Annotated in this window: 65 protein-coding genes and 3 pseudogenes; 64 read left to right on the top strand and 4 right to left on the bottom strand. The window is 59.3% G+C overall.

Translation table 11 applies throughout. From position 1 onward, the window contains the following. Window positions 1–243 precede the first annotated feature (243 nt). The gene (locus tag CJU94_RS36090) at window positions 244–1,497 is read left to right on the top strand and encodes a site-specific DNA-methyltransferase (protein ID WP_095423445.1); all 1,254 of its coding nucleotides are present in this window, start codon (window positions 244–246) and stop codon (window positions 1,495–1,497) included. A 75-nt stretch (window positions 1,498–1,572) separates the two neighbouring features. On the opposite strand, the gene CJU94_RS36095 is transcribed toward CJU94_RS36090, so the two are convergent. After that, a complete protein-coding gene (locus tag CJU94_RS36095; protein ID WP_095417045.1) occupies window positions 1,573–1,992 on the bottom strand; it encodes a hypothetical protein in 420 nt (139 codons plus the stop codon). On the opposite strand from CJU94_RS36095, the pseudogene CJU94_RS36100 reads away from it, so the two are divergent. The 11 genes and pseudogenes from CJU94_RS36100 (at window position 1,991) to CJU94_RS36150 (ending at window position 9,017) form a co-directional block, all read left to right on the top strand. Further along, window positions 1,991–3,237: pseudogene (locus tag CJU94_RS36100) on the top strand (ISL3 family transposase). The gene CJU94_RS36095 and the pseudogene CJU94_RS36100 overlap by 2 nt on opposite strands. Window positions 3,238–3,310: 73 nt before the next feature. Then, entirely contained in the window at window positions 3,311–3,994 is a 684-nt protein-coding gene (locus CJU94_RS36105; protein WP_095423446.1) for a hypothetical protein, read from the top strand. Between the two features lie 252 nt (window positions 3,995–4,246). Beyond that, on the top strand, window positions 4,247–4,477 hold the full coding sequence (locus CJU94_RS36110) for an H-NS histone family protein (RefSeq protein ID WP_095423447.1): 231 nt from the start codon (window positions 4,247–4,249) through the stop codon (window positions 4,475–4,477). Window positions 4,478–4,648: 171 nt separating this feature from the next. Next, complete coding sequence (locus tag CJU94_RS36120) at window positions 4,649–4,987, top strand: hypothetical protein (protein WP_095423449.1); 339 nt, start codon at window positions 4,649–4,651, stop codon at window positions 4,985–4,987. 198 nt (window positions 4,988–5,185) lie between these two features. Then, window positions 5,186–5,344 (top strand): hypothetical protein, encoded by a 159-nt coding sequence (locus CJU94_RS41120; RefSeq protein WP_157763863.1) that lies wholly within the window; start codon window positions 5,186–5,188, stop codon window positions 5,342–5,344. Window positions 5,345–5,430: 86 nt separating this feature from the next. Continuing rightward, window positions 5,431–5,613, top strand: a complete 183-nt coding sequence (locus CJU94_RS36125; protein WP_095423450.1) for a hypothetical protein — start codon at window positions 5,431–5,433, stop codon at window positions 5,611–5,613. Window positions 5,614–5,784: 171 nt separating this feature from the next. Beyond that, complete coding sequence (locus tag CJU94_RS36130) at window positions 5,785–6,033, top strand: hypothetical protein (RefSeq protein ID WP_095423451.1); 249 nt, start codon at window positions 5,785–5,787, stop codon at window positions 6,031–6,033. 117 nt (window positions 6,034–6,150) lie between these two features. Further along, window positions 6,151–7,050, top strand: a complete 900-nt coding sequence (locus CJU94_RS36135; protein WP_095423452.1) for a hypothetical protein — start codon at window positions 6,151–6,153, stop codon at window positions 7,048–7,050. 186 nt (window positions 7,051–7,236) lie between these two features. Further along, window positions 7,237–7,821 (top strand): hypothetical protein, encoded by a 585-nt coding sequence (locus CJU94_RS36140; protein WP_095423453.1) that lies wholly within the window; start codon window positions 7,237–7,239, stop codon window positions 7,819–7,821. A 129-nt stretch (window positions 7,822–7,950) separates the two neighbouring features. Beyond that, window positions 7,951–8,310, top strand: a complete 360-nt coding sequence (locus CJU94_RS36145; protein WP_095423454.1) for a hypothetical protein — start codon at window positions 7,951–7,953, stop codon at window positions 8,308–8,310. 332 nt (window positions 8,311–8,642) lie between these two features. Continuing rightward, on the top strand, window positions 8,643–9,017 hold the full coding sequence (locus tag CJU94_RS36150; protein WP_095423455.1) for a hypothetical protein: 375 nt from the start codon (window positions 8,643–8,645) through the stop codon (window positions 9,015–9,017). Between the two features lie 20 nt (window positions 9,018–9,037). On the opposite strand, the gene CJU94_RS36155 is transcribed toward CJU94_RS36150, so the two are convergent. Continuing rightward, window positions 9,038–10,285, bottom strand: a complete 1,248-nt coding sequence (locus tag CJU94_RS36155) for an ISL3 family transposase (protein ID WP_095417046.1) — start codon at window positions 10,283–10,285, stop codon at window positions 9,038–9,040. Here CJU94_RS36155 and CJU94_RS36160 point away from each other — a divergent pair. The 27 genes and pseudogenes from CJU94_RS36160 (at window position 10,284) to CJU94_RS36295 (ending at window position 35,811) form a co-directional block, all read left to right on the top strand. Then, window positions 10,284–10,703 (top strand): hypothetical protein, encoded by a 420-nt coding sequence (locus CJU94_RS36160; RefSeq protein WP_095417045.1) that lies wholly within the window; start codon window positions 10,284–10,286, stop codon window positions 10,701–10,703. The two genes, CJU94_RS36155 and CJU94_RS36160, sit on opposite strands and share 2 nt — an antisense overlap. A 111-nt stretch (window positions 10,704–10,814) precedes the next feature. After that, window positions 10,815–11,105, top strand: a complete 291-nt coding sequence (locus CJU94_RS36165; RefSeq protein ID WP_157763864.1) for a hypothetical protein — start codon at window positions 10,815–10,817, stop codon at window positions 11,103–11,105. A 130-nt stretch (window positions 11,106–11,235) separates the two neighbouring features. Next, the gene (locus tag CJU94_RS36170) at window positions 11,236–11,586 is read left to right on the top strand and encodes a hypothetical protein (RefSeq protein ID WP_095423457.1); all 351 of its coding nucleotides are present in this window, start codon (window positions 11,236–11,238) and stop codon (window positions 11,584–11,586) included. Between the two features lie 112 nt (window positions 11,587–11,698). After that, window positions 11,699–12,778: a hypothetical protein gene (locus CJU94_RS36175; protein WP_095423458.1), complete on the top strand. Its 1,080-nt coding sequence runs from the start codon at window positions 11,699–11,701 to the stop codon at window positions 12,776–12,778. 265 nt (window positions 12,779–13,043) lie between these two features. Further along, the gene (locus tag CJU94_RS36180; protein ID WP_095423459.1) at window positions 13,044–13,613 is read left to right on the top strand and encodes a hypothetical protein; all 570 of its coding nucleotides are present in this window, start codon (window positions 13,044–13,046) and stop codon (window positions 13,611–13,613) included. Between the two features lie 394 nt (window positions 13,614–14,007). Continuing rightward, window positions 14,008–14,658, top strand: coding sequence for a hypothetical protein (locus CJU94_RS36185; protein WP_095423460.1), 651 nt, complete (start codon window positions 14,008–14,010; stop codon window positions 14,656–14,658). Then, the gene (locus tag CJU94_RS36190) at window positions 14,655–15,050 is read left to right on the top strand and encodes a DUF1294 domain-containing protein (RefSeq protein WP_244221182.1); all 396 of its coding nucleotides are present in this window, start codon (window positions 14,655–14,657) and stop codon (window positions 15,048–15,050) included. Before CJU94_RS36185 ends, CJU94_RS36190 begins: the two co-directional genes overlap by 4 nt. A gap of 156 nt (window positions 15,051–15,206) precedes the next feature. Next, window positions 15,207–16,847: a hypothetical protein gene (locus tag CJU94_RS36195; protein ID WP_095423461.1), complete on the top strand. Its 1,641-nt coding sequence runs from the start codon at window positions 15,207–15,209 to the stop codon at window positions 16,845–16,847. Between the two features lie 260 nt (window positions 16,848–17,107). Continuing rightward, a complete protein-coding gene (locus CJU94_RS36200) occupies window positions 17,108–17,824 on the top strand; it encodes a hypothetical protein (RefSeq protein WP_095423462.1) in 717 nt (238 codons plus the stop codon). 75 nt (window positions 17,825–17,899) lie between these two features. Then, complete coding sequence (locus CJU94_RS36205; protein ID WP_095423463.1) at window positions 17,900–18,148, top strand: hypothetical protein; 249 nt, start codon at window positions 17,900–17,902, stop codon at window positions 18,146–18,148. Between the two features lie 117 nt (window positions 18,149–18,265). Next, window positions 18,266–19,462 carry a phosphoadenosine phosphosulfate reductase domain-containing protein gene (locus CJU94_RS36210; protein WP_095423464.1) on the top strand — a complete coding sequence of 399 codons (1,197 nt, stop codon included), beginning with the start codon at window positions 18,266–18,268 and terminating at the stop codon, window positions 19,460–19,462. Between the two features lie 371 nt (window positions 19,463–19,833). Further along, complete coding sequence (locus tag CJU94_RS36220) at window positions 19,834–20,025, top strand: hypothetical protein (protein ID WP_095423466.1); 192 nt, start codon at window positions 19,834–19,836, stop codon at window positions 20,023–20,025. 232 nt (window positions 20,026–20,257) lie between these two features. Further along, a complete protein-coding gene (locus CJU94_RS36225; protein WP_157763865.1) occupies window positions 20,258–20,920 on the top strand; it encodes a hypothetical protein in 663 nt (220 codons plus the stop codon). Window positions 20,921–21,086: 166 nt separating this feature from the next. Then, window positions 21,087–22,352, top strand: coding sequence for a phage protein NinX family protein (locus CJU94_RS36230; RefSeq protein WP_095423468.1), 1,266 nt, complete (start codon window positions 21,087–21,089; stop codon window positions 22,350–22,352). A 69-nt stretch (window positions 22,353–22,421) separates the two neighbouring features. Further along, window positions 22,422–23,210, top strand: coding sequence for a hypothetical protein (locus tag CJU94_RS36235; protein WP_157763866.1), 789 nt, complete (start codon window positions 22,422–22,424; stop codon window positions 23,208–23,210). Between the two features lie 345 nt (window positions 23,211–23,555). Further along, the gene (locus CJU94_RS36240; protein WP_157763867.1) at window positions 23,556–24,398 is read left to right on the top strand and encodes a hypothetical protein; all 843 of its coding nucleotides are present in this window, start codon (window positions 23,556–23,558) and stop codon (window positions 24,396–24,398) included. 64 nt (window positions 24,399–24,462) lie between these two features. Continuing rightward, window positions 24,463–25,038 (top strand): hypothetical protein, encoded by a 576-nt coding sequence (locus CJU94_RS36245; protein WP_095423471.1) that lies wholly within the window; start codon window positions 24,463–24,465, stop codon window positions 25,036–25,038. Further along, the gene (locus tag CJU94_RS36250; RefSeq protein WP_157763868.1) at window positions 25,014–25,901 is read left to right on the top strand and encodes a hypothetical protein; all 888 of its coding nucleotides are present in this window, start codon (window positions 25,014–25,016) and stop codon (window positions 25,899–25,901) included. Before CJU94_RS36245 ends, CJU94_RS36250 begins: the two co-directional genes overlap by 25 nt. A 131-nt stretch (window positions 25,902–26,032) precedes the next feature. Continuing rightward, on the top strand, window positions 26,033–26,854 hold the full coding sequence (locus CJU94_RS41125) for a hypothetical protein (protein ID WP_157763869.1): 822 nt from the start codon (window positions 26,033–26,035) through the stop codon (window positions 26,852–26,854). Beyond that, window positions 26,851–27,099 (top strand): hypothetical protein, encoded by a 249-nt coding sequence (locus tag CJU94_RS36260; protein ID WP_095423474.1) that lies wholly within the window; start codon window positions 26,851–26,853, stop codon window positions 27,097–27,099. Before CJU94_RS41125 ends, CJU94_RS36260 begins: the two co-directional genes overlap by 4 nt. Before the next feature lie 156 nt (window positions 27,100–27,255). Continuing rightward, window positions 27,256–27,447, top strand: a complete 192-nt coding sequence (locus CJU94_RS36265) for a hypothetical protein (protein WP_095423475.1) — start codon at window positions 27,256–27,258, stop codon at window positions 27,445–27,447. A gap of 4 nt (window positions 27,448–27,451) precedes the next feature. Beyond that, the gene (locus CJU94_RS36270; RefSeq protein WP_157763870.1) at window positions 27,452–27,793 is read left to right on the top strand and encodes a hypothetical protein; all 342 of its coding nucleotides are present in this window, start codon (window positions 27,452–27,454) and stop codon (window positions 27,791–27,793) included. A gap of 1,101 nt (window positions 27,794–28,894) precedes the next feature. Further along, window positions 28,895–30,916: pseudogene (locus tag CJU94_RS36275) on the top strand (class I SAM-dependent DNA methyltransferase); the annotation flags it as partial. Window positions 30,917–31,001: 85 nt separating this feature from the next. Then, window positions 31,002–31,819, top strand: a protein-coding gene (locus tag CJU94_RS36280) for an IS5 family transposase (protein ID WP_095423477.1) whose coding sequence is annotated in 2 segments (ribosomal slippage) — window positions 31,002–31,350 and window positions 31,350–31,819 — 819 coding nt in all. Because the reading frame shifts where the segments join, the coding sequence is not laid out codon by codon here. A gap of 8 nt (window positions 31,820–31,827) precedes the next feature. After that, window positions 31,828–32,571: pseudogene (locus tag CJU94_RS36285) on the top strand (type IIL restriction-modification enzyme MmeI); the annotation flags it as partial. Continuing rightward, window positions 32,568–34,625, top strand: coding sequence for a DEAD/DEAH box helicase (locus CJU94_RS36290; protein ID WP_095423478.1), 2,058 nt, complete (start codon window positions 32,568–32,570; stop codon window positions 34,623–34,625). The pseudogene CJU94_RS36285 and the gene CJU94_RS36290, both read left to right, overlap by 4 nt. Further along, window positions 34,618–35,811, top strand: a complete 1,194-nt coding sequence (locus CJU94_RS36295; RefSeq protein ID WP_095423479.1) for a GIY-YIG nuclease family protein — start codon at window positions 34,618–34,620, stop codon at window positions 35,809–35,811. The genes CJU94_RS36290 and CJU94_RS36295 overlap by 8 nt, the downstream gene beginning before the upstream one ends. Before the next feature lie 135 nt (window positions 35,812–35,946). Here CJU94_RS36295 and CJU94_RS36300 read toward each other — a convergent pair whose 3' ends face one another. Then, entirely contained in the window at window positions 35,947–37,464 is a 1,518-nt protein-coding gene (locus CJU94_RS36300; protein ID WP_095423480.1) for a hypothetical protein, read from the bottom strand. A gap of 475 nt (window positions 37,465–37,939) precedes the next feature. Here CJU94_RS36300 and CJU94_RS36305 point away from each other — a divergent pair, with 475 nt between their 5' ends. The 25 genes from CJU94_RS36305 (at window position 37,940) to CJU94_RS36420 (ending at window position 54,542) form a co-directional block, all read left to right on the top strand. Beyond that, complete coding sequence (locus tag CJU94_RS36305; RefSeq protein WP_095423481.1) at window positions 37,940–38,209, top strand: hypothetical protein; 270 nt, start codon at window positions 37,940–37,942, stop codon at window positions 38,207–38,209. Window positions 38,210–38,242: 33 nt separating this feature from the next. Then, window positions 38,243–38,560, top strand: a complete 318-nt coding sequence (locus CJU94_RS36310) for a hypothetical protein (protein ID WP_095423482.1) — start codon at window positions 38,243–38,245, stop codon at window positions 38,558–38,560. A gap of 50 nt (window positions 38,561–38,610) precedes the next feature. Further along, a complete protein-coding gene (locus CJU94_RS36315; RefSeq protein ID WP_095423483.1) occupies window positions 38,611–39,360 on the top strand; it encodes a hypothetical protein in 750 nt (249 codons plus the stop codon). A 124-nt stretch (window positions 39,361–39,484) separates the two neighbouring features. Beyond that, on the top strand, window positions 39,485–40,054 hold the full coding sequence (locus CJU94_RS36320) for a hypothetical protein (protein WP_095423484.1): 570 nt from the start codon (window positions 39,485–39,487) through the stop codon (window positions 40,052–40,054). A gap of 122 nt (window positions 40,055–40,176) precedes the next feature. Continuing rightward, window positions 40,177–40,377 (top strand): hypothetical protein, encoded by a 201-nt coding sequence (locus CJU94_RS36325; RefSeq protein ID WP_095423485.1) that lies wholly within the window; start codon window positions 40,177–40,179, stop codon window positions 40,375–40,377. A gap of 188 nt (window positions 40,378–40,565) precedes the next feature. Then, on the top strand, window positions 40,566–40,832 hold the full coding sequence (locus CJU94_RS36330; RefSeq protein ID WP_208645445.1) for a hypothetical protein: 267 nt from the start codon (window positions 40,566–40,568) through the stop codon (window positions 40,830–40,832). A gap of 220 nt (window positions 40,833–41,052) precedes the next feature. Next, the gene (locus CJU94_RS36335; RefSeq protein WP_095423486.1) at window positions 41,053–41,409 is read left to right on the top strand and encodes a hypothetical protein; all 357 of its coding nucleotides are present in this window, start codon (window positions 41,053–41,055) and stop codon (window positions 41,407–41,409) included. A 146-nt stretch (window positions 41,410–41,555) separates the two neighbouring features. After that, window positions 41,556–41,906, top strand: coding sequence for a hypothetical protein (locus CJU94_RS36340; RefSeq protein WP_095423487.1), 351 nt, complete (start codon window positions 41,556–41,558; stop codon window positions 41,904–41,906). 224 nt (window positions 41,907–42,130) lie between these two features. Beyond that, window positions 42,131–42,625 (top strand): hypothetical protein, encoded by a 495-nt coding sequence (locus tag CJU94_RS36345; RefSeq protein ID WP_095423488.1) that lies wholly within the window; start codon window positions 42,131–42,133, stop codon window positions 42,623–42,625. A gap of 322 nt (window positions 42,626–42,947) precedes the next feature. Continuing rightward, the gene (locus CJU94_RS36350) at window positions 42,948–43,361 is read left to right on the top strand and encodes a hypothetical protein (protein ID WP_157763871.1); all 414 of its coding nucleotides are present in this window, start codon (window positions 42,948–42,950) and stop codon (window positions 43,359–43,361) included. A 21-nt stretch (window positions 43,362–43,382) separates the two neighbouring features. Beyond that, a complete protein-coding gene (locus CJU94_RS41130; protein WP_157763872.1) occupies window positions 43,383–43,559 on the top strand; it encodes a hypothetical protein in 177 nt (58 codons plus the stop codon). A gap of 9 nt (window positions 43,560–43,568) precedes the next feature. Continuing rightward, window positions 43,569–44,033 carry an ASCH domain-containing protein gene (locus CJU94_RS36355; protein ID WP_095423490.1) on the top strand — a complete coding sequence of 155 codons (465 nt, stop codon included), beginning with the start codon at window positions 43,569–43,571 and terminating at the stop codon, window positions 44,031–44,033. A gap of 69 nt (window positions 44,034–44,102) precedes the next feature. Continuing rightward, entirely contained in the window at window positions 44,103–44,486 is a 384-nt protein-coding gene (locus tag CJU94_RS36360; protein ID WP_157763873.1) for a hypothetical protein, read from the top strand. Beyond that, the gene (locus tag CJU94_RS36365) at window positions 44,486–46,231 is read left to right on the top strand and encodes an SNF2-related protein (protein ID WP_244221206.1); all 1,746 of its coding nucleotides are present in this window, start codon (window positions 44,486–44,488) and stop codon (window positions 46,229–46,231) included. The genes CJU94_RS36360 and CJU94_RS36365 overlap by 1 nt, the downstream gene beginning before the upstream one ends. Window positions 46,232–46,604: 373 nt before the next feature. Continuing rightward, window positions 46,605–47,606, top strand: coding sequence for a deazapurine DNA modification protein DpdA family protein (locus tag CJU94_RS36370; protein WP_095423492.1), 1,002 nt, complete (start codon window positions 46,605–46,607; stop codon window positions 47,604–47,606). Between the two features lie 68 nt (window positions 47,607–47,674). Next, window positions 47,675–48,328 (top strand): hypothetical protein, encoded by a 654-nt coding sequence (locus tag CJU94_RS36375; RefSeq protein WP_095423493.1) that lies wholly within the window; start codon window positions 47,675–47,677, stop codon window positions 48,326–48,328. A gap of 69 nt (window positions 48,329–48,397) precedes the next feature. Further along, a complete protein-coding gene (locus tag CJU94_RS42070) occupies window positions 48,398–49,138 on the top strand; it encodes a hypothetical protein (RefSeq protein ID WP_244221183.1) in 741 nt (246 codons plus the stop codon). Window positions 49,139–49,358: 220 nt separating this feature from the next. Further along, window positions 49,359–49,634: a DUF4031 domain-containing protein gene (locus CJU94_RS36385; protein WP_095423494.1), complete on the top strand. Its 276-nt coding sequence runs from the start codon at window positions 49,359–49,361 to the stop codon at window positions 49,632–49,634. Between the two features lie 8 nt (window positions 49,635–49,642). After that, on the top strand, window positions 49,643–50,344 hold the full coding sequence (locus CJU94_RS36390; protein ID WP_095423495.1) for a hypothetical protein: 702 nt from the start codon (window positions 49,643–49,645) through the stop codon (window positions 50,342–50,344). A 170-nt stretch (window positions 50,345–50,514) separates the two neighbouring features. After that, window positions 50,515–50,976, top strand: coding sequence for a DUF5983 family protein (locus CJU94_RS36395; RefSeq protein ID WP_095423496.1), 462 nt, complete (start codon window positions 50,515–50,517; stop codon window positions 50,974–50,976). Window positions 50,977–51,071: 95 nt separating this feature from the next. After that, a complete protein-coding gene (locus CJU94_RS36400) occupies window positions 51,072–51,314 on the top strand; it encodes a hypothetical protein (protein WP_425272252.1) in 243 nt (80 codons plus the stop codon). Window positions 51,315–51,435: 121 nt separating this feature from the next. After that, window positions 51,436–51,783, top strand: coding sequence for a hypothetical protein (locus tag CJU94_RS36405; RefSeq protein ID WP_095423497.1), 348 nt, complete (start codon window positions 51,436–51,438; stop codon window positions 51,781–51,783). Window positions 51,784–51,868: 85 nt separating this feature from the next. Then, a complete protein-coding gene (locus tag CJU94_RS36410; RefSeq protein ID WP_244221184.1) occupies window positions 51,869–52,060 on the top strand; it encodes a hypothetical protein in 192 nt (63 codons plus the stop codon). Window positions 52,061–52,360: 300 nt separating this feature from the next. After that, a complete protein-coding gene (locus tag CJU94_RS36415; protein ID WP_095423499.1) occupies window positions 52,361–52,579 on the top strand; it encodes a hypothetical protein in 219 nt (72 codons plus the stop codon). Between the two features lie 115 nt (window positions 52,580–52,694). Further along, the gene (locus tag CJU94_RS36420) at window positions 52,695–54,542 is read left to right on the top strand and encodes an adenine nucleotide alpha hydrolase family protein (RefSeq protein WP_095423500.1); all 1,848 of its coding nucleotides are present in this window, start codon (window positions 52,695–52,697) and stop codon (window positions 54,540–54,542) included. 68 nt (window positions 54,543–54,610) lie between these two features. Here CJU94_RS36420 and CJU94_RS36425 read toward each other — a convergent pair whose 3' ends face one another. Further along, complete coding sequence (locus tag CJU94_RS36425; RefSeq protein ID WP_095423501.1) at window positions 54,611–55,000, bottom strand: HU family DNA-binding protein; 390 nt, start codon at window positions 54,998–55,000, stop codon at window positions 54,611–54,613. Window positions 55,001–55,048 lie beyond the last annotated feature (48 nt).

Genomic DNA, 55,048 nt, shown 5'->3' on the forward strand with positions numbered 1-55,048 from the left:
AGAAATTTCGCCGGCCAAGTAGCTCGACCGCCCGACTAAGCGCTGTCGGTGCTCCGCTTGGCGGATTCCCATCAAGAAGTTATCGTGTACAATCAACCCGATTTCCCACGGTAGCTGGTCCGTATCCAGCCTCGGCCCTTCTGCGGCTGCAATCCTGGCATCCCTAGCTGGTGCCGAATTTTGAACCCTAGCGGGGCACACAGCCCTGCAGGGTTGTCTGCTTCGCGTTTCCCGGAGCAGACCATGAATCAACCTCGTTCGCGGCCACGCCGCAAGGTCTCGCAAGACCAGATTGTGCTGCCGTTACTCGATTGCATCGAAAACGACGGCGGCAAGGCGCATACCCACGACCTTTACGACGCGATCGCACTCAAGTGCGGCGTGCCGGAAGTCGAACAGCAAGAAACGACGCTACTCGCCGGACGAAATGTCAATGTGTACCAGCGATCTGTCAGGTGGGCGCAGCAGCGCGCCCGTTTGATGGGACTGATCAACTCGTCCGGTCGCGGCGAATGGGAGTTGACAGGCAAGGGGCGAGACGCACTGCGTCAGGCCGCACCTGGCATCGTCATCACCATCTTCACGACGAGCAAAGGCGTGGCGCTGTTCGGCGAAGCGAAGGAGGCCGTCGCGCACATCGACGACGGATCTCTCAGACTGATCCTGACGTCGCCCCCGTATCCGCTTCTGCGCGAAAAGCAGTACGGCAATAAGCCTGTCGAAGAGTATCTCGACTGGCTGATGCGGATTGCTGAACTGTGGCCGCAGAAGCTGGCGGGCGACGGCTCGGTGGTGCTCAACCTTGGAGACGTATTCCAGAGCGGCGCGCCGATGTTGTCGACGTATCAGGAACGGCTAATCATCCGACTCGAGGACGATCTGGGATGGAAGCTGTGTTCCCGGTACGCATGGCACAACCCGTCGAAGATGCCAGCGCCGGCGGAGTGGGTCACCGTGCGCCGCGTCCGCGTCAAGCCGTCGCTCGAGCAGATCTACTGGCTCGCACCGAACGGCGAGCCGTATGCCGACAATTCGCAGGTACTCGTGCCGTACAGCGAGTCCATGCGATCGCGCATTGCCGCTGGTGGCGAGAAGGGGGCAGTACGACCCAGTGGCCACGAGCTGTCGGCCGGGGCGTTCGACGTCGACAACGGCGGGGCGATACCGCCCAATCTGATCGTCGCGGCGAATACCGAGTCGAACAGTCATTACATGAAGGCTTGCCGCGAGCAGGATCTGCCGGTCCATCCGGCGCGGTTTCCGGGCGCTGTCCCGGAACACTTCATCAAGCTGTGCACGATGGAAGGCGACACGGTCTACGACCCGTTCTCGGGTTCGTTCAAGACTGGCGCAGAGGCTGAGCGCCTTGGCCGGAACTGGATCGGAAGCGAATTGATGCTTGACTACGTGTTGGGGGGAGCAAACCGCTTTCCGGATGCAGTACTCACACGGCAAGTCATCGGTGATTTCCGGCGAGCCGCGGATCTTTTCGCCTGAGCAGGCATGTCGGCACCACTTCCGGTGCCTGAATTTTTGGCTCGTCGGCGGAATCTGTGGGTGGTTTGATGCGATTCATGAGGGACAGAGGAAGCGATAGAGTTTCTTGCAGGTAGCGTCAAAGGCGTTCTGCTCGTGCTCGGAGAGGTGCCTCGAAAGCGGGCCACCGAACTCGTGGATCTCATTGAGAAGCAGTGTGCGGGCATCCATGGCGGCTAAGTCCGGATCGACGTGACGGACTTCGATGAGATGGCCACCAAGCATCCAAAGGTGATCGCGGTGGCGGTGCAACGTTTTGCGGGCATAGCCGTGGGTCAGCAGGTGTTGCAGGAAAGGTGTGAAGACCTTCACGAGCGCCTGTCCGAATGGGATGTCCTCGTCCTCGAAGCGCCATGAGGCAGGCCAGTTCTGCAAGTCCGGGACGTAGCGCTCCAGTGCGTGCGGATCTGAGGTAACAATAGCGTCTTTACTGATTCCCGCGCGCTTGCTAACCATGTTGCTGACCCGCCTGCTCAATGCCTGCCATCATTTTCCCGGCTTCGTCTATGAAAGTGCCCGACTGTGCGAGCAGTCCAAAACCATCGAGATCGACGTGCGGCCACGCAAGGGTTCGAAGCCGATCTGTTCGTGTTGCAACCGGCCTGGCAGCGGCTATGACACGCTCGCATCGCGTAGTTTCGAATTTATTCCGATCTGGGGCTTCGCGGTGATTTTGCTGTACGCCATGCGCCGCGTCGACTGCCGTGAGTGCGGCGTGAAGGTCGAGACGGTGCCGTGGGCCATCGGCAAGCACACGCTGACCAAGGCCTACATGCTGTTTCTCGCGCAGTGGGCACGCAAGCTCTCCTGGAAAGAGACAGCGCAAAGCTTTCGCACCAGTTGGGAGAAGGTTGCCCAGGCGGTGGAGTGGGTGGTCGACTGGGGGCTGGCCCATCGCGAACTCGGCACCATCCGCGCTTTGGGCGTCGATGAAATCCAGTATGGCCGAGGGCACAATTATCTCACGCTGGTCTATCAGATCGAGGCCAGCTGCGTGCGCCTGCTTTGGGTTGGCCAGGAGCGCACGAAGGAAAGCTTCGCAAAGTTCTTCGTCATGATCGGCAAACGGTTGTGCGAGCAGGTCGAGTTCGTCTGCTCGGACATGTGGCGGCCCTACATCGAGATGATCGCACTACATTGCCCAACGCGCTGAACATCCTCGACCGCTTCCACATCGTTGCCAAAATGAACAAGGCGATCGACGAGGTTCGCGCCGAGGAAGCTCGCCGCATGACCCGCGACGGCTATGAGCCAGTCCTCAAGAAGTCCCGCTGGTGTTTGCTCAAGCGGCCAGAGAACCTTACTGACAATCAGCGACTGCGCCTGCGCGATCTGCTGCACTACAACCTGCGCAGTGTCCGCGCCTATCTTCTCAAGGAGGAGTTCCAGCAGATCTGGGATTACATCTCGCCTGTCTGGGCAGGCAAGTTCCTCGATCAGTGGTGCACCCGGGTCATGCGCTCACGCATCGAACCAATGAAGAAGTTCGCACGCACCGTGCGCGCCCATCGAGAACTGATTCTCAACTACTTTCATGCGCGCAAGCAGTTCTCCAGCGGAATCGTCGAGGGTTTGAACAACAAGGCCAAAGTCACCATGAGAAAAGCGTACGGCTTCCGGACGTTTCGAACGACGGAAATCGCGCTATATCATGCACTTGGCAATTTGCCCGAGCCGCCGACAACCCACACTTTTTACTGACGAACCGAATTTTTTTACCCTTGCGGGAAGCTCCCGAAAGGGGGCGCTTCTCGCACTTTTCTTGGAGTAGCGCATGAACAACACTCAATCCCAAGTCATCGAAGCCTTCGAGGGTTACCTGGCCTTCGACGGTATTCGTATCGATGTCGGGTTTCAGGCGCCGGCCGGCGCGACGGCAGATCAAAAGGATGTCGCTTTCCTGGCGGAGCTTGCTCAGCAAGCGGAGATCAACTATCTGTCGGTTGGCACGACCACCGTCCCGGTGACCTCCGCAATGCCTACCGCCTCGTGCTTCTCGACGGCCGATGCTGACCGTCTCCTCGGTCTGGCCGACCAGTTCCTCGAGGACTGGAAGCAGACCGATCGAGACGATCGCCGAGATGGCGGCGTGGATCCGGAACTGGTCGAACGCCAGGCCGAATACGCAGCCATCCGCCCTTTGTTCGTGGCGGCGCCGGAGATGTTCGCGGCGATTCAGGAGCTTTTCCCCAGCCTCGAACTGCTGCCGGACGGTGCATTTCGTCTGACCGTGGCGAGCAACGGCGAGTTTCGCCAGTGGATCTGTATCGTTCGACAGTCCAGCAGTCAATGGATCGTCGAGCACAATTTTTCCACTGAACAGTTCGAGGTGGGGTCGTTTCTCGAAGGCCTGCGACTCGCAGACAAAATGCGGGACAGTCATATCGAGGACATGGCCCGCCGCGCAAACGTGCTTCCCCGGAAGCAGGTTACTCAAGGCGAGTCATCGCGCCCGTAACTGAAGTGGTAGTCCCGCCCGCCAAACGTCCCGATTCATGGGGCGTTTGGCGGGATTTGTTTTTGTGGCAGTCCAAGTTCCTCCATGGAATTGGAAAGCATTTATGAGGATCGCTTGTCTCCACGCCTTCTGGCTATAAAATGTGCGGCGCGGACCAGTGATAGAGTGCACTGCCGAGTTAATAGGAAACATACCTGGTATGGCTAATCGTTACAAAGAACTCTCGCCCAACACGCGGCGCTCGAAAAGCAAATCGAAGAAGCCCGCAATAAGGAGCGTGGCGACGCGATCAACACCATCAGGCAACTGATGCAAGACTACGAGATCACGACGGCTGATCTGATCGTCAAGAAGACGCGCAAGGCACGGAGCCCCGTCATGCCGAAATACAAGGACCCGAACTCGGACAAGACCTGGAGCGGCATGGGCAAGCCGCCGGCATGGATCGCTGGCAAGGATCGTGAAGCCTTCCTGATCGCATGAGCCCCACGGTCATGCACGCGAGGAGCATCGCTCAGGGCGTTGAGGCTCCGGCGCTGGCTGTTGCCGGCGCTTGGTGCTTCCGGGCGGGGAAATGGAAGCTGGCCTTTGTACCGCTGGTCTGCGCGGGCATGATCGGCCTGGTCACGGGCTACTGGCTATTAGGGGAAGGGAATGTCGGTTGAGCTGCTTGATGACCGGGTGTACTCGAAGAGAGAGATTGAAAAGTGGCTGGCCGAGACGGCGCAGGTCAAGCCGCGATCGCGCGCATGGAACAATGCGCTGACGTCGGCCGGCAGCACAATTGTTGGCGAGGAAACGTACCTTTTCTTGCCAGTCAGCGAGACGCACTACAGGGTGTCCCGGGCGAACGCAAAAGAGGTTGCCGAGGTCTTCAAGGTCTTGGACGAGGTTACCGGGATCAAGAAGTTGAAGCGGCAGTGGTACGTCTGCGCGGCGATCTTGGCTGCCGGCGTCGTTGTCCTGATCGGCGCCGCGATTTTCCAGCACTGACGGCCGCAGCGACAGAATCACAGCTTCCTGCCAGGAAATTATTTGGTATGATGGGGACGCTTCTCACGGTAGCTGGACCGAAACCAGCCAAATCGGCCGATCCTGGACCGTAACCTTCCTCGCACCGTTCGGTGCTCACCCTCGCGGGGCATTCATCCCGCGCGGGACGTCTGCTTCGCGTTTTTCAAGGAGTAGACGATGCCCTTCATCGAAGTGATTGACTGCGGTTGCTGCGGCTATTTTCATCCTCAGAAGTCCGATGGTGGCTGCCGGGACAACGCTGATCGCCTGACCGGCGACCAACTCGACGCCCAGTTCGGCACGGCCGGCTGGCAAATCGCGGAAGCGGCTGAGTAAGCCATTCCTTTCTTCAGCCCCTGGGGTCCGTGTTTCCCCGGAGGGAACGTGGACTCCGAAAAGTCACTTTCCTTTAGGAACCCATCATGAGCAAATCGAAGAAACGTGCGATCGCATATCTCGATGAGCAGCTGGCCAGACAGCGCGCTCAGCGGGAGGCGTCCGTTCGCGCGGGCCGTGCGGCTTCGAGACCGGTCGATCCCTACGAAATCACGTTCGCGCCGGCGGAGCAGTGCGACGACGCTGCCCAAGCGCTCGATGCCGCGTGATTTGTCCGTTCGCAGCCATCCAGCGATGCCGGTTGGCCGCATCTAACGTGGCCGCAAGGCCGACTTCCTGGAGTCGGCCATCCCGTAAGGGTGGCGGACTCCTGTCCCCGGGGCGGGGCACCCATCTCGGTCCGGGGTGAGTGCTTCGCAAAGCACCAGAAGGAGAACGTCATGGCAGAAAGCGCAGTGAAAGCAGCGGTATCCGGCGAATCGGCAATAGACCGTCTCGACCGGATTCTGGCCGACTATGGTTTCAGTACGGACAGCAATTCGCCCCGGCAGTACTTCCTCGTTTCGACGGTGAGGGAAAACGCCGAGGAAGCCAAGGACAAGGACCTGGTCGAGGCCTGCGTTCAGAAGCTGAAGTCCATGCGCGAGTCGGTGTCGCGCCAGTTGTTCGCCACGAGCCTGGCGCACTGATTTCCCTAAGCACGAAATAGACGCCCGCATTCCGGTCCAGACCGGATGCGGGCGTTTGCATTTCGGGTATGCTGACGGAAACTTCGTGGCAGGAACCGATTCGGCGAGAGGGGGATCATGGCAAGCGATCGTGGGTACGATATCGACGCAGCGTATGTGCTGGTGGATCTGTTGCAGAGAGTAGAGCCGGGCGCTGTTACGGGTGCCCTGCTGGCGGAAGCTCGGGCAATATCCAGCGGTAGCTCGGAGCTCGCCATGCTGGAGCAGTCCGATTGTCTAACACGCATCGCTCGAGGCCTGATGGACGGGAAGGTGCAGGAGCGAATCAAGGATCTTCGCGAGCAAAGTGGTCGGGTACATGATCACGAGCAGGCCGTAGAGAGCACCTGTGGCAAGATTGAGAGCGCCGCAGGAGTTGTATGGGCAATCCTGTTCAGACTCTCCGAGGTGACGCAGTTCGGGGAAAGGGACGCGATTCCACGCGCGATGCCCCGAAATTTCGAAACGTCCAGATTCGACATCGATCGTCTCCTCGCGGTATCCAAGCCTTACGCCGAGTGGAGTCCGGAGACGCAGGACTACCTCCTCAAGGGCATGGCCGCTGACTTGGCCGCTTATCGAGAACTGTTCGATGCCTTTACGGGCGGCGAGGAGTACGTGGAGAAGTTCGAACTCATTGTCCGACCAGGGCAGCTGTACCGGCTCATTGAGTTGAGCGATAGCCGGGAAGAACTGCATGCCAAGGCTGAGCAACTGATCAAGAATCTCGATGCGCTGAAGAAGGAGATGGCTGGTATCCGCGATCTCGGCCCGCACGTCGATCACTGGTGGCGAGACTTCCTCATCGGCTTGAGGGGAGAGCTGGTCGCCGGCGAGCTCAGCCAAGGGCTCGCACCATTCGTCCGGCCGATGAAAAAGCTCGAAGTCGGCACTATGATCCAGGTCTCGAACAGGTTGCTGAGAGACGATCAGCAGGTCATTCCAAGGCACGAGGCGACCGCGGTGCCGGCGGGCTGACACCGAGCCGCGCACGCTGATCGTCGCAATACCCTGTCGCCCGTGCCCCTGAGCGCGGGCGATTGCATTTGGAGACCACAAAATGGGCTAGAAACCGGTGAGATTTTCGGTATCGTCGGGGCGTCTCGTGGATATAACAAGGGTGTGGCAGACTCCTGGAAGCAGCGAGCGCCAATATTTGATCCAATGAACAAACGACCCAAAAACAGGCCGGGTACGGTTGATCGCGTACTCGCCTTCTTCAACGACATTGGCATCCCGGCGCGGTATGAGCCAGGTGCGACCGCCTTCACCGAGGGCGTGCGCATCGAGTGCGGTGAGCTGCTGGTGGATCCGGCGTGCCGGATTTCCGTTCTGTTGCACGAGGGCGCGCATCTAGCGATCACCCCCAAGCGCTTTCGACATCTGATGTGCGGCAACCTGTACGCCGGTCGCCGTGAAATGTTCCGCCAAGTGGGGGAGCTGGGCCTGCCCCCGGACACGCCGCTCTACCGGGCGGTCATTCAGAGTTCCGATCCGGAAGCGACCGCGTGGGCCTTCGCGGCGGGACTGCACCTCGGTTTCTCCAGAGAGGAGATCATCGAGGACGACCAGTACGACGGGGATGGCGAAACGATCCGACTGGCCTTGTTCTTACGCTCCTACTCTGGCATCAACGGACTCGCGCACGCCGGCTTCTGCGCACTGCGGCCCGGTCACCAGCTTCCGGTATGGCCAGAGCTCGCGTTTTGGACCCAGGAGGTCGACGCGGAAGGGTATCGAGACCGTTAATATGCTGCTCGCTGCATGATGCGTCTGCTTCCGGCGAAGAAGGGCACTTGAATCCGGGCTCGCCACCGATAAGATGACTTTACATCCGACGCACCCGCGTCGATACAAACCGCTTACGAGGACAAAAACATGATTCGCAAACTGCTTGTCGCTTCGATTGCCGCCGCCGCTCTGCTGAACGTCGCCGCCTGCTCTTTCACGCAAGGCGTCAAGCCGGACGCCAGCGTCAACACCAGCTTCGTCAAAGGCGTGAGCACGCTGAGCGACGTCGAAGCCAAGCTCGGCCAGCCGATGAAGACGGTCACGAACGCGGACGGAACCACCACGGCCACGTTCCACTATGGCGAAGCGCACTTGGGAGCCCTGGCGCTGGTCGGCGTCGGCGCCGCCACGGGGCAGGACATCATCACCGTCGTGAATTTCGACAAGCGCGGCAAATTCCTGACCCTCACGCAGGAAACCGACAACCGAAAGACGTCGGGCTTCTAAGCCGGCCCGATCGCGTCACGCTGTTCCAGACAGGCCCGGAAATCCCGTTGCGGCAGGTTTCCGGGCCGTTCTACATTCTTCCCATGCTGAAGACCTGCCTCCGGGCGAATGCCTTCCGACTGACTGCGGCGGTCGGGAATTGTCTTGGCTTCCTGTCGAGAAATTCCGGGTATAATTTCGCTTGATTTACCCGGTAGCTGGACCGAAACCAGCCATTCCCGGCCGTGTTCTCGGCCGCGATCTCTCTGCACCGACAAGGTGTGGCCCATCTTTACCCCTGCGGGATGTTGCTCCCGCGTGGGGCGCTTCTCGCTCGTTCCAAGGAGTAGCGTATGAATATCCAATCTGCTATCCATCAGGAAGCCGCGCCGTTGGGCGTCGCATCACGGCCCGCGCGTGTCGTGGTTCTTCCGGACGGTTACAACGGACACACGATGGCCTTTTGTGCCGAGCCCGTCGCAGTGGAAGGCAATGTTGTCAAGCTCCACTGCGCGGAGCCCGGCAAGGAGTACCTGATCGCTTGGCGTTGCAAAGCCGCCTTCGAGGCGGCGCTCATGACGCGGGAAGGCAGCGAGGAGGTCACGCTGGCTGAACGCGGGATTGCCGGGTGGCGCGGCACGAACAACGACGAGTACCAGATCTACGTCGAGTCAGCCAAGGCACTCGGGTGGAAAATCAAGACACGCGACGAATGGCTCAATAGCTAACCGTCGATTTTTTTGGTTCGTCAGTAAAAAGTGTGGGTTGTCGGCGGCTCGGGCAAATTGCCAAGTGCATGATATAGCGCGATTTCCGTCGTTCGAAACGTCCGGAAGCCGTACGCTTTTCTCATGGTGACTTTGGCCTTGTTGTTCAAACCCTCGACGATTCCGCTGGAGAACTGCTTGCGCGCATGAAAGTAGTTGAGAATCAGTTCTCGATGGGCGCGCACGGTGCGTGCGAACTTCTTCATTGGTTCGATGCGTGAGCGCATGACCCGGGTGCACCACTGATCGAGGAACTTGCCTGCCCAGACAGGCGAGATGTAATCCCAGATCTGCTGGAACTCCTCCTTGAGAAGATAGGCGCGGACACTGCGCAGGTTGTAGTGCAGCAGATCGCGCAGGCGCAGTCGCTGATTGTCAGTAAGGTTCTCTGGCCGCTTGAGCAAACACCAGCGGGACTTCTTGAGGACTGGCTCATAGCCGTCGCGGGTCATGCGGCGAGCTTCCTCGGCGCGAACCTCGTCGATCGCCTTGTTCATTTTGGCAACGATGTGGAAGCGGTCGAGGATGTTCAGCGCGTTGGGGCAATGTAGTGCGATCATCTCGATGTAGGGCCGCCACATGTCCGAGCAGACGAACTCGACCTGCTCGCACAACCGTTTGCCGATCATGACGAAGAACTTTGCGAAGCTTTCCTTCGTGCGCTCCTGGCCAACCCAAAGCAGGCGCACGCAGCTGGCCTCGATCTGATAGACCAGCGTGAGATAATTGTGCCCTCGGCCATACTGGATTTCATCGACGCCCAAAGCGCGGATGGTGCCGAGTTCGCGATGGGCCAGCCCCCAGTCGACCACCCACTCCACCGCCTGGGCAACCTTCTCCCAACTGGTGCGAAAGCTTTGCGCTGTCTCTTTCCAGGAGAGCTTGCGTGCCCACTGCGCGAGAAACAGCATGTAGGCCTTGGTCAGCGTGTGCTTGCCGATGGCCCACGGCACCGTCTCGACCTTCACGCCGCACTCACGGCAGTCGACGCGGCGCATGGCGTACAGCAAAATCACCGCGAAGCCCCAGATCGGAATAAATTCGAAACTACGCGATGCGAGCGTGTCATAGCCGCTGCCAGGCCGGTTGCAACACGAACAGATCGGCTTCGAACCCTTGCGTGGCCGCACGTCGATCTCGATGGTTTTGGACTGCTCGCACAGTCGGGCACTTTCATAGACGAAGCCGGGAAAATGATGGCAGGCATTGAGCAGGCGGGTCAGCAACATGGTTAGCAAGCGCGCGGGAATCAGTAAAGACGCTATTGTTACCTCAGATCCGCACGCACTGGAGCGCTACGTCCCGGACTTGCAGAACTGGCCTGCCTCATGGCGCTTCGAGGACGAGGACATCCCATTCGGACAGGCGCTCGTGAAGGTCTTCACACCTTTCCTGCAACACCTGCTGACCCACGGCTATGCCCGCAAAACGTTGCACCGCCACCGCGATCACCTTTGGATGCTTGGTGGCCATCTCATCGAAGTCCGTCACGTCGATCCGGACTTAGCCGCCATGGATGCCCGCACACTGCTTCTCAATGAGATCCACGAGTTCGGTGGCCCGCTTTCGAGGCACCTCTCCGAGCACGAGCAGAACGCCTTTGACGCTACCTGCAAGAAACTCTATCGCTTCCTCTGTCCCTCATGAATCGCATCAAACCACCCACAGATTCCGCCGACGAGCCATTTTTTTAACCCTGAGGGGACGCACATCCCCGCTGGGTGTGTGCTCCTCACGATTTCCATTGAGGAGTACAAGATGGCCGCTATTTTCTGCTCCAATGCTGCAACCGGTCTTCAGACCGCTGTCACCAGCGTGGACGTAAGACAGGCGTTCCGAGCGGCTGGAATGAGAGCTCGTGTTGCCGATCTGGGCATGAAGTTCCGGATTTGTGATCTCGACAGGTCGCAATACGGAATCGAAGTCGAGCGTGTCGCGAGGGCTCTGAAGTTCACCGATTCCCTCGGGCTTCCGGGCGGACAGTGGAACACATCGACCGAGTTTATTGCTTACAAGCCGGGAAAGATCGTCCGTTTGTCGGCGCAGTGATGAAACTCAGTTTCGATTTAGAAGTCAGCGCCGCTCGTTCGCAAGACGACGGGCGCTGAATCACAACTCAACCCTGGTGGGGAAGCATTCCCGCCGGGGACGCTTCCTTGCCGAAGTTATAGGAAGCGTCATGAAACACATTATCGAAGCCACGGGAAATCTCACGTTCCTGATCGAAAACGATCGTGACCGCGAGATACTCGAGGACATCAAGGACCGCGTGGGTGGTAATGACGTCCGGTTCCTGGACGACATGCTCGATCAGTTGGGCTTTCTGGGTAACGCGAAGCTCTTCGGGATCGCCCCTGTCGACGTCGGTGCCCTGACGGACGCGCCGATGCTCTCCGATGCTATCGATTTGCAGGACGATGGCAGCATCGTTGTTCTTGGGAACGTCTGGTGGTATCCGAACTACGAGGTCGAGGACTTCGCAGAACGGCTGATCGAGCGCGGCAGCGTTACGTTTCAAGCTGCAGCCTGATTCGCATTTTTAGTACGGCCGCGCGAGCGCGGCCATTCCTTTCAATCCCGGTTGGGCACGTTCCCATCCGGGGATGTGCCTTGCCATCGTTATGTTATTAACGAGGTGAGTCATGGGTTCAACAGTTATCACGAACAAGAAGGCTGGTGCTTTCCGGGCTGACGGCAGGGTCGTCTACGTCCTTTTCGAGCAACTGTACGAAAAGAACTGCTATCCACACACGCCCGAGTGGCAGGTGTCGGCTTTCGGCGAGCGAGAGGATGTGCTCAAGCGAATCTTTCGGGCCGCTGAGTCGTGCGAGAGCGGTATGCTCCAGTCGCGTGCGGGTTCGATCAAGCCTGAGGCTTACATCGAGCATTTCAAGCAACATCTCTCGAAGCCATTCGAGATACCGGAGTCGACGATCAGGCTGTCGGTCGGCGAAAGCTACAGTTCTCCGATACCTCGGTCGGGCGTCGATGCAATTCGCCCGCTGATGGAAGCGCAAGGCTTTGCCGCGCAATTCGACCAGATCGAGGCCGGCTCGCTGTCGGTGTCGCTGCATAAGCATGTTGACCTGTTGCTCGCGCTGTATGGCGAGAAAGGGCGTGTGCTGGCGCCATGGCGAGTGTTCAGCCATCTGCGCTGTTCGGACACGGTTCTTGCGGTGAGCCCTGTGCGCAACGTGAAGGCAGATGACTTACCGAACGTTCGCGCATTCAAGCTCGACGCGGAGAACGTCGCAGTGTCATTCGACGGTTCGCCGATACATCCGGAGGGCTGGACATATCGGGCGGTGGGCGATTTTATGAATGTCGCGTACGAGCGGGAGTTGCAGTCGCCGGGGTGGGGCAAGCACGCTATTCCGTGGTACCGCGATTTGCTGCACAACGCGCCGCAGATGCCAGACAATGCCGTTGTGACTGTCAGGCGCGATGGTGCGGACTCGGAAGAGAACGAGAGCCGGCGAAAGGCAATGGATCGCGTCGCACTCGCGGCGGGCGTCGCTGATGCCGATGGTAAGGCCCCCGCAGTGTTCTCCTTCCCATTTGGCAAGCTGTGCGACGATCGTCAGCGCATGTGGGATTTCACGCATCTCCCGAAAGAACAGGTGGTGTTCGAACTCAAGCAACAAGCCACCACTAATCCGGGGCAGGAAGAGGCGGATGCCGATGACTGTCCTAATCTCCAACTCGCGTTCGAGCTGATCTGACGGCGCGCATCTCTCAAATCCGCTGAGTGTCCACGAAATGGACACCAGCGGATTTTTCTTTTCCCCCGACCGACAAGAATTGTCCACCGCTTCCCATCAGGAACTTTCAAGATATAATGCAGACGCTTTCCACGGTAGCTGGACCAAGACCAGCCAGTACGGCTGTTGCATAGCCGTCATCTTTCTACACCATCCGGTGTTTTACCCTTGCGGGGCTTTCGTCCCGCACGGGGCGTCTGCTTCGCAGCCTTACAGGAGCAGAAACATGAATCAGCAATCCAGTCCGGAAACGGATTTCAAGAAGGCGACCGTCTCGCGCGAAGTCGCTGGCGCAATCCTAACGGCCGAGGTCTCCCCGTGTTCCTGGATGTATCCGATGTACGGGTTCCAGATCTCGGTGACCATGTCGGACGGCGGCGGAAAAGTGATCGTCCACGAGAAAGAACTCGCTTTCGCAGATGCAACGGTCGGTGATATGAGCCGGCTGCTCGAGACGATCGGCGTGATCACGTGTGTGAAGTGCGGCAAGCCCGCCTTCGATCCCGATACCGTGCGAACGAACCGGGAGAAGAAGTGCGAACGATGCTTCATGGGCGAGCTCAATGCTGAGTTCGAGAAAGAGCGGGAGAAGGCAGCCCGTCGAATGGCCAAGAACGACACGAGGTACAAGAAGCAAGGCTACACACATCGCGTCGACGCATGGATTCACCGTGACGATGGCGACGACGTCCCTGTCTCGTACTACATGAAGGACCCGACGGACGCTCAGATCCAGGCGGAACTTCGCAAGGCACGCAGCGCAGTGCTCGATGACTACAAGCTGATCCAGCTCTGAATGAACCCGCCGCACGTTCCGATCTTCGGGGCGTTCGGCGGGTTTTTCGTTTTCGCGGGGGAAAATTGCTGCGCCTGGTGGGGGGGGCCGAAGGCGGTAGGGTGGTTGTCACCGATCCGAAGGTGGACGCCGAGGTCGGGAAGGTTTTGACCGGCACATCCGGATCGATGACTGAGACGCGCCGGAACAGACCCGTGCCGCAACCGAAATCCGACACCCCCAGTAACCCCAAGTCGGACTAGGCCCGGAATGTCGCTGATCTGGTAAGATTCTCGGCAGTTTCGACGGTAGCTGGGCCTTTCCAGCCAGAAGCGGCTTTGCCGCCATTTTTCATCCCATGCGGGGCACGTTCCCGCTGGGAATCCTGCTTCGCGCTTTTTGTCAGGAGCAGGATATGCAGACCAACACGGCAGACACGCTTTCTGTCGATATCAAAGTCCCGGCAGAGATGCCGGAGTTCTCCGAGGATCTGACCTACAGCCCGCGCATGCGGGTTGTGCGCGTCGGGCAATCCCTCAAGACGTGGCGTGTTGCAGACCAGACATTCGAATCCGATCGGGCGACGCCGGAAGGTATCGAGCAGACGGTTATCGGCATGCTGTCGGACCTTCGCTTTCTGTGTGACGAACATGGGCTCGATTTCGCTCGAATCGACCGAATGGCCTATGGCGACTACACGGTGGCGAAGAATGAAGCTCGCCGCGAGGCTGCGAAGCAAGCTGAATCCACAGCGGCAGACAATGTGCCGTCGGCATCACTGAAGTTGCAGGTGCTGGGGATGTATAGCTATGCCGCGGTCTCTTCGTTGGATGGGTATCAGTATCTCGCAGGCTTCGTAAGGGCTACCGCCGTCTCCAAGGGGACCGGTATCTTCGTCGTCAACGGCGTACTGAATCGCGCCACCTACAAGAAGCTGCTCGAGGAAGCGCGTGCTGCGCAGTTGCAGGTCGATCGCGTCGTCGTGTACGGCGAAATCGCAACCTACACCGGCGCAGGCATCAGTTTCACTAAATTCGACGAGCTTCCCGGCCTGGATCGGGGATGAGCTTCGTCGTGTTCAATCCCGAAAGGAGGGGTATGCAGACACAAGCAAAGCCGAAACCGTTTCGGGAACTGACCGGACTTGCCTTCGCGTCAGGATTGATCTTGTTGTCGCCGTTGTTTCCGGGTGCGTTCCGCATCCTGTTCCTCTGCATCAACGTGATCGCCTTCGTAATGTTCGTCGAAGACAAACGCCGGGCAGTGGAGCGGGAGAAGCGCATCAAGGAAGCATGGCTGCATCTGATCACCCTTGGAGGTGGTTTCGTGGGCGCCCAACTGGGCAGGGCTACGGCCAGGCACAAGACACTGAAGCCGGCGTTCGACGGCGTCTTCTGTGTCGCGTGGCTGCTGTGGCTCGTGGCGTGCGTTCTCTACTGGCTCTACGTCAGGAGATAAAAAGATACCGGTACCGGGTCGATAGCAGACTTCCGCTGTCGCCCGGGATCGGGATTTGATCCTTAGGCTGGGTTGACCGGCCACTATTTCAAACCCATGCGGGGCATCTCAGTCCCGGTGGGCTGTGTGCTTCGCGATTCAATCAACGGAGCACATATGAACGAGCAAAGTGGCAAGTCGGTTGTTGCCCAGTTTCACGAAGCGGCAGTACGTGTAGCAATCGCTTTCTGCCGTCAATTGGCGTTGTCGTTGGCGGAAGAGGAACTCACACTCGTCCGTGAACGGAACCGCGTCGAAGAAATCGCAGGGGTATGCCATACCCATGACTTCTGTGACGCGAACATGCTGATGCTCGATGCCTTTGTAGAATGCGGCCTTGCCGAGAATCAGGAAACCTGTATCGGCGACGAACTGCATCCTCTCTGGAATTCTGCTTGGAAACTGGCTGCTGAGGCTGACTTTCGCGTTGATGCATTTCGCGGGACCCGTGGGAAACTGCGGGAAGTCTCGGCTGAAGCGGATTCCGCCGTGGTGAAAGCACCTTTGAACCCCGTTGCTACGAGCATCCTGGCGGCGGTCCAGCGCGTGCAGGCGTCGAACGTCGTGATCGAGGTCGATGAGGCCGCGCCGTCGGTTAAGATCGACGCCCACGCGGTCCCGCACGTTAGGCAAGACGGAATTTTCACGGTTGTGGGCGAGCGTGCAGATGGCCTGATTTCGGAGGCCAGCGCCTATGTCAGCCTTGCCGAGACGGTGACGTTTGACGAAGCGATAGCGTTCATCGTGGACGGCTACCTTGATGAGTTCATCGAATTGCCAGACACCGTGCGAGACGCGATCAATTCGGTCACTGCTCAGAAAAGTCTTGTTGTCGATGGAACGGATCAGCACGGCAATTTCGCTGGTGACGGCGAAAATGCCCCGTTCGCTGTCTTTGATGTCGACCGGCAAGAAAACATCGCTGGCCCGTTCGGCACGCGACAGGACGGTGAAAAGGCTCGATCGGCGATTCTCGCCGGTGCCCCTCCGATGCTGGATTCCGAGGCGTTGCTGGCGTATCAGTCACATGATCGGAAACGGCCGGAAGTGACCGTCCGCGCCGCAGCACAGGCACTGCTCAAAGCTTTTGGCGGGGATACTCCGTCCTGGCTGCGAGAGGAGGCTGTTTCTCTCGAAAATGCCTTGGCTCGCGAGGCCGGAGCAAACCAGGAGGAACTGCCAGCTTCGCGGGAAGGGCGCAAGCCTGAAACCGCGTCTACCGAGGCGAACTGGAAGGAAGTGGCCGGATCGCTTTACGGTGCAGTCGATTCACTGGAGACTCAGGTCAACCAGATGAAAGGGCTGTTTCCGGACGAGGACGGCATGATACAGGAGGCACTGGAGGAAGCCGGCGAGGCGATCCGAAGCTATCTGGCGGCGTCTCGCGCGAGTCACAACAGCGCAATCGGCGACCGGAAGCTGCTGGAAAAACCGGTCACATCGCGAATGCTCGCTGAGCAATATCCGGTGAAAGGCTCGATGCCTCATGCGGTCGTGCATCAGCTGTATCAGCTGCGCGAGGCCGAGATCTCCACCCTGAGTCAACGAGCGGTGATCTTGGAGTCTGACCTCCGCGAACTTGATCGAGGCGGAAGGGCTGTCGTCGCAAGCATGCTGTATGCGAAATGTGATGACGTCGCCCGAAACGCGCTCTTGCATGACGAGCACCCGCACGTGCGTAGCTGCGCAGTGATTTCGAGCTCGGAACTTGAGCCGGAGCCTGGGCACAAGCCGTCGACCCCATCGATCGACGTGTAATCGATCAGCCTGAAACCCGCCCGCCGTGTGCTCCCTTTGGGAGTGCCGGCGGGTTTTTTTTTGTGTGCCGAGCCGGGGAATTTTCCCATCAGGAAGTTTGTGGCAGAATAGGTCCGTTTTCCCAACGGCAGCTAGTCCGAAATCTAGCCTTATTGCGGTGCGGTCTGACCGCAGTCGATTCTCACCATCCGGTGATTCTAAACCCATGCGGGGCATCTCGGCCCTGGTGGGCGTGTGCTTCGCGGTTCATTGGAGCACACATGAAACAGCAAAACATCAAGTCGTTCATCGCCCCGATTCTCGTGGGGAAGGTCTTTCCGTACGCAGTCTTGGTCAAGGCAACCGATGCCGATGGCCCGGGTGAGTACGAGGCCAATGGCCTGATGTACGAAAACGGCCACGTGCTGATTGAATACCCGTTCCGTCGTCCGGGTCAGAGTATCGAGCAGGCCACGGTCGAAGGCAGCGATCCGGCGAATCAGAACCAGATCGATATCACCACGGCCGTGTTGCCCGACGGGACCGAACTGACCCGCGGCGAAGCCTGGGAAGAGATCTCGTATCCGTCGAGCTGGGCCGATCGCGTCAAGGCGGCGATCGCGGCTCACGGCGAAGCGTCGTTCCTGCGCGGCGACCATCGTCTCTCTGACGATGGGCACGCGGAAGGTGCACGGCTGTCTGCCGAGCCCAATCAGGCCGAAGACAATCTGTACCGTCTGCTCGGTCTGAAGGCGAACGTCGACGAGGAGCGCACCAGCATCAAGGTGGCGGTCCTTTGCGAAAACTCGCAAGGCATTCCCGAGATCCGCACGTTCGAATTGCCCGTTTCCGACGTCGATATGGAAGATGGCGAGCACTACGACGTCGCGATCGAGCGTGCCGTCGCTGAAGGCTACGGCGGCAAGATGGTCGCGTTCGACGAACACGACCACGCCGCGCGGCACCTCTTCGAGACGGCGGCTTGGTTCACGAAGTAATCCACTTTGTCTTTCAACCCTTGCGGGAGCCGTTCCCGCAGGGAGCGCTTCTCGCACGTTCCCCTGGAGAAGCATATGAAATCCCTTCAAGGCATGGAGATCCGCAAGCTCGGCAGCAACAAAGGCACGCCGCGCATGTGGATCGAAGGCTCTCAGGCGAGCCGTGCCGGCTTCCTGCCGGGCATGAAGCTCAAAGCCAAGGCTGTCAGCGTTCCGCCTTTCGTCTCGGTGTTCAAGGCCCTCGGCCATGCGCTTTTGGCGTTCAAACAAGCGACGTCGATTTCGTTTGCGTCGTTCGTGCGAGCCGAGGCTGTCGCGGCATAAGTTGCATCCATTCTTGGCGGGACATTGCTTCCGCAAGGAGGGATGCTCGCTTCACTTTTACCCGTGCGGGGACGCGCTCCCCACGGGAGCGTTTCTCTCCATCATTTGAGAAACGAAATGGAAATTATCGAAGAACCGGTTCACTTCATCACACCCCGGTTTCTGGAGGGTGCCCCACAAGGAAAGCCCAATCAGGTCTGTTTGTCCCCGGAAGTCGAAGCGTTGCTCGACCGCGATCCGGTAGTAGCGGTCGGGGTATCGGGCGGCAAGGACTCGGATGCCTGTGCCATCGCGGTGGCAAAGCACCTGGATGCGATCGGCCACAAGGGACCGCGTCTACTGGTGCATTCCGACCTCGGCCGTATCGAATGGAAAGACAGCCTGCCGAGTTGCGAGCGTCTGGCCCATCGATTGGGTTGGGAGTTGCTTGTGGTTCGACGTCAGGCTGGCGATATGCTCGACCGCTGGGAAGTGCGATGGGAGAACTGCGTCTCGCGGTACGAAGACCTGTCCTGCGTGAAACTGATTCTTCCGTGGAGCACGCCGTCCATGCGCTTTTGCACGTCTGAGCTGAAGACAAAAATCCTCTCCAGTGCGTTGAAAAAGCGGTTCCCGGTAGGGGACATTCTCAACGTGACGGGTATTCGTCGTCAGGAGAGCAAGAACCGCAGCAAGATGCCGCTCTGGGCTCCGAATTCTGACCTTACCCGCAAGAGTGGGGTTGGGATGACCTGGAATGCGATCATCGACTGGCCTGTTCAGGACGTGGTGTATGCGATCCAGGACGCCGGACTTGAGCTGCATGAGGCCTACACCAGGTACGATGTCTCTCGTGTAAGTTGCTGCTTTTGCATCATGTCGTCGGAGGCCGATCTCATAGCCTCGGCGACGTGTAAAGACAACCACGAACCGTACATCCGCATGGTCGAACTTGAGGCGAAGTCGTCCTTCGCCTTTCAGGGAAACCGCTGGTTGGCAGACGTGGCGCCGCACATCCTGTCGTCATCGCTGCGTAGTGAGGTCCAAAGAGCGAAAGCCATCGCTGCGCAGCGCCAGGCCATCGAAGCCGAGATCCCGAAGCATCTGCTTTACGAGTCTGGGTGGCCGACCTGTTTGCCCACACGCGATGAAGCCGAGCTTCTGGCTCGTGTTCGCCGGCAGGTGTCAACGCTGCTCGGTTTTAACGCGCAATGCATTGACGCAGTTAGCGTGCAAGACCGATATGCGAGTTTGCTTGCTTTGAAAGAGGCCAAGGGCAAGGGGGGAGTGGTGGAACAAGTTGCTTCCCGACAAGCGGAACTTTGTTTTGGGTGACGTAAGTCCCCCTTTGGGGGGATTCACCAACCCGGATGTATGAACCTGTAACCCACGCCCGCAGCCTCCCCACAGGGGAAGCTGCGGGCGTTTCCGTTTAGGAAATCCCCCGTTATTTGTGAACGTTTATCGGTTGTTCACGTGAACTGTGTGACGGAAGGATTTCGCAGTATGCAAGGCGTCGATCTCCGATCAGTTCCCCTGCGCGATGCCCTCGATTGGGTGCGGGAGAGCGCTCATCTGGTGTGGCGAAAAATCATCATGCATGTGGCGGTTTGCCGAGACGTCTTCCTCGGCGTCCCGGCGCGACAGATGCCTAAAACGATTCCGGTCGAGAGCCTTCCGGCTTAACGACTGGCCACGGAGTGGACATGGTAGGGCAGTACTGGATCGATGCGGTTCAACACGAAAAAGCGGTCGGCCTTCTGCGCGAGGCGCTGAAACACATCAGTGACAAGCCATGGGAGGAGTCGACGCTGCTCCATGCGCGGATTTCTGAATATCTAGGCGAGCCCATCCAACACGCGGATGCGGTTGTGCATGCGCGGGCAGGCCGGCTTTGACCGAAGGAATCGAGCACAATGTAACGCACGGAAAACACGCCAGGATCCTCCCCCTTGAATCGGGATTTCCGTCTGATACGGTGGTACCACCTGGATGACAGCCCCGGCGAAGTAAATGCTGAGCCGCTGGATGCGCTTGGATCGCTCAGTGGCGGCGCGCAGTCCGCTCGATTGAGCGGGATCTCCAATTTCTGAGGCCACTATGCCGTTTCTCGCTTTCACCGCCTTCCTGATGTACGCGAATATCTTTGCCGCCATCCGGCAACTCGGAAAGCCGGGGAAGGGACCTCTGATCGGCGGCGCGCACATGCTGACGTGCCTGGTGGCATCGATCGCCTTCCTCGGTGGAACGGAGCTGATTCAGTTCAACCTGTTTGGCGGCATCGGCGGATCTGCGTACAACTGGACGCCGCTGGCGTATTTCGTCGTCGGCTTGCTGAGCCTGATCCTATTCGGGATCAAGTTCGTTTCGGCCACGCGGGCCGGCCAGTCTGGCGGGAATCTGAGGTTCGGCCTGTCGCTTTGGGCGGTCTTCGCAGCTCTCTATGTCTGCGGGACGGCCATCGACCACTGGATTTTCTTTCGTGACGTCAACAGATCCGGCTCGATGGACGTCGGCTTCACGGGTGAGCAGATGACCTGCAGTGGCGACCAGATCCTTGTGCGCCTGAAGGCCAATACCGCTGTCTATCGGTGCCCGAAATCGATCAGACTGGGCCGCGACTATGCCCAACCGTTCGTGCCGTGGCCGAGCTACGTGCAAGGCGAGAGCGCCAAGCTCAAGGCGAACGTCGACGCGGTGCAAAAGGCGGCTGCTGAGTCGAAAGACGGCGTCGTTCATCTGCCGGATAGCGTGACCAGGTATCTGTCGCAGCCAACGCAAGACTCGAACTGACCTGTGCAGCATCGAGGAACTTCTCGTCAGGAATTCCGCGATATACTGATGCCTGATTTTCGACGGTAGCTGGACCGAAACCAGCCGACAACGCACTATTCGGTGCACAACCCTAGCGGGGCAGTTTCCCGCCGGGGGCCTGCTTCGCACTTTTCAGGAGCAGGATATGTCTCAATCCACCGTGGTTTCCCGACGGGGCGTGGTCCCGTTCAATGTCACGTTCGAGGCGACGGGCTTTACCGACGCTGATCTGTGCAATCGCGTGTTCGCTGACGAAGAAGCGCGAGGTTTCAGCGAAGTTGCGACGACCGAGGGACAGTTCCCGACCGGAATCCTTTCGGTCGTGCGGGGATGGATTTCGGAAGACGATGCGCAGAAGCCGACCGATCGCAAGGTGTTCGTCTGCGTCACGTTGCGGGTTTGCGCCGCGAGCGTCGACAACGCGTCTCGCACGGCTCCGCCGGCGGTACTGCTGACGCGAATCGTGGACGCGATGGCGTCCTCCGAAACCGGTGAATGCCTGGTGAGCCTCGAAGGCAACTGGACGGTCACCGAAGTCGTCCCGTTCGGTGAGCTGGCAGATGGTCAAGCTGGGGAGGATCCGGCCGAGACCGTCCGTCAAGGTCGTCCGGATGGGGAATTGCCGGAAAAGCGGATTCTCGCGGTCTTTCTTCCGCAAGCCTGGGTGAACGACTACGCGACGTACATCGACGGCCAGCAAGCCGTGGATGTGACGCAAGTCGTGCTGGAGATGGATCTGCAGAAGATCCACGCTCTGCGCGACTACTCTGATTCAACAGATGCTCTGATGGACACTGTTGCACTCGGTCATAACGGTCCGTTCACGGTTCGTGCCAAGGACAGCATTTGCGATTTTTTCGAGGTGAAGGACCTGTCCGACATCACCGAATCTATGCTGCTAGCTGCACGCAAGGCAACGCTGAAACTGCCAGGGTTCCAGACTGAAACCGTCTCGGTCAAGGTTCAGGAACTGTCCGGAAGCCGGCTCGATTGGGCCGTGGCTAAAGCTCTCGGCTGTGGCCTTGTCAGCGCTCACGATCACTTCCGCCGCATTGCTGCGGGAGCGTGGAGCGAAGAGAAGATCGTCGAGCATTTGGGTACGATGTCCAACGAGCAGATGATCATTGACCCGATGACCCACAACGCTGTACCGATTCCGGCGTTTTCGACATGCTGGCAATCTGCTGGTCCGATCATCGACCGGGAGAATATGTGGCTGTCAAGTGCTCGCTACATGGCTCCTTCAGTAACGCCGGATGCAGACCGGGCATGGCTGGCGAAATCGCTCGCTCTTGCACCGATTGCGCCAATGTATGGTCCCACGCCACTCGTTGCCGCAATGCGCTGTTACGTCGCCAGCAAGTGTGATGAGGTTGTCGAGATCCCTGCCTGCTTGTCGGGCCGAAAGTGACTTTTTAAACCCTCGCGGGGAGCATTCCCGCTTGGGGATGCTTCTCGCATATCGATTTGGGAGAAGCATATGAATAAAGTTTCACTACTGGAAACGCCGGCCGGTACCGAGCCTGCGCCGAGACAAAGACGAAAGCCGTCGATTTCGACGTTGCAGGTCTTGTTGATCGTCAAGCGCGGAAGTGACCTCGACTCGTTGATCGACCGTTTGCAGAAGCAGACGGGCGAAGCCTACGCGCGGTATGGCGTCGGCTCGGAGCAGTATGAACAGCTGTTCGACGATTTGCACTGTTGCAGAATGGTTCGCATGGCGTTCGATTTCCGAGACGCACGTGGTTTGCCGCCCGGTCGGCCCACGCCGTACGATGACACCGATTTGGCAGTGTGGCTCGAGGAAATACGGAAGGCGCCGGAGCAGCCGTCATGGTCTTGCTTGTGCGAGCACTTTGGCCTTGACGAGAGCTTTCAGTATTCGGAAGCGCAGCGGGAGGAGTACTTCCGGCTGCTGAGTCACGAGCACGCAACCCCGGAGACTGCAGGGGAGCTGTTGAAACCTGCGGGTAGCATGACTGGTCAAGAAATCGATGACGGTGCTGAACGTACGGTGGACGGCTTCGTGCTCGCGACGGTCCGGTGGAGCGGTTCGCAACTCCGCAGCTTTCATCTGACTCGCGACGAGGCCGTAAGTGCGATGAATAGCTCCACGGACATCGACGACCTGAACGTGCTGCCTGCCAACGTGCGCTTTGCCAAGAATGGAAACATTCGGTATTGGCGGTCGACCGGAGAACCCGTGGCGCATCGGAAAATGCGTGGAACTGAAGCGTCGTTGTCGGGGGACCAGGAGAAGATCAAGTAGGCCCCATCGAAGTTTTTCGGCATTCGACCATTCACCCGCATCACCCGCCCGCCGTGCATCCCTTTTGGGGTGCCGCGGGCATTTTTTTTGTTGTCCAATGCTTCCGTCGAACCTTCCAGGCTTAGCCGTGTCGCCACGTCTAATTTCCAACAGCTCCCGACCTCGGCTTCACTTCTTGACTGGAAATTCCGATATACTTGACCCGCTTTCACTGGTAGCTGGACCATCACCCAGCCGGGCGGCATCGCCGCAATCTCATCAATCTGCCCTCGGGCAGTATCTCAACCCTAGCGGGGCAGTTGCCCGCACGGGTGCCTGCTTCGCGCCACATTCAGGAGCAGGAAAATGCCGGAACCAACGGTCAAGCCAGAAAGGGACGGTGTGTATAACACCGAGAACTTTCCGACGTTCATCTGTAACCACGGCAATTGGGACATTTATACAAACTCCCGAGGCAAGTGTGCCGCAATTCCAACCAGAGACGCCGCAGAGATTGGATGTAAGGCATCTCAGTTCGGAGACAGAGCGTACGTGAAGGCAACTCTGCCGGCGAAATTTGCCGCATGGGAAGCGCTTCAGCGGGAACTGCCTAATCTCGATGTCAATGTGCATGCGCACGGCGACCATGGACAAGCCAGCAACCTCGAGCAGTTCATCAAGATCGCGGCCGACTCGATCGACCAGTTGCGCAAGGTGGACGTGTTTCGCGTACTCAGTTCGGTACGTAAAGACAACATCGACGGCGTAACGAGGCGTGATCTGGCGACCTTCATCGCCGTAAAACGCGTCGATCTCATCGACGAAGTTGCGGAGGTGATGAGCGAGGAATTCCCTCAAGATGGCTGGGAGCGGACTGCGGTGTGCCAAAACCTCGAACAGGCGAAAGCCCTCGGCTTCGACAGTGTCGCCGCGATGCGAGAGCATCACGCATGGCTGGAGAAGAATGGCACGGCAGAGTACAAGTCGTGGTCTGCATCGGTCGCGCAAGCGCAGAAGCAATCGCGGCGCTATATCGAAGCAAAGCCGGCTGATCTCCAATGTGGGGACGTGCTGCCGTATAACCTGAACGAAGAGGTCAAAAGGGTGGAGCGGATCGACAGCCGAACCATCTGTGTCTACTTCGTCGGCGGCCGCGAGCGGAAATTCGACTCGAGCGTCATCCTCACGGCCGTACGCGTCGTAGCCTGAAAGTCACTTGGCGGGGCAGTTACCCGACAGGGTTCCTGCTTCGCGTCACTCAAGGAGAAGGAGAATGCACGAAACAAAGATCCCGCAGTCTGTTCAGTTCTACGTCAAGCATGCTTTGAGCGTTTTGCGCGAGCAGGAGGCGGCTCTTCACGGGGTGCAACTGGCGCGAGGGAATGGCCATATTTTGGCGTTGGAACTGCAAGATCGCGAAGGGAAGATCAAGCGGGCAATGGAAAGGCTTGATGAGTTTCGAGGCCACGCGGCAAAAAATGGCGTGGACGCTGACGCCTTTCTTAAGGAATGTGGCGGCGTTCCGGAATTCGAAAGGTTCGGATATCCCAAGCCGGTACAGATGCGTGGAATCGCGCAGGGCGCATACGATGTGACAGCATGCGGCATAAAGCTGGTAGGGCGCCCGATCAACGTCGGCGAGCCGGACCTGCTAATCGGTCGTGAAAACGAGGTCCTTTCCGTTCGGGGGCCATCCGGCAATGTCGTTTACAGCGTATCGCCATCCGTTCCATGGACGCGCGACACTATCGTCCGGTCGCTCAATCATGAGGACGTTGTGCATGCCGTAGACGGCGACGTAGCGGAGGCCTATCTCGGTGATTGTTGGATTGGTGGCACCGAGATTTAACCGGCCACACCTGGAAAGTCACTTTTTACCCAAGCGGGGCAGTCACCCGCCACGGGGCCTGCTTCGCGTTACTCAGGAGCAGGAACATGACTCAAGCAGTTCAAGGTTCATCGTCCGGCCTCAAAGCCGGCACGCATTTCTTCGTTTCGACGCCGGTCGGGATCGACGGTTTCGAATGGCGATGCGTTGTTCGGCAAGGCGAGTTGGGCCGGCCGGAAAAGCATCACGAGTTCCGTCCTGTCGGCAGTCAGGCATGGCATGCCGATAGTGACTGGATAGGCGGCGACAGCCAGATCGGGGACATCCCGGAATCGATCGCGCAGAAGGTCGATTCCGAGGTCCACAAGCAGATCACGAAGGCCATGTCGGGCGAGTTTGTCCCGAATGCCAACATGATCCGGGCGGCAGAGAACCTGCTGCTCTCGATGTCTTATGAGGATGTAGTCCGCCCGGTCGTCGTCGCGTATGAAACGGAGATCCTGACTCGTCATCAGTTTCGCATCGCGCGGAAGTATGTCGAGCACGGGTGTGAGGACGTGGTCATTCTCGACCGGAAGCGATCGTACATGCTGGAAGAGTCGGACTTCGCGATCTACCTCAAGCAGTGCTTCGAAGCACGCGATGCGGCAGGGCTCAAGGTCAGAGCGTCGGACAACTGTCCGCTGCTCGAAGCCGAGAACACCCGCATCCAGGCCGAAAATCTGCTGCTGAAGGCGATGGCGGAGCTCCCGAATCTGGCGGCGATCGGCAAGCCGTGGCTGACGCTCGAAGCCCGGAAACGGGCTATCGACCTGACGCTCGACATGCTGGCGCCGTTCTGTGGCGATGCCGACGGCATCATCAATCGACTCATGGCCGCATAACCTAGGTCTGAATCGTACCCAAACAGCCCATTCACCCTTTCGGGGTGGATGGGCTGTTTGCCTTTGTGGAACAGCTTGTTCTGCCGGTGCTCGCTGCTATCATGGGCCGTCTATTGCCATGGAAACTTGTCATGCCGCAGCAGCCCGAATCGCACGCCTGCCGAATTTGCGGCCAGCAGCTCGACCTGCCCGGGAAACCGGACACCGGGTACTGTGGCGGTGATTGCGTTTGGTGTATGGCGGACTACCGGGATCCGGACGCGCTGGAAACCATACGCAAGGTCGAGCCTGACAATCCGAAATGGAAGCCGGCCAAGGGTCACTGGCCGGGCCCTCAAATCGCCGTTGACTGTGACCCGGACCTACAAGAGGTGGCGCGGCTCACCACACTGATGCGGGATGTGTTCGATCGCGTGCTCTCTGCCAGCAACATCGCGAGGACGAGGGGGACGTGCGCTTACGGCGCGAACCTGCTGCGAAACTCGCTCGAGCAGTTCGGCAAATGCGCGGCGGCCGTGCGCGGGGGCGATGGAGATCTCCGTGAAGGCGCCATCGACCAGGCTGGCATGTGGAATGGCCATTACTGGGTAGAAGGAAAACACCGGGCGGCGTGGGCTTCGTCGCGGACATCTCCGCGGACCAGTTCGGCTGGCCGAATGCTGTCGTGCTTCCGACGGACCGGGCCGGCGATGATGAATTCGTCGCGGAAGCCGTGGCCGATCTCGAGGCGCAGATCACCTCCGAAGCGCGAATGGCGATCCGGTGCCTCGATGACTGAGGGCGTGTTCGAAATGCTGCGCGCAGCGGTGAACATCGCGCGGTTCCAGCAGATCCGCAAGGTAACGACGCTGAGGGCTGAGCTTGTCCGCAGGTTTCCGGACCGGAACGAGGATATCGACGGCGCGATCCTGGCCTGGGCGAACTACGAGCAGTCGAAGGGGAGGCCGGATTGAGCCTGGCCCGTGAAGAAGCGCTTGAGTCTGAAGGACGCGCCTGCAAGGTGCCGGAGCCAACGGGTGGCTTCGTCTACGGCTACATCGTCGAGGTTCACTCGAACGGTGACTTCGTCAAGTTCCAGAAGGGCGTGTCTAGCCGTGTCAGCCCGCAATGGGTTCGGCGCGAGGACGTCATCCTGCAGCCGCTAGATGCCGAGGCCGGCGAACAACTCCAGTTCCGGTTCGAACCTCCCTCCAGCTGATCCCCCTTGAATCTGCTTCGACCGCCGGTAATCTGAAGGCGAAAGTACGCTCGAATGCGCTTCGTTTTCGAGCGGCCCAATCCTGCCGGATCCTCCAGAATTGAAAGGAAGCGGCCAGTGGGCGCACGGTTAAGACGGGAGAGAGTGAGGGAATCCATGTTGAGAGCTGCAACCGTATATATCGAGCGCTACGAAGTGCGCGATGATTCTGCCGGAACGGTGGAAGATCATGGACACGACTTCGACGGCGCGGATCAAGACTTCAACAAGAGGGTGGATGAGGTGAAGGCCCGCGGCGGAGACCCGGCCGATGTGACACTGATCGCCGTGCTGGCCATCGGGGCTTGACGACGTGCTGACCCTGATCCGCCGGATGCCATGGCAAGCCAAGGAAGCCGTTTTCATCAGTGCGCTGATGACGCTTCTGGGTGTCTGCTTTCCCGACGATGCTGATGCGTTTGCTGTGCTGTCGGTCATCGTGTTGTTCGCGATCGAGGATCTTTGCAAGACCGCGCTTCGGATCGCGATCAAGGAGCGGACGGTCGGTCAGGCAACGGAAGACGAACACCTCTACGTGATCCTGCCGCGATGCCGCTACAAGCTGCTGGTTCTGCGCCAGGTGTTGGTGTTGGGAGAGGCAAAGCTGGCGCAAGCACGCCAGGGTGCCCGAAAAAGCAGAAAGGACGATTCATGACTAGTGCGTTGCTTACTCTCCTCGGGCTGGCGCCGGCAAGCGCGAGGTCGAACCCTTGCGACATGCCTGGCTGGACGATGGCGAGAGTGTGGCGTTCGTCTGCGACATGGCCGATCACAAGAGAGAAGCGCAAAAGCGCCTGCCTCTCGAATACCAAAGGGCGTGCAGCGAGGTGTAGTTCCGCGCGGCGCCGGTGGGCGGTAAATCGTGACTCGACCTGATCGTGCCGGGACCGAATCGTGCCGGTGCAAGATGCGCCCCGCGAGGCTGCGCTGCTCGGACCGTGGGATGGATGGGTCGAGCAGGGCAAAGTGCATGCGCGAATGACGCGTGGATCATGCCGATCGCCGCGCTGGCTCGTCCTCGAAGCCGGCCGGCACGCTGGTCTATCTCGTGAATGCGCGTACCGGTATCGAAGATGTCCTCCGTGGCGGGCGAGCCGCATCAACCCGTTCAGGATGCGTTTGCTCGGGCCGAATTGACGGCTGTGGAACCCGCGAGCACTCCCTGCACCCGACGTTGCACCGGTACCTCTCTTCGGTGAGAGCTCTGGTTTCGGATCGACGAGCACACGCGGTTGGTGCATAGCACGCAGCGGCAGGTTGCGATGGCGGCGAACGCATCCCGAACGGGTCCATCAGGCGCCTGTTGATGCCTTGCCGCCTAGCGGCGGGAAACCAGCCTCTTTGCGACGTCTGCGCGATAAGGCGATCGTTAATTAAACAACTGGCGCAAAAGCCGCAAAGTAAGGTGGAGCGGTTAAAATACACCCCGCAAATCGGGCGTTCTCGATCGTCTTGGAAGCCGTTTCGCGCTCCTGGGTCGCGCTTGCAGTCCGTGCCCGTCGTGCGAACACGAGCGGGAAGGCCCCGTGCGGAGCGGATTTGCTGCGAAGAGAGGTACTACGGCCAAACCACTGGAACGGCGCGGGACGGTCGCGAGTCAGCCGTGAATTGCGATTGACGCAGTGGCTACCGCCCGCGTACGTTGGGCCGGAAAAAATAGGGAACGAGCGGCAGTTTCACCCGTGGTCCAGGGAGGAGCAGCTGCTCATTATCCGGGTGAGGTACTCGCCCAACATTTAGCGATAGGTGAACGAAGTTGAACGCCGTTGAAATTGAACAGGCCATCACCGACCTTGCGGAGCGATCGTTCGACGGCCAGAACTTCCCGTATGCCTTCCTTGAAGCCTTCGGCAACAAGGCCACGACGATCCAGCGCTTGCGTAGCGGCGCGACGAACAAATCCGACCTCGGCGGCGTTCTCCAGACCAACAACATCCATATCGCAATTAGCGACAGCGGCCAGGTAAGGAACACCCTCAAGGCTCTGAAAGACAGCCCGGCGACCGTCCGGGCAAAGGCGAAGTTCATCCTTGCCACGGACGGCACGGACTTTGAGGCCGAGGATTTGACGAGCGGCGAAACCGTCGCCTGCGTCTTCAAGGACTTTCCCGACCATTTTGGTTTCTTCCTGCCGCTGGCGGGCATCACCACCGTCCGGCAGATCAGCGAAAACGCCTTCGACATCCGGGCGACCAGTCGCCTCAATCGCCTCTATGTCGAACTGTTGAAGGATAACCCCGAATGGGGCAAGGCCGAGCGCCGCCACGACATGAATCACTTCATGGCACGGCTCATCTTCTGCTTTTTCGCCGAAGACACGGACATCTTCATCGGCAAGGGCAAGTTCACCGAAACCGTTGCGCAGATGAGCGCGAAGGACTCGTCCAACACGCATGACGTGATCGGCACGCTGTTCCTCGCCATGAATACCCAGCGGGATGAACGGGTAGCCGCCAAGATTCCCCGCTGGGCGCATGATTTTCCCTACGTCAACGGCGGACTGTTCTCCGGCAGCATGGACGTGCCGAAGTTCAGCAAGATCGCCCGCTCCTACCTGCTACATGTTGGCGGTCTCGACTGGACCAAGATCAACCCGGACATCTTCGGGTCGATGATCCAGGCGGTCGCCGACGATGAGGAGCGCGGCGCGCTTGGGATGCATTACACCAGCGTCCCAAACATTTTGAAGGTGCTAAATCCACTTTTCCTCGACGACCTGCGAGCACGGCTTGAGGAAGCAGGTGACAACTCGCGCACTTTGCTCAACCTGCGCAAGCGTATGTCGAAGATTAGGGTCTTTGACCCCGCCTGCGGCTCCGGCAACTTCCTTGTGATCGCTTACAAGGAGATGCGCGCGATAGAGGCTGAGATCAACCGGCGGCGCAGCGAGCCGGATCGCACATCCGAACTCCTGCTCACGAACTTTCGGGGGATCGAACTTCGCGACTTCCCGGCGGAGATCGCGCGCCTCGCGCTGGTCATCGCCGAGTACCAATGCGACGTGCTCTATCGCGGACAGAAGCTAGCATTGGCCGAGTTCCTGCCGCTCCGCAACGAGAACTGGATTACCTGCGGCAACGCGCTTCGGCTCGACTGGCTGAGCATCTGCCCGCCGACAGGCACTGGCGTGAAGGTACAAGCTGATGATCTTTTCGGCACTCCGCTGAATCAGGCCGCGATCGACTTCGAGAATGAAGGTGGGGAGACCTTCATTTGCGGCAATCCACCATATGTCGGAGACAAGTTTCAAACCGACGAGCAGAAAGCCGACCTGAAAAGCGTCATCGGCGGACGAAGCGCCCACAAGGCCATGGACTACATCGCCGGCTGGTTCTGGAAGGCGTCCGAGTACATCGCCAAAGAAGGGGCGTTTGCGTTCGTGTCTACGAACTCAATTTGTCAAGGTGTGCAGGTTCCGATCATCTGGCCTCCCATATTCGCTAGAGGCCAAGAAATCTTTTTTGCGCACAAGGACTTTTACTGGTCCAACAATGCAAGCCGCAACGCAAATGTGATTTGCGTTGTGGTGGGCGTCTCAAAGCAAAGCGGTAGGCCAAAGCACATCTACGTGGACAGCCAAAGACAAACTCTCGCCGCAATCAATGCCTACTTGATTGCCGGTAAGAACATCATCGTCGATAAGCATCCAAATCCAATCTCTGAATTGCCGCCTATGGTCGCGGGCAACATTCCCCGCGATAAGGGGAACTTCATGCTGTCCTCGGAGGAAAGAGACAGACTCCTTGAAGCGCATCCAGAGGCTTCCGCATTCATTAGAGACGGTTTCATAAAGGCCCTGAGGGGCTGTTAACTTTCGCGGCGAGCTGTTAACCTCAGGCATCGGAACAACCGAGGCCGAGGAGATGGGCAAGCCGATCATTGACGACGAATTGTGGACACTGATCAAGCCGTTACTACCGCCACCCAAGCCTCGACGCAAGAAGAACCCGGGCCGTCTGCCGGTATCGGATCGCGCCGCGCTGACCGGAATCTTGTTCGTGCTCAAGACCGGACTGCGCTGGCGCGACTTGCCCGCCGAGATGGGTTGCGGCTCGGGCGTGACATGTTGGCGACGGCTTCGCGACTGGCAAGCTGCTGGCGTGTGGGACCGGTTGCACGTGTTGCTGCTCGCGAAGCTGCGTGCGGCAGACCAGATCGATTTCTCGCGAGCCGCTGTCGACTCTTCATCGATTCGTGCTGTTGGGGCGGGCCAAAAACTGGGCCAAACCCCACTGATCGCGCACGACCCGGTTCCAAGCACCATATCGTCACCGACGCCAACGGCACGCCGCTCGCCGCGATCCTGACTGGCGCCAACGTCCACGACGTCACGCAATTGCTGCCGCTGATCGACGCGATTCCGCCGATTCGCGGATTGCGTGGCCACCCACTGCAGAGACCGCGCGTTGTCTACGCCGATCGCGGTTACGACTCCGAGCGACATCGAAGAGCATTGCGCAATCGCGGTATCGAGCCAGTGATTGCCAGGCGCCGTACCGAACACGGCAGCGGCCTTGGCAAACATCGCTGGGTCGTTGAACGCACGCATGCCTGGTTGCATCACTTCCGTCGACTCCGTATTCGCTTCGAGCGTCGTGCCGACATTCACGGCGCGTTCCTCAAACTCGGTTGCTGCCTGATTTGCTGGAACACTCTTCAGCGCACCGAACAGCCTTTATGAAACAGTCTCTTAGGAAAATCTTGGGCTCTCTGGAGTTCATTAATGGCATCGAGCGGTATTGTCTTTGGATCGAAGACCACCAGGCCGAACTCGCCCAGTCAATTCCAGCAGTCAAGAGACGCCTTGATGCAATCGTCGAATACCGGAGCAGCGGGAGCGAGCGCGGAAAGCTGGGTCTTGCTACGCCCCACCGGTTCGAGCGGACCATTGTTGGGAACGCAACACAAATCATCGTTCCTCGCGTCTCATCCGAGAGGCGCCCTTTCATACCCGTTGGACTTTTGAATAGCGACATCATCATTTCCGATGCTGCACAGGCGGTCTATGACGCTCCGCTCTATGTGTTGTCAATCATCTGTTCGCAGCTTCATTTGGCGTGGGTGTCAATTACTGCAGGACGAATGAAATCCGACCTCAGATATTCATCAGGTGTTTGCTACAACAGTTTTCCTGTTCCTTTGCTGACAGAGAAGAACAAGAGTGATCTCAAGCGGTGTGCCGAGAACATCCTGTTGGCACGCGAGCATCACTTTCCTGCGACTATCGCTGATCTCTACGATCCTCAGAACATGCCTGACGATCTAAGGGCGGCACATGAGCGCAATGACGAAGTGTTGGAGCGCATCTATATCGGTCGTCGATTCAAGAACGATACCGAACGGCTGGAAAAGCTGTTCGATCTCTATACCAAGATGACCGCTGCGGCTGTACCAGCCATGGCTAAGAAGCGAAAAGCGGGAGCCAACGCATGAACGACAAGGTCAAATCCGTCCCTTCGGTTTCCGTTACCTACGCCCGCAACGGCGCATCCACCAAGGCCAATGCCCTCGGGATGCGTCCGATGCAGGAGCGCGCCTACGAAAAGCGCGGAGAGCAGTATTTGCTCATTAAATCACCGCCTGCGTCGGGCAAGAGCCGCGCGCTGATGTTCGTCGCGCTCGACAAGCTACAGAACCAGGGATTGACGCAGGTCATCATCGTCGTGCCGGAGAAGTCCATCGGTGCCAGCTTCAACGATGAGCCGTTATCGAAGTTCGGCTTCTGGTCCGACTGGCATGTCGAACCGAAATGGAACCTCTGCAACGCGCCCGGCAATGACAACGGGGGCAAGGTGAAGTCGGTCGGCGCGTTCCTCGAAAGCACCGACACGGTGCTGGTCTGCACCCATGCGACGTTCCGCTTCGCGGTTGATGCATATGGCGTGGAGAAGTTCGACGACCGACTGATTGCCGTTGATGAATTCCATCACGTTTCCGCCAATCCCGACAACAAGCTCGGCCTGCACCTTGGGCAGTTCATCGCCCGGGGCCGCGTTCACATCGTCGCCATGACCGGCTCTTACTTCCGGGGCGACGCCGAAGCCGTTCTTGCCCCGCAGGACGAATCCAAGTTCGACGCCGTCACCTACACCTACTACGAGCAGCTCAACGGCTACGAGTACCTCAAGCAGCTCGACATCGGCTACTTCTTCTATAGCGGGCCGTACGTCGATGACATCCTCAACGTCCTCGACCCCGCCGAGAAGACCATCATCCACATCCCCAACGTCAATTCGCGCGAAAGCACGAAGGACAAGATGCGGGAGGTGGAGCACATCATCGAGGCGCTAGGCGAGTGGCAAGGTATCGACCCCGCGACGGGCTTCCAGCTCGTAAAGCGGCCAGATGGCCGCCCGCTGCGAATTGCCGATCTTGTCGATGACGATGCCACGAAGCGCGACCGCGTATCTGCGGCGCTCAAAGACCCGGCGCAGAAGAACAATCGGGACCATGTGGACATCATCATTGCCCTTGGTATGGCAAAGGAAGGTTTCGACTGGATTTGGTGCGAACACGCGCTCACCGTCGGCTACCGAGCCAGTCTGACCGAGATTGTGCAGATCATCGGGCGCGCGACCCGCGACGCGCCCGGCAAGACCCGCGCGCGCTTTACAAACCTGATCGCCGAGCCAGACGCTTCCGAGGAAGCTGTCACCGAGGCGGTCAACGACACTCTCAAGGCTATCGCGGCGAGCCTGCTCATGGAACAGGTTCTCGCACCGCGATTCGAGTTCAAGCCGAAGAATCCCGAAAATGGTCCCGCTCCTGGCTTTGACTACGGCGATGGCGGCTACGACCCGGACAAGTGCAATGTCGGTTTCAACGAGCAGACGGGGCAGTGCCAGATCGAAATCAAGGGCCTTGCTGAACCCAAGAGCGAGGAAGCCACACGTATCTGTCAGGAAGACTTGAACGAAGTGATCGCAAGTTTCATTCAGGACAAGACCGCCATCGAGCGTGGTTTGTTTGACGAGGAGCTGGTGCCGGAAGAGCTCACACAGGTCCGCTTGGGCAAAATCATTAAGGACAAGTACCCCGAGCTTGATGCGGAGGATCAGGAGTCTATCCGCCAGCACGCCATCGCCGCCCTCAACCTGACGCAGCAAGCCAAACAGATTGCCGCGGGGGGTGACAGCGCCGAGCCATCGGCAAATACTGCTCTTATCGACGGCGTGCGCCGATTTGCGATGGACGTGCGTGAGCTGGACATCGACCTAATCGACCGCATCAACCCTTTCGGCGAAGCCTACGCCATCCTCGCCAAGACCATGAGCGAGGAGAGCTTGAAACAGGTCGCAGCGGCTATCTCTGCCAAGCGCACGAGCCTGACGCCGGAGGATGCGCTTGACCTTGCCAAGCGCGCGGCGCAATTCAAGAAAGAGCGCGGACGTGTGCCTGCGCTCGATTCACAGGATGCATGGGAGCGACGCATGGCCGAAGGCGCGTCGGCCTTCATGCGCTTCAAGGCGGAGGGGCGCTATGAGTAATTCCGACCTCGACGATCTGGCTGCAGAGCTTTCCGACTTTGCCGCTCCCGAGAAGAAGGGCGGACGCCCGCCGCGCGAGGAGCGCATCATCGCGGGATTTGAGGAAATTCAGCGGTTCTTCGAGACGCACAACCGCGCCCCACAACACGGCGAAGACCGTGACATCTTCGAGCGGCTGTACGCGGTGCGCCTCGACCGCCTGCGTTCGCTTCCTGATTGCCGCGCGCTGCTTGCGCCACTGGACCATCAAGGGTTGCTTGCGGGCGCCCCGAGCGTTGCTGCAACCGAGGAGGATATCGACGTGGACGAGCTTGCCGCCGAACTGGCGGGGACGGCCAACGCTGACGACATCACAGTTCTGCGCCATGTTCGTACGAGCGCCGAGAAGCGCGCCGCTGAGGAGATCGCACAGCGCACGCCGTGCGAGGACTTTGAGACGTTCAAGCCGCTCTTCGAGCGCGTTCAGCGCGAATTGAAAGAAGGCATTCGCGAAACGCGCGCATTCCACAAGCTGGATGAAATCAAGCTGGCTGAAATTCAGCAAGGCGAGTTCTATATCGTCGGAGGACAACTAGCTTACGTTGCCGAAGTGGGCGAGGAAATCAGGACCCCGTACGAGCGCCGTGACAGTCGCCTTCGTGTCGTCTTTGACAACGGCACCGAGAGCGATGTTCTGCAACGATCGTTCCAGCGCGCTCTCTACCGCGACGAGGCGGCGCGACTGGTCACTAACCCGTCCGCCGGTCCTCTATTCTCTGACGAGGCATCGGACGACGACCAGGAAAGTGGCACCATCTACGTGGTCCGCAGCAAGTCCGAACTGCCCATCGTCGCGGCAAACCGCGACGTGCTACACAAGATCGGCGTAACGGGCCGCAACAATGTCGCCGCGCGGTTCGTAAATGCAAGGAATGATCCGACCTTCCTGCTGGCTGAAGTGGAGATCATCGCTACCTATGACCTCTACAACATTAATCGGGTCAAGCTTGAAAACCTGATTCATCGCGTGTTCGAGCCGGCGCGCCTTGACATCGGGATCAAAGACCGCTTCGGCAAGCCCGTTGTCCCGCGCGAATGGTTCCTTGTGCCCGTGTTCGTAATCGACGAAGCGGTCGAGCGCATCAAGGACGGGACGATTACGCAGTACGTTTATGACCCGAAATCGGCGCGGCTGACGAGAAATTAACTGGCCACTTCGCGCCCCCGTCACCGCGACACCGAGAAGGCCTTGACGCTAGGATTACATGCGGGATGCGCAACGAGGTATGTGGAATCATGGTCAACTGCCGGCGCCATGTCGACGCCGGCCCCTTCGGTGATGTTACGCCGTCGCGGCGGTCTTTTTGCGCTTTGCTCGCTCGTCGAGGAACGCCGCAATCCCGTGGTTGCGATGGAACGCTTTCCTCACTGCGGCGGCGGTGACCGTCCCGGAGTCGAGTAGGTGCGACAGCGCATCGCGCCAGCTCACCGCCAGGTTTTCAGACAGGAACCGCTCGATGTCCTCGAACTTTTTCACGTCATCAAGCGACGCGCCGTTCGCCACGTACAGATCGCTAATCACGGTTTCTCCACCCTTGGTCGGTACGGGCACGGTGGCCGCGATGGCGACGACGCGACCCAGCAGCTCTTCCTCCTTCTGAATCCCCCCGGCGCGAAGCGTTCCCATGAATACGTCCATGACCTCATTGCCGTAGGTGCCGCTGATGAGCAGCGCGTCGTTGCTGTACGCCAAGAGTTGCTCGCACTTTGTATAGCTCGGGTGGTAGATCAGACGGCGGTAGCCTTGCGCGTAAGCGCTCTCGATCGACGGCAGAAACGGCAGTTGCCGAATCGCCTCCGGCACGTCCCAATCCTTCGCTGGTGTGGAGCGGTGCCGCGGCATGATACGGGCCGCCGGCCCGCAATGCTCAGTCAGTGCCAACGAGGCCGCCACCAGTTGCATCGCCGAATGCTCAGCGATGACAGCCGAACCGAACAGCAGGAGCCCGCTCGTGCGTTCGCTCAGGACGGTCCGCAATGGATCGACGATGTCCGCCGGAAACGCATCGGCCGTCGCCACATCGGGGAGGTGCTGGACAGGGGGCCACGGGCGTGCAAACGGGGTGCGCGCTTCCAGTCCCCCAGCGTCGGTCACTACACCGATCAACGCCGTTTCATGGTCCGAGTGGTCGGGGCGTGACGCCACCATCAACCGGACGTCCTCGTGAAGGGTCTCCGGCGTCGGGGTGTCAAGAAGAACGGCGATGCGATGACGGGAGTTCAGCGCGTGATTGCAGGCCATTTCGAGCCGCTCAGCAGCGTCGTTCCACGACTGCTGGTCCAGCTCCAGCGGGCCGACAATCAACAGCGTGCCGCTCGGGACCCGATCGAGCCCGGACGACCAAAGGCCGTACTCCCCAAGATCGATGCTGCTATCCCACCGGTTACCTGCGCGCTCGGCGTAGACCACCGCGCCGTCGGTGGCATCCTCGTAGATTTCCAGCAAGGCGTCGATCGCGTCTTGGGAAGTCGTGAGATAGACGCCGGGCACCGGGCCCGCCGGCCAGAGGTCGGGCGGGCTGAGAGTGACACCAGCGCCAGAGAACGCTTCAAGGAGTTCCTGCGGCGACACGTCGACCGCATAGCGCTTCCTCAACCGGAACGCTAGCCGGCCCGTCGAGGTAGTGTCGAGTTCGGCCGCGGCGACCCGATCCGGAAATGCCATGACCTCGGGCCAGTTACGAAGCCCGGGGAGCGCCGCGATGAGATCTAGCGACTGGCCGTGGCTGAGGGAAGGGTGCGAGGGCTGCAAAAGGCCGCGGACGAGCCCGGCCAGCAGCTTCAACTGCTGAGTGTCCATTGTCTTCTCCAGGGCGGCAAATCCGGTGCACGCTTTGCGGGGCCGCCCATTGAAAAAACAACGACCATGAATGGGGTAGGTGCCTTGAAACATCGTCTTCGTCATGCCCGGAAGGGCGCGTGCGGCAGGCGACGACAGCCAGCCGCAACTATATCAGGAATACAGGGTTGTTCGGCACAGCAAGCGCTCCCGCTGCGACGCCCTGTTGAGCAGGGAACCGAGTGTGCCCTCCGCGAGCGGAGCGGCCCCGCGCCGTTCCAGTTCAGAGTTGAGTGAACGAAGTTCAGAGTTACGTGAATCTCGACAGTGGCGCCTGCTTCCTATCAGGAAAATTCACGCGTGTTTCCCGATGAAGCGGGCAAAAAGCCCGTCCGATCGCGCAAATCCCCCCTAAATTGCAGCCTGTTTCCGAATTGTCAGATTCCTCCGGACCCCGATAATGGGTGGCTGATTCCATATCAGCCTGGGCTTGTCCATGAAATTCGTGATCGCGACACTGGCCGCTACCTTCCTGATCGCTGGTCCGGCTGTTGCACAGGAGCAGCAGACGGATCTGCCGCATCCCTGCAAGTCGGGCTCCGGCCAATGGACACTCTGCATCGGCGACAGTCCGATCGACACCACGGGAAGTCGCGTCGACATGGCCAATGAGGTTCAGGAAGTGAACTCCGCGTTGGCGCCCGTGCGAAAGAAGATCACCGAATTCGTCCAGACCGAGCACCAAGCCGTTACGGCTGGTCGGTGAGCGGTCACGCATCAATCACAAAGAGGATCACCTATGGATACCGCTGTCGCCCAGCCGGAAGAGCGTCATGTCGAGGACGTAGCCTTGCCCGACCTGGCAGAAGGTCAGCAGTGGACCTGCGAGAACGGTTGCGGGAATTGTCGCCCGGTGCAAGCCGACTTTGAATATTCCCGAGAAGAAACGCAGGACGGTGTGCTGCTGAAAAGCAAGACCTGCAAGGTCTGGGTTAGCCATTGCTGCAAGGCAAATCTCGTGTTGTGGGATGAACGGAACGAAGTGGAAGTCGCGTGGGTGGGTGGGGATTTGAATCTGGATGGCCTTGTGTCGAATCGCGGCGTTTTGCTGGATTGAGCGGCGCAGATTTGCTCGGCCTGCTTTGAACAATTTTGAGGAGTGAAGTGATGAAGTGGAACGCCACGCGTCGACTCGGGGTTATCGGTGCCGTGCTCGCTCTCGGCATGTGCGCGGCTGCGAATGCGCAAAGTGTGACGAGCTACAAACCTGCTATTTCTGATGTGAAGCTCGACAGCTTCTGTACGACCAACGGGACCATCACGATGGATGCCAGCGGCGCCATCGTCGAGTGCCGGGACAAGAAGTGGGAGGCGCCGGTCGCTCGGGCCGTGTCGCCGGCAAGTTCCAAGGTCGTGATGCTCACGGTGACGGTCCAATCGAAGAACGAGAGGCTGGCGAGCGTCCCGCTGGTTCTGCGTGACGGGAAGTCGGCGCACTACCGGTCGGTTACCGAGGGAACCTACGTCAGCGATGTGGGGCCGTGCAAAAGGGAAGATGCGTCGACGGCCGTCGGGGGACTTTCAGGCGGTACGACCCCGATCGGTAACGATATGTGCGTGACCACCTCGCCGCTGGTGACTGGACTGGAAATCGCCGCCGAGCCGCACGTGCTGGAGAACGGCTACGTCGTGCTCGATCTGAAAGCCTCCAACAGCCAACTGATCTCGCTGGAGAACGTCACCAACGAGGTGGGCATTGTGCAGATTCCGAATACGTACACGTGCGGCTTCGAATCGACTGTGAGGCTGAAGCCCGACGTTGATACGGTCATCGAGTCATGTTCGCACGATTCGAAGGCGCAAACCATTTCTGTGCTGGCCAAGGTGGTCGACAGAGGCGCGACCACTTCTCAGTGATCCGGAACCGGCCGGCGGATGCGGCGCCGTTAGTACCGTGATCTGCCAGTCGCAAACCCGCTCTGCTTTGAACTGAAACGTGCGCGCTCGCATGTTGCCGGCGTGACTTAACCTGGAGTGAAACATGAATCTCAAAACCACCCGTGGCCTTTTCGCACTGTGCTCCGCCCTGATGTTCGGTTACTGCGCTACGGCGTCGGCGGACGTTCCGTCGGTGTCGGCGAACGCCAAGGTCGTGCAGATCACGCTGAGCATCAAGAGCGACAAGAGTGACAAGGTAGCTTCGGTGGTTCTGACCGCGGCCGATGGCGTGAGCACCAACGTCGACGAGCGCAGCAGCGTGTCCTACGTCAGCTCGATCGCTCCGTGCAAGGACAATCCGGCCAAGATCTGCGCCGAGTACTCGGATCTCAAGACGGGCTTCGCGTTCGGCGTGCTGCCGCGAGTGCTGCCGAACGGCGACGTGCTCCTCGATCTCGTGTACGACAGCGCCCGCCTGAACTCAATGCGCGACTTCAAATCGGACATCGGCACGATCCAGCTTCCCGACGTGTCGAAGAACGGCTTCAAGTCCGCGGTCAAGGTCAAGGCCGGCGTCGAAACCGTCGTCAACTCCGCGACCGACGCGAGCGGCAAGCAAGACGTCGCTGTGACGGTCAAGCTCGTCGATCCAAAGACCGGCGCGGCAATCTAATGCGCCGTCGGCTGGCAGGGGGCAATGCGACCTCCTGACGGGATCGGGAACCGAAGATCTACCAGTAAGGGCGCTTGGAGCGTGGCGCCGACGCAAACACAAATTCAAATATGGAGGCGTCCATGTTCAAGTTCCTTTCCAGATTCCGCAAAGCCGCCGCAGGCGAAACGAATCCCCTCGACGAAAGCCCGTGCATGGGTGACGATCCTTATCTCGCGCAAATAGCGACGGCGCTGGTTCAGGGCGAGTCAACTGCGGAGAGCGGCGCTCATTCGACGATCCAGGACAAGGCGCAGCGGACTCGGAACGCAGATACATCCTAATCGGAAACCGAGTTTTGTCGAGAATCGTCGACTTCAGTTCGCATTCCCCCCTGATTGCCCGTCCTTTTGCCATTGCGGGCAGTTTGGGTATCGCGTATTTTCGGTTCAAGCCGTCCGAAACGTTCCTATCAGGAATTGATTCGGACATAATTCTGGCCGCGCCCGCTACGCGCGATAGGAGAGAGGGAATGAAATTCTGGAGCAACGTCGTCGCCCGACTTCGGTGGGACGCCAAGGGAGGCTTGGCGTCTCCCCTGCTGGAGGACAGAACCATGCACCGCTACCAAGTGTTCGTGCGGCGTGGCACGCGGGCGCCGAAATACGCGGTGCCTTGGCACTGGCTTGCTTCCCTGATCGTCTCATTCCTTTGTCCGAACGGCAGCTACTGCCGCGTTGTCGATTCCAAGACGGACTCGACATTGCTTGAATGGGAGCGAGTGGGGAGCGCACGCTGATTGAGCAACGAAGTATCTTCAGTGCCCGCGTGCTTGTAAGCGACCCGAAACCCCCCGGCTTTAGCGCGCGTTCCGCGATTGTTCCCGTCATCTTCGAAAGCTAACCTGCCGCTGTGGCCGGGTAGAGGCGTTCCCGAAATTCCCGGGTCTGCTTTCCGGTCGGCCTGATCGAGCGGGGAAGTTAGTCGCAGGCAGGCCATTCAGCATAGGACCGGCCAGGATGGACACGCTTCCTCATATTCGAGGCATCGACCAGAACGCACTTCAGGCCATGTCACTCGACGATGCTGCTGTGACGCTTCCCGCACCTCTCGTCAGGCAGCTTATCGATGCACTGCATTTTTACGGGCACGGCCTCAACAAGGAGCGCGTGGTGCTCCGCCGAGTTGATTCCGATACCCGCGTTGCGGGACTTGAGGCGGATCCGAGTTGGATCTCCGATCGCCCCGTGTCCAGTGACTCCCGCATGTACCGGGAGGATGGAACACGGGCAAGGGCGGCGACGTCGGCCCTGGCCGAGCATCTTGGAGAGCGATACCAGGCAATAGTCGATTTGGTGTCATCCAAGGCGGCATAGATTCCGAGGGGCGCTGTTAAGTTGGCGTCCATTATTCGAAGAAGCGCGGGCAAGATTTGTCCGCTACGGGGAACTAGATGAAGAAAATTCTCGTTGCACTACTCGCAAGCGCGGCATGTTGCGCTGCTCACGCAGCAAAGTGGCATGTGGTCGTCACGGCCGGCTATCTGACCAACCAGCAAAAGTTCGTCGACAGTGTTCCGGTGATCGACACCGTCGTGGAAAGCGATGGCTGCTATTACGGACCTGTGCGCAACGTGCAGACGGCACAGAAGGTCGTGCCGACGCGCGAGCAGTTCTGCATCAAGGGGCCAGAAATGAGGCGCGTGATTACGGCAACGGTATTCGTCAAAAATCAGGTCAGCGACGCTCTCGACGCTTCCATCGCGGTCGACCTGAACGCTGGCCTGGACATCTTTGGCTCGTTCGACGGGAAGCACATCAGTTTCCTTTCGGGTCCGTACCTTGTGACGGTTACGAAGGAGACCGTGCAGTAACGATAAAGTAGGCCGGCGTGACCGGCGGGAATTTGCTTCCTGTCAGGAAATGCCGTTATACTTTAAGCGATCCTTGATCCGGTAGCTGGACGTTACCAGCCTCTGGCGCGTCATTTTGGCGTCTATCGGTACAGCCGGCTTCCCGGCAGTCAAATTCTTCCACCCCCGCGGGGCATGTCCCGCGTGCGGGGCCTGCTTCGCGAACACATGTTCAGGAGCAGGATATGTCGATTCCATCCATCCTTGCAGTTGGTCTCGGTAATGCGGGCGTTGCGGACGATCTTTCGGCTCTGTCCGATGCTGAGTTCGCGGATCTGTGCCTGCCGATCAAACGTGACGACATCACGTCGAAGCGGCTGATCGGCATCATCGACCACCTGGAAGCGCACGACGCGCCGGGATCCTGTACGGTCTGGTCGGCGATGGTGAAGGCAGGTGTGCAGGCGCATAGCCTCGTCTATCGTGACGTTGACGATGACTTCGCCATGTTCAACGCGGCGCTGGAGTTCCGCATCCGTTCGGAAAAAATCGATGGCTTCATGCGCATCGAGGACGATCCGGCGGAGCGTTGCTACACGATCACGGTGCAGCATAACGGCCAGATCGGGCGGGACGTCATCCGCTCGTACATTCGCGATCGCAACCTCGCGAAGGTGCTGCTCAGCGTGATCGAGCTCGGCACCCTGCGTGCGGACCGTCCGGTTCACACGCGTCACTGAGAAAGCATGGACGGTCGAGCGCAATCAACCAGGTGGGTTTCCTATATGGGCGGATCGGGTTTTTCCCCTCGGGAACCCGACCGTGAATGCGATTCGTCCCGAAACTGCAGTCGCAGAACTGTTGGGCTCAACGTCCGTCAGGCGTTGAGAACCCCTGAACCCGCGTTGTCGAAAGGCACGCGGGTTTTTGATTGCGGCGAGATCCCACCGCGGGGCTAGAAACTGAAGGATCGCTGGATAGACTGACCGGATAAAAGTAAGCAAGAAGTGCAGAACAAGCAATGAAATCGGATTTTGAAACAACCGTTGGACGGGTGCGGTAATGGCAAATCGCAGTGATCTGTCATCACCAGACTCGTCCTCTGCCGCTCGCATCAAGGGTAGGGAACAAGCAGGGCTGCTCACCGTGATCTCGTGCGTACACGGCAAGCCAACGGAGTTCTCCAATACGCATCCCTGTATGGCGTTCGCCGAGAGCGCCGGGTTTGCGTCGTGGGAGGCAGCGGTTGAAGCGATGAAAGGCGGCCGCGTGTTGACTGGTCACGGCCCGCGCCTGGGTCGCGCGTCGATGACGGAATTCATGCTGTTTCAGCGGCAGGTCGAGAGGGACGGGCTTCGCTCGCTGCCGGCCGATACGTGGTCCGGGCAATTCTCGGTCGGATACAGGGAGTTTTTCGCGATCGATGCCTTCGTTCGCGGCACAAGCGGAGACGATGCTTTTCTGGTGCAAACGTAGTTTCGTGAAAGGAGAGTGATCATGGCAAAAGGTACGGCAGTCGGTGTCGGCGCAATCGTGATCAGCGCTGACCGGAACAAACGTGTCAAGCGCAAGGCGACCCTCGAAAAGAAGCACCTGGAGAAGGTCATGATGATCCAGGTCGAGACGAAGCCCCGAGCCATGCGCACGGCGTCGACGCGCACCGACACGATCTGATCCTCCGCCATGAAAGCCATCTCCATCTGGCAGCCGCATGCCTCACTCCTTCTCGTTGGCCCGAAGCGCTACGAAACGCGGGGCTGGCGGCTTCCACGCTCGATCGTTGGAACGCGAGTGGCCATTCATGCTGCGAAGGCGACTGGGGACCTGATGGAACTCGCCCAGTACGTAAGCGATCGCAACGACGGTGCACCGGTGGAAGAAGCCTTCGACCGGTATCTTCGCGCGATCCTGGCGGCGGGCTTTCGTACCCTCCGGGAGATGCCCCTCGGCTGCATCATCGGCAGCGTGGTGTTCAAGGAAAGTGTGCCGTCAGAGCTGGCCGAAGGGCACGGGAATTTCGGGGATTTTTCGCCCGGTCGGTTTGCCTGGATGGCGGCCGATGCACGTCTGCTTCCCGAGCCGGTGCCGTTTCGCGGCATGCAAGGCTTCTTTGACGTACCAGACGAGTTGATCGCGGAGGCGGCCTAGGCGCGCCAGGGGTTGAATCCACGACGCGATCGCGCAAACTCGCCGCATAGCACATCGAACAGTCATCTCATGTCCCAATCAGCGTCAGCCCCGACTCATACCCCAGAGCAGATCGTGCGTCTGCTGCACGGGCATCGGTTCGACCTCTCGACGGAGAAGCACCTGCAGGAGGGTGTCGAAAGCGCCTTCAAGGCAGCGGGGGTGACGTTCGAGCGGGAGAAGCGCATTTCGCCCAAGGACATTCTCGATTTCCTGATTGCCGGTGGCATCGCCGTGGAATGCAAGATGCGCAACAAGGCGCGGAAGATCGACATCTTCAAGCAGATCTCGCGGTACGCTGAAAGCCCGGACGTGACCGCGATTGTCCTCGCATCGAATATCGCAATGGGGTTGCCCGCCGAGATCAACGGCAAGCCCGTCTATGCGGCTTCCTTGAGCCGGGGGTGGATCTGATGCGGCGGACGTTCGGGGAACTTCGGCTCATCAAGGACGGCAAGGCGTGGGAAGTTTCACGTCTCGAGCCGCATGTGGCCATCCGCTTCAAGCAGCTGTTTCCCCGAGTGCCTAAGCAGTCGGCCGGCCCGTTCGAACTGCCACGTGATCTGATGGTCGCGGCGGATCTGGAGTGGTTCCTGGCCAGATACCCGTTGCATATGACAGTCGAAGATCAGGCCGCGCTGCTGGCCGGCAAGGCGCTATTCGACGTCCAGCAAGCCGAGCTCGAGCGGATTCTCCTGCCGGATTATGTCCCGCCGGCTATTCCTGGACTGCGCGAAGGCGAGGTCATTCGCCACTACCAGCAGCAGGCTATCCAATTGCTGCGTCGACGGCGCGGGCTGTTGCTCGGAGATGAGGGGGGTCTCGGGAAAACCTATACCGCTGCCGGCTTCCTGTGCGCGGAACCTGGCGCGCTGCCCGCAGCCGTCGTTTGTGACCCACATATGCAGAAACAGTGGAGGGACAAGATCCAGGCCTTCACGAACCTGAAGGTTCACATCATCAGGCAGGCCAAGCCCTACGACCTTCCGCCGGCGGACGTCTACATCTTCCGGATCAGCCAGATCCTCGGCTGGACCGATATTTTCGCGACGGACTTCTTCCGCGCGATGGTCATCGACGAACCGCAGAGCCTGCGCACGGGTACGGGCACGGCGAAGGGCGGCGCGGCAAAGGTTCTATACGAGCACACGCTCTACCATCTCGGCCTGACGGCTACGCCAATCTACAACTACGGCGTCGAGATGTGGAACGTCATGCAGTTCATCGACGACACGGTGCTCGGGTCGTACGCGGATTTCTGCCGGGAGTGGGTCGACAACAACGGTCACATTGCCGATCCGAAGGCGCTTGGCACGTATCTGCGTGAACAGCATGTCATGCTGCGTCGCCTCAAGTCGGACGTCGGTCTCGAACTGCCCAAGGTATCCAGGATCGTCGAGTACGTCGACTACGACGCGAAAGCGGTGGAGTCGATCGAGGAAATGGCACGGCGCCTCGCGATCCGGGCAACGACAGGCGCATTCGTCGAGCGCGGTCAGGCTGCGCGCGAACTGGACATGATGGTCAGGCAGGCTACTGGCGTTTCCAAGGCGAAATCCGTCGCGCAGTTTGTGCGCCTCATGGTAGCGGCCGGGGAGCCGGTGCTGTTGATGGGCTGGCATCGAGCCGTCTACGAAATCTGGCTGAAGGAGCTGAAGGATCTCCGCCCAGCGATGTACACCGGCAGCGAGACAGCCGGGAAGAAGAATGCCGAGAAGGATCGATTCATGTCGGGCGACACCGACGTGATGATCATGTCCCTGCGCTCCGGCGCCGGCGTCGACGATCTGCAGCATCGCTGCTCTGTCGTGGTCTTCGGCGAGCTCGACTGGTCACCGGGTATCCACCAGCAGGTGATCTGGCGGCTTGATCGGGAAGGACAGGAGGATCCGGTTACCGCTTTCTTTCTGGTATCCGAGGAAGGCAGCGATCCTCCGATCATGGACGTGCTCGGGATCAAGGCGAGCGAGGCTCGCCAGATTGTCGATCCGCATCTTGGCGTCGAACGCGTCGACGACGACATGAGCAACGTGATGCGCCTGGTCGAGCGCTACCTCGCGAAGGTGGGGGGCAGGGCGAAGATTGCCGCTACGGTCGCCACCGAGGACAATCAGCCGCCGTCGTCGATGCCGACAGAGCAGGAAGAACTCTTCAACTGACCGGCGGTTTTCGAAAAGGAATTTGCTGGGTCGCGCAGGCTGTCTGCCCAATTCCGGCCGACGCTGGCAGACCGGATAACCCCGGACTTGAGTGGCCTCATCGAGTTTGCTTCCCAGCAGGAATTGCTTGGTCAAATTTCCGTTATAATTCTCACCAGCTTTCCAGCCGGTAGCTTGGTCCGTTATCCAGCCAGGCACGTCAGTGCCATCTCCACGCCTGCACAGGGCTCCTCTCCGGTTACGCCGGCGGGGCTATTCAGCACGTTTTTGCGAGTTCAGCGCCAGTCGGTGCATGGATTCGTCATGCCTTTTTCATTCACCCCATAGGGACGTATATCCCTATGGGATGTGCTCCCTTCATCAGGAGCACCACATGAAAAGTGACTTCGATCTAGTCCGGTTGCTCGGTCCCACGGGCGTTGTTCCGGACAACCAGATCAATGCCTGGCCGCCGGAGGATCTGCAGATGCGAGTAGGGATTCCGCACTGCGGAGGCAAACTCGCCATCCACGCATTCAACAGCGGTTATCCGGTCATGGTTTCCGCCAATGCGTTCTTCAACCATGAGACTGGGCAGTTCGACATCCCGCAGTACTCGCCGTTGCAGGATCTGGATGTCGCGTTAGATAGTGCCGGCTACGTCGCAATGATGAATTTCAAAGCGAAGGGGCGGCAGAACGGCGTCGGGGGTATCTATCCCTGGTCGTACTCGCAGTACTTGACACTGGCCTATCTGTTGCGTCCGAGGTGGTTCAGCAGTATGGACCTTTGTTGCGAACCCGAGGCGACGAACGGTGGCATCGATACCGATTGGCGCATCCGGGCCACGGCTACCATGCTCGAGGCGTTGCTGCAGATCATCGAGGCATGGCAGCAGGAATACGCGAGGGACTGTTCGGCGAGTACCGTCGAGAACGACCTTCGCGCTCCCGTCCCGGTCATTCAAGGCTGGACCTGCGAGGAGTACGCAGAAAGCCTCGATCTGACGATGGAAGTGTGGGAGCGGCATGGCTGGCTCGCACCGCCGGCGCTCCTCGGGCTGGGTTCAGTTTGTCGGCGTGACCTTCATCATCCGAAGCATGGTCTTTTCGCAATCTTGGACGGACTGGAATCTCGTCTGCCAAAGGGAACGAAAATTCACTGTTTCGGCGTGAAGGGGGCGGCGCTCGATCGCGTGAAGATGTATCCCTTCGTGGCGTCCTGCGACAGCATGGCGTACGACTACGGTGCCCGTCGTCGTGCTTTTGCGAGTGGTATCTCTAACTCGATGGAGCATCGGTCGTCCGAAATGACCAACTGGATGCAGGCGGCCGAAGCTCGCATGCGTCCTCAGGCGGGTGATCAGTTCCGCCTGTCGTTTTTCGAAGCCGCGTAAGCAGCTTCTTTCCCTCACGGGGCACGTTCCCGTGAGGGACGTGCTCCAACTCTTAAGGAGCATTTGTCATGTCGATCGTCAATTCGCCGTTTGCGCATCAAGTTAACGGCAAGTGGTTTCTCAGCAGCCATGCGGTACCGCAGTCGCAAACCATGCGGGAGTATCAGGTTCAGGTTCGTGGTGCGTACGGCAATTTGCGCGGCGTGAAATTTGCCGAGCAGGGTGTCGACTACGACCACTTCGAGCTTTCGCTGGGAGAACTTTTCCCGCGAAGAAGCGAGAAAACCGTCACCGACATGGATCTCGATCTGTGGGCGGCAGCGGAATACGCAATTGGCCGGCCTTTCCATTTCGTGCCGGGTCAGGGTGTTATCTGCAACGGCCACCGTGGCGCAGTCAAGGACATGCAGGGCAATGGCCTTGTCGAGGTTCGCCTTGCATCCGGGCAGGTGTGCGTGAGTGCCGCGTACCCCGACGTGTTTCCCGATCCGCTTGATTTTGTATGGCGTCCCGTCCCTGAGCAGGATAAATTGATCCTCTTCAATCGCACTGGACGCGAGTTCATTGCTCTTCGTCGCAGCAAAGGTAAATGGTTTGCCGAGACTGGCGAAACCTTCCGCAAGCGAGACGAAGCCATGCGAGCAATGGAAGCGTGGGCCCGCAATCGCATTCGAACCGAGTGTGACGAACGTGCATCGCGTGCCATGGCTCGCGCAAACTGATCTTCTTAACCCTGACGGGGCACGCTCCCGTCGGGGGCGTGCTTCGACAAATCTATGGAGCACAAGAATATGTCCAAGCAAGTTACTCCGCAGCAACTCGCGGAAATTGTCACGAAACTGTTGACCGGAGATTCGGGCGAGGTGGATAGCCACGAGTCGTTCAGCGGCTTCATGACCGATATAGCCAAGGTGGTCTGCGACTACTGTGGTGGCGAGGTGGTGACGGAAGCTGCGCCGCTGGACGATGTATGGTACGTCCCGATCCGCGGCAATGAGTGTCTGCCGGATGCATTCGGCGGTATCTGGCGCGACTGCGATCCGGAAGGTCAGTTGTTCGAACAGCCGGAAGAATCTGTTCAGGCCTTGGAAGCCAAGCCCGCGCCGATTCGGACCGTGCCTGTCGGCGTCAGCCAGCGCAGCACGTTCGCGACCGATGGCTATCGCGATGCGAAGGCAGGACTGCTGGCCAGCGCGCCGGCCGGTGACCCGGTCTGCGTCGTCGAGTACCTCGCGGGTTATCGTGAGGCAAAGCGCGAGCTCGCCCAAGTCGAATTCGAGAAGTACGATTTCGGCGATGGTGTCTCTGTGCATGGGCACGATCTATGGGAAACCGGCGACGACGCCGATTTCACCAAGATCGCGTATCTTGAGTATCCGGAGGATGGCCAAGACACCGACCTGCACAAGGTGACGTTCCATGTTCGCTTCAACGCAAACGGAACTTTCACCGAGGCGTATGCCCTGGAGGTCGCGTCTGGCAACCTGATCGGTGTCCGTGCGGTCCGCGAAGAATCGATCGCATCGGTCTAACGAGGTAGCTGACAACTACGCTTGTGTGTACCCCGCCCGCCGCGGCTCCCATTTGGGAGTCGGGCGGGCGTTTTCATTGGTGCGCACGGATCCGTACTGGGCGAAAGCACTATCGCTTGGCGCCTGTTTCGGGAAGGATCCGGGGAGTTGATCCCTCTACACTCGGAGGCTTCGGCCGCAGTTGTCGATGGCGGCGCGGTACCTGACAGGGAGAGAACTGATGGCCGTGTACGTCGACGATGCGGCAATCGTGTGGAAGGGGAAGCCGCGCTTTCATCTGTCTGCGGATTCGGTCGATGAACTGCATGGGTTCGCGCAGGCTGTCGGGATAAATCGGTGCTGGTATCACGCTGGCGCAAGACATCCGCACTACGACATCACCGAGCCGCAGCGCGCCACAGCCATTGCAAACGGCGCGATCGCCGTGTCGCAGCGGGAATTGATGCAGGTGGCACGGCGAATCAATCGAAATTCTGTTTCGGGTAACGCCCGGTAAGGACAATTATGGATGTCACCACGATCGCGCTTCGTCTGTTCCAGAGCCAGGCGCAGATTCTCAAGGCTATCAATGGGAGCGCGATATATGGGCATGAGCGGCTGATGGCCATGCTCAGTACGGGTGTCAAGCTGGCTGACTGGATGGAGCACGATGCCGGGGGCATGCTTGCGTTAGACCAATCAGCAGAGGTGCGACGCAGCCTTCGCCAGTCCATCGAGATGACAAGCGAGAATCTCGAATGGATTCGGGAGACTCTACGAGCCAATGGCCGGTGGGCATTGCCGGACGGTGATTTCATGCGAAAGCTGATGGCGGATATCGATTCGGTTTGGACCTTTCCGTCGCCAGCAGTCAATCCGGACATGGAGGTGCTGTTCAGGCTGGTCTGGGCGCAGGCGCTGACAGTCGAAAAGCTTGACCACCTCGCTCGCGCTCTTCAATCCGATCAACAAGGGGAGCGTAAGCATCTCGTGCTCACGGCATTCCAGATGGCCGAGTGCATCGAAGGGAACTGCAGGCGGGAGCTCGAGGGCGCTTCGCTAGGCGATCAGAAGCGGATCTGGGCAGTCAGCATTGACGCATTGCGCGATGTCTATGCGCGGAAGGTTCCCACATTGCGCGAAGGACCGGGGGGGACGCCGAGCGACGCAGATCTGATCCTGATGCTTGCAGATTGCGTACGAGAGACGACGGGGGCCTCGGCCTGATAGTTCCTGTCAGGAAATTCGGCTATACTCAAAGCCGATCCTTGATCCGGTAGCTGGCCGCACTCAGCCTAACAGGCCAGAAATGGCTTTCTTCACGCCGATCCGGCGTTATCCCTCGCGGGGCATTCTGCCCTGCGGGCCGTCTGCTCCGCCTTACCCAGGAGCAGAACATGTCCAACCCCGTTTTGATTTCCCGCGAACTGCTGCGGTCACTGATCACCATGTCGAAGGATCAGGTGCAGGGTCACGTCGGCGCTTCCGGCGATCTCGATCTTCCGGCAAGGAAGAGCGCAATCGCCGCAGCGGAAATCCTGTACAGCCAGTCGGAGATTGCATTCTCGGATCTCAACGTCTGCCCGAGAATCGCGACGAACCACATCATGCGCGAAACTAACGATCTCCTGCAGTCCCAGGGTGACAACAATCCCTGGTGCTACTGCGGGGACTACGAGTTCGGTTTCTTCCTGTCCGTCCCATCCGACGGGGCTGTCGAGGATTACGCGAGCCAGGGCTACCCGGTTCCGGCGGATCTTCAGGCCTTGTGGGCATGGGCGCGGGAACGCAGTTTCAGCTGGATTCAGCTCGACGCCGACGGCTCCGATGTGGATGGACTGACGGCGTACGACTGGTAACCACGAAACGCAGGGGCTTGCGGGAGCGCTCGACATGCGTAGAGTCGAACGCGCTCGCAAGCCGTGTGCGCAACTTTTTCTTTGAGAGGAAAGTGATGAAGCAAGCAAAGTTCGGGAAGGCTCTGGCAATCGCGCTCGCTCTGAGCGTGCCCATGACGGTCGTACATGCCGAAGGCTGCATGAAGGGCGCGGTCGCTGGCGCGGTGGTTGGCCACGTCGCCGGTCATCACGCGATTCTCGGTGCGATGGCAGGATGCGCAGTCGGTCGCCACATGGCAAAGAAGGAGCGTGAGCAGCGTGCGATCCGTGAAGCGCACTACAACGCCAACCGTCAGTAGGGCACCTGATTCCGCGATCCGTAGTGTGACGCCGTCGGCACGAGGCGTCAGTTTTCTTACCCGGAGGGGCGTATTCCCTTCGGGAGTGCGCTTCTCCTCTTTTCGACGAGGAGTAGCAAAAATGCATGTTCAGTTGCAAGATGCGGCGGTTCAGGCTGCGATCATCGGGGGCCTTTTCACCCTGACATCGGCGGTGATCGCTGCGGTGGCCGCGGCGGTGATCGGCAAGCGGTTCGACAATCAGCGCAAGCTGAAGTTTCTGCTGGACCGCGCCGTTCGCGATCTCGCTTTCGCCCTTGCGGTCGAAGACGAGCATTGTGCGATGCATGTCCAGGAACGCGGTGAGTCGTTCAAGAAACGCATCCGGGACAAAGTCCGGGAATCCGGCCTGGAGTGGTCGGGTGATTTCACGCCGGGCCGGGCCCGACACATGATCGCGCGATACGCGCAACGAAGTAACGCAGAGTAGTTTCGACCGGCTTTTGTCGGTCAGATGCCTGGGCGCCGCTGTATAGCGCCTAGGCACCATTCCTAAATCCAATCCATCACACATCATGAATACTGCCGAGAAAATCCAGCAGCTCCTCGACTCACCCAGCACGTCGTACTGGCTGAAGAGCGCGCTCCGGACGCTGCTCGAGCGCGATGCGCTGGATGCTTCCAGTGATGCTGAGATGCTTGCCGAGGTGATGGGGGCACGGCTGAACGAAATCCTGTCACAAGCCCAATCGGGACGAGCGGCGTGAGCTTGACAATACCGTTGCTTCCTACCTGGAAATCTGCGGTACACTATGACCTGATCCATGATCCGGTAGCTAGACCGTCACCTAGCCAATGGCCGATCCACCCGGATCTTGGCCGTCACCGTTGGTCGTTCTGACCGGTTGCCGCTGGCAGCCAGATTTTCCCCACTTGGTTACCTCGACGTGCATCCCATGCGGGAGAAGGGCGCATCTGCGTTCGGCATCGACAAGTAACCGTTTTTACCCACGCGGGTTGCAGTCTCCGCGAGGGGATTGCTCCTCGCATCTCTCAGGAGCATTGGCATGACTGTTTCTCAAACGACGTTCCCGCTGTACATCCGTTGCGCTCTCGAGGTGTTTTCGCTGTCGGGCGCACGCACGAAGGCACGTTTGCGCGAGTTGCTGGACTTCTATTTCCGGTCCGCCGGCGAACCGCTCGGTCGCGAGCGTTCCGCTGTGGAGGATACGGTGATGTCGTTCGCAAGTAGCTACTGGAATCTGGGGGCGGCGGAAGGTTTCTGATCGCTGCAACCTGACATCGAAGGTCACCAGTATCACGGCCTCGATCAATCATCTATCCCTGCGGGAAACACTTCCCGCAGGGGGGGTGTTCTCTCGCATCAACCTGGAGAACACCATGTTTGACGAAATACTCGCGAAGATGGAAATCGTCATCGCGATCCTGATGCAGAAAATCGCAGCAGGACACGTTTTGCAGTGCGGCTATAGCGGGGGCAAGGATTCGACATGCGTTGCGCTTCTGATGCTCGAGGCAGTGCGCCGTTCGAAAGCAGCTGGTGTCCCGCAAGCCCGGCATTACATCGCGACGTCGGATACGCAGATCGAGAACCCTTCGCTGTCCAACCACCTTCACATCGCACTCGAAGAAATGAGTGCGTTCTGCGAGGACCACGATCTGGACGTAGAGGTTCATGTCGCAAAACCTTCGCTCAGCGCGCAGTTCGTCGTTTCTCACATCGGTCGGGGAACGTTGATCCGCACACCGGAGAACGGCGTAAAGAAGGATAAGGCGAGCGGAGAAAGCAAGACTGCTCGCGCGTGCGCCTCCGATTGGAAATTGGTCCCACTCGGTCGTCTTCGTGCATTGCTTGAGCGCGAAGCTGCGGGTTCAGGATACCGCGAAACCATTGTGCTGTTGGGTACGCGTTTTTCCGAAAGCCCTGTTCGAGCAGCGCTGATGTCTGAGCGTCAGGAAAGTCATCTGGAACCAACGCGACATAAGGATGGTTACCTGACTCTCTCATGCATCGCAGACTGGGATCTTTCAGACGTGTGGGACATGGTGTCGATGTTTTCGGATTCGCGTTTCATTCCGTTTGCCTCGCCACTGTCGATTCGCACGATCCAGCGGATGATCGATCTCTACCGGGCCGGTAACGAGGGTACCTGTGGCGTGACGATCGGCGACGGGGGAAACAAGTCAGCGTGCGGCAGTCGATTTGGCTGCGCGTTTTGTTGCGTGACCGGCGAGCGCGACAAGTCGATGGAGTCAATGATCCAGGAACCCGAGCATGCGCACCTGGCTGGGCTCAATCGCTTCCGGAACTACCTACTTGCAACGCAGTGGGACATGTCGAAGCGTGAGCTGGTCGGTCGCAAGATCAGCGCGGCCGGCTATACGAGGGTGCAACCTGACGTGTATTCGTACCAGCATCGGATCAGCTTGCTAAAGTATCTCGTGACTCTAGACGTGCTGGAGCAGGAACGAGCTGAGCAGCACCAGGCCGATCTTGCCGAAGGTGTTATCGAGGATACGGAAAGCAATCGTGAGCTGTGCGAGGTGCAGTTCCAGTTCGTGACGCCACAGCAGCTCGTGGCGGTCGACTTCTTCCTGTCGATGCATCACTACGCACCACATGCTTTTCCGGCCCTCTCTGTCTGGCACGACGTGTACACGCTGGGACGTCGCTATTATGTCCCGGTCGTTGAAACGAAGCCCAAGGTACCGATCCCGCTTCACGGATGGTATCGGGTGGGGAAGTACGATGCCGAGGCGCCGGTGGATGGTCTTCGGGACTACCTGGCAGAGCAGTGGAATCGCTTTCTCCATCCGGACCGTGTTTCCGCGTACGCCGTAACCACCAATGGTGAGCGCGTCGCGTATTTCGAGGAATGCGATCAGATGGAGGTCGACGCGGAAGAGGCTTGCGCGTTTGTGACCTGTACGTTCGATACCCGTTTCATGCTGGAGAGCCAGGTGTACCCTGCAATGTATTCAGCCCGCTTCTGGCTGAATGAAGGGATTCTCAAGCTGCCGGCCGGAATGGCCCAACGCTATCAGGAGATGGCTAAGCGCGGGCAGTACTTCGCCCGCTTGGCAGAGCGTCTGAACCTGACGCCTCGCGAACTGGATGATCACCTCATCCGCAACGCGATCAGCGACAAGGAGCACGATGCGCTGCTGAACGACGAGAAGAACGATATCTGGGATCTCCAGATGAACCTGTTCGGCGAAGCTGCCTGATCGAACGAAGCCCCGCCCATCCATTGCGATGCGGCGGGCCTTTTTTTGCCATTGCGGCGGGGAAGCGGTCAGGCGGCCGCGTCCTTCAGCTTCTTGAGCGCGCGAGCCTTGATCCGCACGGTCGCTGGCTTGGCCGGGAACCAGCGTTCTTCACCCGTGAATGGATCCTTGCCGAAACGCTTCTGTTTGGCCGGAACCTGCTGGACCGTAATTTTCAGCAGCCCGGACAGCGTGAATTCGCCGGCGCCCTTTTTGTGCATGGCGCCGAGAATGGTTTCCTCAAGTGCTGCGAGCGTCGCTTTCGCAACCTTCGGCTCGACGCCGGCCTGTTGTGCGACGTACGCTGCGAGGGATGTCTTCGTGAACGTTTCCTTCACCGGGCCGGCCGGTTTCGCGGCGGGCTTCGCCCCCTTGGTTGCCACGGATGCCTTCTTCGCGACTTTCTTTACGGTTGCCATTCTGGAGGGTTCTCCTGTCGTTGAGATGCGGTCGGGCGAAATGCCCGC

Origin of the sequence: Paraburkholderia aromaticivorans (assembly GCF_002278075.1) — a bacterium.
Classification (GTDB): domain Bacteria; phylum Pseudomonadota; class Gammaproteobacteria; order Burkholderiales; family Burkholderiaceae; genus Paraburkholderia; species Paraburkholderia aromaticivorans.

Bases quoted from the DNA above. Each gene is read 5' to 3' on its own strand.
- CJU94_RS36165 (WP_157763864.1), top strand. From the start codon at position 10,815: ATGGCCGCTATTTTCTGCTCCAATGCTGCAACCGGTCTTCAGACCGCT.
- CJU94_RS41130 (WP_157763872.1), top strand. From the start codon at position 43,383: ATGGCAAAAGGTACGGCAGTCGGTGTCGGCGCAATCGTGATCAGCGCT.
- CJU94_RS36370 (WP_095423492.1), top strand. From the start codon at position 46,605: ATGAAAAGTGACTTCGATCTAGTCCGGTTGCTCGGTCCCACGGGCGTT.
- CJU94_RS36225 (WP_157763865.1), top strand. From the start codon at position 20,258: ATGTACGCGAATATCTTTGCCGCCATCCGGCAACTCGGAAAGCCGGGG.
- CJU94_RS36395 (WP_095423496.1), top strand. From the start codon at position 50,515: ATGTCCAACCCCGTTTTGATTTCCCGCGAACTGCTGCGGTCACTGATC.
- CJU94_RS36185 (WP_095423460.1), top strand. From the start codon at position 14,008: ATGCAGACCAACACGGCAGACACGCTTTCTGTCGATATCAAAGTCCCG.
- CJU94_RS36405 (WP_095423497.1), top strand. From the start codon at position 51,436: ATGCATGTTCAGTTGCAAGATGCGGCGGTTCAGGCTGCGATCATCGGG.
- CJU94_RS36390 (WP_095423495.1), top strand. From the start codon at position 49,643: ATGGATGTCACCACGATCGCGCTTCGTCTGTTCCAGAGCCAGGCGCAG.
- CJU94_RS36135 (WP_095423452.1), top strand. From the start codon at position 6,151: ATGGCAAGCGATCGTGGGTACGATATCGACGCAGCGTATGTGCTGGTG.
- CJU94_RS36315 (WP_095423483.1), top strand. From the start codon at position 38,611: ATGAAGTGGAACGCCACGCGTCGACTCGGGGTTATCGGTGCCGTGCTC.
- CJU94_RS36305 (WP_095423481.1), top strand. From the start codon at position 37,940: ATGAAATTCGTGATCGCGACACTGGCCGCTACCTTCCTGATCGCTGGT.
- CJU94_RS36120 (WP_095423449.1), top strand. From the start codon at position 4,649: ATGTCGGTTGAGCTGCTTGATGACCGGGTGTACTCGAAGAGAGAGATT.
- CJU94_RS36170 (WP_095423457.1), top strand. From the start codon at position 11,236: ATGAAACACATTATCGAAGCCACGGGAAATCTCACGTTCCTGATCGAA.
- CJU94_RS36130 (WP_095423451.1), top strand. From the start codon at position 5,785: ATGGCAGAAAGCGCAGTGAAAGCAGCGGTATCCGGCGAATCGGCAATA.
- CJU94_RS36195 (WP_095423461.1), top strand. From the start codon at position 15,207: ATGAACGAGCAAAGTGGCAAGTCGGTTGTTGCCCAGTTTCACGAAGCG.
- CJU94_RS36400 (WP_425272252.1), top strand. From the start codon at position 51,072: ATGAAGCAAGCAAAGTTCGGGAAGGCTCTGGCAATCGCGCTCGCTCTG.
- CJU94_RS42070 (WP_244221183.1), top strand. From the start codon at position 48,398: ATGTCCAAGCAAGTTACTCCGCAGCAACTCGCGGAAATTGTCACGAAA.
- CJU94_RS36425 (WP_095423501.1), bottom strand. From the start codon at position 55,000: ATGGCAACCGTAAAGAAAGTCGCGAAGAAGGCATCCGTGGCAACCAAG.
- CJU94_RS36350 (WP_157763871.1), top strand. From the start codon at position 42,948: ATGGCAAATCGCAGTGATCTGTCATCACCAGACTCGTCCTCTGCCGCT.
- CJU94_RS36415 (WP_095423499.1), top strand. From the start codon at position 52,361: ATGACTGTTTCTCAAACGACGTTCCCGCTGTACATCCGTTGCGCTCTC.
- CJU94_RS36105 (WP_095423446.1), top strand. From the start codon at position 3,311: ATGAACAACACTCAATCCCAAGTCATCGAAGCCTTCGAGGGTTACCTG.
- CJU94_RS36335 (WP_095423486.1), top strand. From the start codon at position 41,053: ATGGACACGCTTCCTCATATTCGAGGCATCGACCAGAACGCACTTCAG.
- CJU94_RS36325 (WP_095423485.1), top strand. From the start codon at position 40,177: ATGTTCAAGTTCCTTTCCAGATTCCGCAAAGCCGCCGCAGGCGAAACG.
- CJU94_RS36190 (WP_244221182.1), top strand. From the start codon at position 14,655: ATGAGCTTCGTCGTGTTCAATCCCGAAAGGAGGGGTATGCAGACACAA.
- CJU94_RS36240 (WP_157763867.1), top strand. From the start codon at position 23,556: ATGCCGGAACCAACGGTCAAGCCAGAAAGGGACGGTGTGTATAACACC.
- CJU94_RS36155 (WP_095417046.1), bottom strand. From the start codon at position 10,285: ATGTTGCTGACCCGCCTGCTCAATGCCTGCCATCATTTTCCCGGCTTC.
- CJU94_RS36420 (WP_095423500.1), top strand. From the start codon at position 52,695: ATGTTTGACGAAATACTCGCGAAGATGGAAATCGTCATCGCGATCCTG.
- CJU94_RS36365 (WP_244221206.1), top strand. From the start codon at position 44,486: ATGCGGCGGACGTTCGGGGAACTTCGGCTCATCAAGGACGGCAAGGCG.
- CJU94_RS36345 (WP_095423488.1), top strand. From the start codon at position 42,131: ATGTCGATTCCATCCATCCTTGCAGTTGGTCTCGGTAATGCGGGCGTT.
- CJU94_RS36295 (WP_095423479.1), top strand. From the start codon at position 34,618: ATGAGTAATTCCGACCTCGACGATCTGGCTGCAGAGCTTTCCGACTTT.
- CJU94_RS36160 (WP_095417045.1), top strand. From the start codon at position 10,284: ATGGTTAGCAAGCGCGCGGGAATCAGTAAAGACGCTATTGTTACCTCA.
- CJU94_RS36230 (WP_095423468.1), top strand. From the start codon at position 21,087: ATGTCTCAATCCACCGTGGTTTCCCGACGGGGCGTGGTCCCGTTCAAT.
- CJU94_RS36140 (WP_095423453.1), top strand. From the start codon at position 7,237: ATGAACAAACGACCCAAAAACAGGCCGGGTACGGTTGATCGCGTACTC.
- CJU94_RS36375 (WP_095423493.1), top strand. From the start codon at position 47,675: ATGTCGATCGTCAATTCGCCGTTTGCGCATCAAGTTAACGGCAAGTGG.
- CJU94_RS36090 (WP_095423445.1), top strand. From the start codon at position 244: ATGAATCAACCTCGTTCGCGGCCACGCCGCAAGGTCTCGCAAGACCAG.
- CJU94_RS36125 (WP_095423450.1), top strand. From the start codon at position 5,431: ATGAGCAAATCGAAGAAACGTGCGATCGCATATCTCGATGAGCAGCTG.
- CJU94_RS36290 (WP_095423478.1), top strand. From the start codon at position 32,568: ATGAACGACAAGGTCAAATCCGTCCCTTCGGTTTCCGTTACCTACGCC.
- CJU94_RS36320 (WP_095423484.1), top strand. From the start codon at position 39,485: ATGAATCTCAAAACCACCCGTGGCCTTTTCGCACTGTGCTCCGCCCTG.
- CJU94_RS36235 (WP_157763866.1), top strand. From the start codon at position 22,422: ATGAATAAAGTTTCACTACTGGAAACGCCGGCCGGTACCGAGCCTGCG.
- CJU94_RS36360 (WP_157763873.1), top strand. From the start codon at position 44,103: ATGTCCCAATCAGCGTCAGCCCCGACTCATACCCCAGAGCAGATCGTG.
- CJU94_RS36265 (WP_095423475.1), top strand. From the start codon at position 27,256: ATGTTGAGAGCTGCAACCGTATATATCGAGCGCTACGAAGTGCGCGAT.
- CJU94_RS36180 (WP_095423459.1), top strand. From the start codon at position 13,044: ATGAATCAGCAATCCAGTCCGGAAACGGATTTCAAGAAGGCGACCGTC.
- CJU94_RS41120 (WP_157763863.1), top strand. From the start codon at position 5,186: ATGCCCTTCATCGAAGTGATTGACTGCGGTTGCTGCGGCTATTTTCAT.
- CJU94_RS36145 (WP_095423454.1), top strand. From the start codon at position 7,951: ATGATTCGCAAACTGCTTGTCGCTTCGATTGCCGCCGCCGCTCTGCTG.
- CJU94_RS36095 (WP_095417045.1), bottom strand. From the start codon at position 1,992: ATGGTTAGCAAGCGCGCGGGAATCAGTAAAGACGCTATTGTTACCTCA.
- CJU94_RS36300 (WP_095423480.1), bottom strand. From the start codon at position 37,464: ATGGACACTCAGCAGTTGAAGCTGCTGGCCGGGCTCGTCCGCGGCCTT.
- CJU94_RS36330 (WP_208645445.1), top strand. From the start codon at position 40,566: ATGAAATTCTGGAGCAACGTCGTCGCCCGACTTCGGTGGGACGCCAAG.
- CJU94_RS36310 (WP_095423482.1), top strand. From the start codon at position 38,243: ATGGATACCGCTGTCGCCCAGCCGGAAGAGCGTCATGTCGAGGACGTA.
- CJU94_RS36205 (WP_095423463.1), top strand. From the start codon at position 17,900: ATGAAATCCCTTCAAGGCATGGAGATCCGCAAGCTCGGCAGCAACAAA.
- CJU94_RS36410 (WP_244221184.1), top strand. From the start codon at position 51,869: ATGAATACTGCCGAGAAAATCCAGCAGCTCCTCGACTCACCCAGCACG.
- CJU94_RS41125 (WP_157763869.1), top strand. From the start codon at position 26,033: ATGCCGCAGCAGCCCGAATCGCACGCCTGCCGAATTTGCGGCCAGCAG.
- CJU94_RS36355 (WP_095423490.1), top strand. From the start codon at position 43,569: ATGAAAGCCATCTCCATCTGGCAGCCGCATGCCTCACTCCTTCTCGTT.
- CJU94_RS36175 (WP_095423458.1), top strand. From the start codon at position 11,699: ATGGGTTCAACAGTTATCACGAACAAGAAGGCTGGTGCTTTCCGGGCT.
- CJU94_RS36200 (WP_095423462.1), top strand. From the start codon at position 17,108: ATGAAACAGCAAAACATCAAGTCGTTCATCGCCCCGATTCTCGTGGGG.
- CJU94_RS36245 (WP_095423471.1), top strand. From the start codon at position 24,463: ATGCACGAAACAAAGATCCCGCAGTCTGTTCAGTTCTACGTCAAGCAT.
- CJU94_RS36220 (WP_095423466.1), top strand. From the start codon at position 19,834: ATGGTAGGGCAGTACTGGATCGATGCGGTTCAACACGAAAAAGCGGTC.
- CJU94_RS36210 (WP_095423464.1), top strand. From the start codon at position 18,266: ATGGAAATTATCGAAGAACCGGTTCACTTCATCACACCCCGGTTTCTG.
- CJU94_RS36385 (WP_095423494.1), top strand. From the start codon at position 49,359: ATGGCCGTGTACGTCGACGATGCGGCAATCGTGTGGAAGGGGAAGCCG.
- CJU94_RS36150 (WP_095423455.1), top strand. From the start codon at position 8,643: ATGAATATCCAATCTGCTATCCATCAGGAAGCCGCGCCGTTGGGCGTC.